40 protein-coding genes and 13 pseudogenes are annotated in these 50601 nt (G+C 71.2%); 37 read left to right on the top strand and 16 right to left on the bottom strand.

Going from position 1 to position 50601, the window contains the following annotated elements; all coding sequences use genetic code 11:
* Window positions 1–386, top strand: a pseudogene (locus tag RBJ77_RS03580) (DUF427 domain-containing protein); the annotation flags it as partial.
* Between the two features lie 75 nt (window positions 387–461).
* Here the strand turns inward: RBJ77_RS03580 and RBJ77_RS03585 are convergent.
* Together RBJ77_RS03585 and RBJ77_RS03590 are read right to left on the bottom strand one after the other, a co-directional pair.
* Window positions 462–626, bottom strand: a complete 165-nt coding sequence (locus RBJ77_RS03585; protein ID WP_372343653.1) for a hypothetical protein — start codon at window positions 624–626, stop codon at window positions 462–464.
* A 418-nt stretch (window positions 627–1044) separates the two neighbouring features.
* Window positions 1045–1672 (bottom strand): annotated as a pseudogene (locus RBJ77_RS03590) (deaminase).
* Between the two features lie 309 nt (window positions 1673–1981).
* Here RBJ77_RS03590 and RBJ77_RS03595 point away from each other — a divergent pair.
* The 3 genes and pseudogenes from RBJ77_RS03595 to RBJ77_RS03605 all read left to right on the top strand — a co-directional run bounded on the left by RBJ77_RS03595 (window position 1982) and on the right by RBJ77_RS03605 (window position 3650).
* A pseudogene (locus RBJ77_RS03595) lies at window positions 1982–2925 on the top strand (alpha/beta hydrolase).
* Window positions 2922–3332, top strand: a complete 411-nt coding sequence (locus tag RBJ77_RS03600; protein ID WP_372343654.1) for an alpha/beta fold hydrolase — start codon at window positions 2922–2924, stop codon at window positions 3330–3332. The pseudogene RBJ77_RS03595 and the gene RBJ77_RS03600 overlap by 4 nt, the downstream one beginning before the upstream one ends.
* Before the next feature lie 156 nt (window positions 3333–3488).
* Entirely contained in the window at window positions 3489–3650 is a 162-nt protein-coding gene (locus RBJ77_RS03605) for a hypothetical protein (protein ID WP_372343655.1), read from the top strand.
* Window positions 3651–7509: 3859 nt separating this feature from the next.
* On the opposite strand, the gene RBJ77_RS03610 is transcribed toward RBJ77_RS03605, so the two are convergent.
* From RBJ77_RS03610 to RBJ77_RS03630, 5 genes are all read right to left on the bottom strand, one after another.
* Window positions 7510–8391 (bottom strand): hypothetical protein, encoded by an 882-nt coding sequence (locus RBJ77_RS03610; RefSeq protein WP_372343656.1) that lies wholly within the window; start codon window positions 8389–8391, stop codon window positions 7510–7512.
* Window positions 8378–8926, bottom strand: a complete 549-nt coding sequence (locus RBJ77_RS03615) for a hypothetical protein (RefSeq protein WP_372343657.1) — start codon at window positions 8924–8926, stop codon at window positions 8378–8380. The genes RBJ77_RS03610 and RBJ77_RS03615 overlap by 14 nt, the downstream gene beginning before the upstream one ends.
* A 282-nt stretch (window positions 8927–9208) precedes the next feature.
* Window positions 9209–9376: a hypothetical protein gene (locus tag RBJ77_RS03620; RefSeq protein ID WP_372343658.1), complete on the bottom strand. Its 168-nt coding sequence runs from the start codon at window positions 9374–9376 to the stop codon at window positions 9209–9211.
* Window positions 9373–9939, bottom strand: coding sequence for a hypothetical protein (locus RBJ77_RS03625; protein ID WP_372343659.1), 567 nt, complete (start codon window positions 9937–9939; stop codon window positions 9373–9375). Before RBJ77_RS03625 ends, RBJ77_RS03620 begins: the two co-directional genes overlap by 4 nt.
* Before the next feature lie 843 nt (window positions 9940–10782).
* Window positions 10783–11058 carry a hypothetical protein gene (locus tag RBJ77_RS03630; protein WP_372343660.1) on the bottom strand — a complete coding sequence of 92 codons (276 nt, stop codon included), beginning with the start codon at window positions 11056–11058 and terminating at the stop codon, window positions 10783–10785.
* On the opposite strand from RBJ77_RS03630, the pseudogene RBJ77_RS03635 reads away from it, so the two are divergent.
* The 3 pseudogenes from RBJ77_RS03635 to RBJ77_RS03645 form a co-directional block, all read left to right on the top strand.
* Window positions 11005–11733: pseudogene (locus RBJ77_RS03635) on the top strand (aldehyde dehydrogenase family protein); the annotation flags it as partial. The gene RBJ77_RS03630 and the pseudogene RBJ77_RS03635 overlap by 54 nt on opposite strands.
* Before the next feature lie 88 nt (window positions 11734–11821).
* A pseudogene (locus tag RBJ77_RS03640) lies at window positions 11822–12050 on the top strand (aldehyde dehydrogenase family protein).
* A 185-nt stretch (window positions 12051–12235) separates the two neighbouring features.
* Window positions 12236–13104, top strand: a pseudogene (locus RBJ77_RS03645) (helix-turn-helix transcriptional regulator).
* Between the two features lie 47 nt (window positions 13105–13151).
* Here RBJ77_RS03645 and RBJ77_RS03650 read toward each other — a convergent pair.
* Window positions 13152–14733 (bottom strand): annotated as a pseudogene (locus RBJ77_RS03650) (FAD-binding protein); the annotation flags it as partial.
* Between the two features lie 260 nt (window positions 14734–14993).
* Between RBJ77_RS03650 and RBJ77_RS03655 the strand changes: the two are divergent.
* The 4 genes from RBJ77_RS03655 to RBJ77_RS03670 all read left to right on the top strand — a co-directional run bounded on the left by RBJ77_RS03655 (window position 14994) and on the right by RBJ77_RS03670 (window position 18154).
* Complete coding sequence (locus tag RBJ77_RS03655) at window positions 14994–15593, top strand: BREX system ATP-binding domain-containing protein (RefSeq protein WP_372343661.1); 600 nt, start codon at window positions 14994–14996, stop codon at window positions 15591–15593.
* Window positions 15594–15876: 283 nt separating this feature from the next.
* Window positions 15877–16290, top strand: a complete 414-nt coding sequence (locus tag RBJ77_RS03660; protein ID WP_372343662.1) for a hypothetical protein — start codon at window positions 15877–15879, stop codon at window positions 16288–16290.
* Window positions 16291–16868: 578 nt separating this feature from the next.
* The gene (locus tag RBJ77_RS03665; protein ID WP_372343663.1) at window positions 16869–16997 is read left to right on the top strand and encodes a hypothetical protein; all 129 of its coding nucleotides are present in this window, start codon (window positions 16869–16871) and stop codon (window positions 16995–16997) included.
* 644 nt (window positions 16998–17641) lie between these two features.
* On the top strand, window positions 17642–18154 hold the full coding sequence (locus RBJ77_RS03670) for a helix-turn-helix transcriptional regulator (protein ID WP_372343687.1): 513 nt from the start codon (window positions 17642–17644) through the stop codon (window positions 18152–18154).
* A gap of 800 nt (window positions 18155–18954) precedes the next feature.
* On the opposite strand, the gene RBJ77_RS03675 is transcribed toward RBJ77_RS03670, so the two are convergent.
* Window positions 18955–19383, bottom strand: coding sequence for a hypothetical protein (locus RBJ77_RS03675; protein ID WP_372343692.1), 429 nt, complete (start codon window positions 19381–19383; stop codon window positions 18955–18957).
* Between RBJ77_RS03675 and RBJ77_RS03680 the strand changes: the two genes are divergently transcribed.
* The 6 genes and pseudogenes from RBJ77_RS03680 to RBJ77_RS03705 all read left to right on the top strand — a co-directional run.
* A complete protein-coding gene (locus RBJ77_RS03680; RefSeq protein WP_372343664.1) occupies window positions 19349–19963 on the top strand; it encodes an SDR family oxidoreductase in 615 nt (204 codons plus the stop codon). The two genes, RBJ77_RS03675 and RBJ77_RS03680, sit on opposite strands and share 35 nt — an antisense overlap.
* A 381-nt stretch (window positions 19964–20344) precedes the next feature.
* The gene (locus RBJ77_RS03685) at window positions 20345–20899 is read left to right on the top strand and encodes an SDR family oxidoreductase (protein WP_372343665.1); all 555 of its coding nucleotides are present in this window, start codon (window positions 20345–20347) and stop codon (window positions 20897–20899) included.
* Between the two features lie 543 nt (window positions 20900–21442).
* Window positions 21443–21808: pseudogene (locus RBJ77_RS03690) on the top strand (Dyp-type peroxidase domain-containing protein); the annotation flags it as partial.
* A gap of 142 nt (window positions 21809–21950) precedes the next feature.
* Window positions 21951–22559 carry a Dyp-type peroxidase gene (locus tag RBJ77_RS03695; protein ID WP_372343666.1) on the top strand — a complete coding sequence of 203 codons (609 nt, stop codon included), beginning with the start codon at window positions 21951–21953 and terminating at the stop codon, window positions 22557–22559.
* A 91-nt stretch (window positions 22560–22650) separates the two neighbouring features.
* A pseudogene (locus tag RBJ77_RS03700) lies at window positions 22651–23586 on the top strand (MFS transporter); the annotation flags it as partial.
* 182 nt (window positions 23587–23768) lie between these two features.
* Window positions 23769–23864: pseudogene (locus tag RBJ77_RS03705) on the top strand (hypothetical protein); the annotation flags it as partial.
* Window positions 23865–24082: 218 nt separating this feature from the next.
* On the opposite strand, the gene ilvC reads toward RBJ77_RS03705, so the two are convergent.
* Window positions 24083–24970 (bottom strand): ketol-acid reductoisomerase, encoded by an 888-nt coding sequence (gene ilvC / locus RBJ77_RS03710; protein WP_372343688.1) that lies wholly within the window; start codon window positions 24968–24970, stop codon window positions 24083–24085.
* A 444-nt stretch (window positions 24971–25414) separates the two neighbouring features.
* On the opposite strand from ilvC, the pseudogene RBJ77_RS03715 reads away from it, so the two are divergent.
* A pseudogene (locus RBJ77_RS03715) lies at window positions 25415–25603 on the top strand (ferritin-like domain-containing protein); the annotation flags it as partial.
* Between the two features lie 109 nt (window positions 25604–25712).
* Window positions 25713–26191 (top strand): annotated as a pseudogene (locus RBJ77_RS03720) (ferritin-like domain-containing protein).
* Between the two features lie 349 nt (window positions 26192–26540).
* On the opposite strand, the gene RBJ77_RS03725 reads toward RBJ77_RS03720, so the two are convergent.
* From RBJ77_RS03725 to RBJ77_RS03735, 3 genes are all read right to left on the bottom strand, one after another.
* Complete coding sequence (locus tag RBJ77_RS03725) at window positions 26541–27047, bottom strand: low temperature requirement protein A (protein ID WP_372343667.1); 507 nt, start codon at window positions 27045–27047, stop codon at window positions 26541–26543.
* 421 nt (window positions 27048–27468) lie between these two features.
* Window positions 27469–27666 carry a low temperature requirement protein A gene (locus RBJ77_RS03730; protein WP_372343668.1) on the bottom strand — a complete coding sequence of 66 codons (198 nt, stop codon included), beginning with the start codon at window positions 27664–27666 and terminating at the stop codon, window positions 27469–27471.
* A gap of 1126 nt (window positions 27667–28792) precedes the next feature.
* Window positions 28793–28954: a hypothetical protein gene (locus RBJ77_RS03735; protein WP_372343669.1), complete on the bottom strand. Its 162-nt coding sequence runs from the start codon at window positions 28952–28954 to the stop codon at window positions 28793–28795.
* 36 nt (window positions 28955–28990) lie between these two features.
* On the opposite strand from RBJ77_RS03735, the gene RBJ77_RS03740 reads away from it, so the two are divergent.
* The 11 genes and pseudogenes from RBJ77_RS03740 to RBJ77_RS03790 all read left to right on the top strand — a co-directional run bounded on the left by RBJ77_RS03740 (window position 28991) and on the right by RBJ77_RS03790 (window position 37244).
* Window positions 28991–29179 (top strand): hypothetical protein, encoded by a 189-nt coding sequence (locus RBJ77_RS03740; RefSeq protein ID WP_372343670.1) that lies wholly within the window; start codon window positions 28991–28993, stop codon window positions 29177–29179.
* A gap of 398 nt (window positions 29180–29577) precedes the next feature.
* Window positions 29578–31003, top strand: a pseudogene (locus RBJ77_RS03745) (ricin-type beta-trefoil lectin domain protein).
* 152 nt (window positions 31004–31155) lie between these two features.
* Window positions 31156–31368 (top strand): RICIN domain-containing protein, encoded by a 213-nt coding sequence (locus RBJ77_RS03750; protein WP_372343671.1) that lies wholly within the window; start codon window positions 31156–31158, stop codon window positions 31366–31368.
* The gene (locus tag RBJ77_RS03755; RefSeq protein WP_372343672.1) at window positions 31365–31871 is read left to right on the top strand and encodes a hypothetical protein; all 507 of its coding nucleotides are present in this window, start codon (window positions 31365–31367) and stop codon (window positions 31869–31871) included. The genes RBJ77_RS03750 and RBJ77_RS03755 overlap by 4 nt, the downstream gene beginning before the upstream one ends.
* On the top strand, window positions 31868–32296 hold the full coding sequence (locus RBJ77_RS03760) for a hypothetical protein (protein WP_372343673.1): 429 nt from the start codon (window positions 31868–31870) through the stop codon (window positions 32294–32296). The genes RBJ77_RS03755 and RBJ77_RS03760 overlap by 4 nt, the downstream gene beginning before the upstream one ends.
* A gap of 852 nt (window positions 32297–33148) precedes the next feature.
* Window positions 33149–33286 carry a hypothetical protein gene (locus RBJ77_RS03765; RefSeq protein ID WP_372343674.1) on the top strand — a complete coding sequence of 46 codons (138 nt, stop codon included), beginning with the start codon at window positions 33149–33151 and terminating at the stop codon, window positions 33284–33286.
* The gene (locus tag RBJ77_RS03770) at window positions 33283–34029 is read left to right on the top strand and encodes a ThuA domain-containing protein (protein WP_372343675.1); all 747 of its coding nucleotides are present in this window, start codon (window positions 33283–33285) and stop codon (window positions 34027–34029) included. The genes RBJ77_RS03765 and RBJ77_RS03770 overlap by 4 nt, the downstream gene beginning before the upstream one ends.
* On the top strand, window positions 34026–34439 hold the full coding sequence (locus RBJ77_RS03775; protein WP_372343676.1) for an RICIN domain-containing protein: 414 nt from the start codon (window positions 34026–34028) through the stop codon (window positions 34437–34439). The genes RBJ77_RS03770 and RBJ77_RS03775 overlap by 4 nt, the downstream gene beginning before the upstream one ends.
* A 344-nt stretch (window positions 34440–34783) precedes the next feature.
* Window positions 34784–35272, top strand: coding sequence for a hypothetical protein (locus RBJ77_RS03780; protein WP_372343677.1), 489 nt, complete (start codon window positions 34784–34786; stop codon window positions 35270–35272).
* Window positions 35273–36664: 1392 nt separating this feature from the next.
* Entirely contained in the window at window positions 36665–37084 is a 420-nt protein-coding gene (locus tag RBJ77_RS03785; protein ID WP_372343678.1) for a helix-turn-helix domain-containing protein, read from the top strand.
* On the top strand, window positions 37056–37244 hold the full coding sequence (locus RBJ77_RS03790) for a hypothetical protein (RefSeq protein WP_372343689.1): 189 nt from the start codon (window positions 37056–37058) through the stop codon (window positions 37242–37244). The genes RBJ77_RS03785 and RBJ77_RS03790 overlap by 29 nt, the downstream gene beginning before the upstream one ends.
* Window positions 37245–38082: 838 nt before the next feature.
* Here RBJ77_RS03790 and RBJ77_RS03795 read toward each other — a convergent pair.
* Window positions 38083–38856: a polysaccharide deacetylase family protein gene (locus tag RBJ77_RS03795; protein WP_372343679.1), complete on the bottom strand. Its 774-nt coding sequence runs from the start codon at window positions 38854–38856 to the stop codon at window positions 38083–38085.
* A gap of 432 nt (window positions 38857–39288) precedes the next feature.
* Between RBJ77_RS03795 and RBJ77_RS03800 the strand changes: the two genes are divergently transcribed.
* The 3 genes from RBJ77_RS03800 to RBJ77_RS03810 all read left to right on the top strand — a co-directional run bounded on the left by RBJ77_RS03800 (window position 39289) and on the right by RBJ77_RS03810 (window position 41525).
* The gene (locus tag RBJ77_RS03800) at window positions 39289–39645 is read left to right on the top strand and encodes a sigma factor-like helix-turn-helix DNA-binding protein (RefSeq protein ID WP_372343690.1); all 357 of its coding nucleotides are present in this window, start codon (window positions 39289–39291) and stop codon (window positions 39643–39645) included.
* Window positions 39646–40136: 491 nt separating this feature from the next.
* Window positions 40137–40319 (top strand): hypothetical protein, encoded by a 183-nt coding sequence (locus RBJ77_RS03805; RefSeq protein ID WP_372343680.1) that lies wholly within the window; start codon window positions 40137–40139, stop codon window positions 40317–40319.
* A 267-nt stretch (window positions 40320–40586) separates the two neighbouring features.
* The gene (locus RBJ77_RS03810; protein ID WP_372343681.1) at window positions 40587–41525 is read left to right on the top strand and encodes a hypothetical protein; all 939 of its coding nucleotides are present in this window, start codon (window positions 40587–40589) and stop codon (window positions 41523–41525) included.
* Window positions 41526–42788: 1263 nt separating this feature from the next.
* On the opposite strand, the gene RBJ77_RS03815 is transcribed toward RBJ77_RS03810, so the two are convergent.
* Together RBJ77_RS03815 and RBJ77_RS03820 are read right to left on the bottom strand one after the other, a co-directional pair.
* A complete protein-coding gene (locus RBJ77_RS03815) occupies window positions 42789–42923 on the bottom strand; it encodes a hypothetical protein (RefSeq protein ID WP_372343682.1) in 135 nt (44 codons plus the stop codon).
* A gap of 169 nt (window positions 42924–43092) precedes the next feature.
* Window positions 43093–43896: a serine hydrolase domain-containing protein gene (locus RBJ77_RS03820; protein WP_372343683.1), complete on the bottom strand. Its 804-nt coding sequence runs from the start codon at window positions 43894–43896 to the stop codon at window positions 43093–43095.
* 1519 nt (window positions 43897–45415) lie between these two features.
* On the opposite strand from RBJ77_RS03820, the gene RBJ77_RS03825 reads away from it, so the two are divergent.
* The 4 genes from RBJ77_RS03825 (at window position 45416) to RBJ77_RS03840 (ending at window position 48219) form a co-directional block, all read left to right on the top strand.
* Window positions 45416–45733 (top strand): hypothetical protein, encoded by a 318-nt coding sequence (locus tag RBJ77_RS03825; RefSeq protein WP_372343684.1) that lies wholly within the window; start codon window positions 45416–45418, stop codon window positions 45731–45733.
* Between the two features lie 61 nt (window positions 45734–45794).
* Window positions 45795–45962, top strand: a complete 168-nt coding sequence (locus RBJ77_RS03830) for a 3-oxoacyl-[acyl-carrier-protein] synthase III C-terminal domain-containing protein (protein WP_372343691.1) — start codon at window positions 45795–45797, stop codon at window positions 45960–45962.
* Between the two features lie 972 nt (window positions 45963–46934).
* On the top strand, window positions 46935–47423 hold the full coding sequence (locus tag RBJ77_RS03835; protein ID WP_372343685.1) for a cytochrome P450: 489 nt from the start codon (window positions 46935–46937) through the stop codon (window positions 47421–47423).
* A 583-nt stretch (window positions 47424–48006) separates the two neighbouring features.
* Window positions 48007–48219, top strand: a complete 213-nt coding sequence (locus RBJ77_RS03840; RefSeq protein WP_372343686.1) for a hypothetical protein — start codon at window positions 48007–48009, stop codon at window positions 48217–48219.
* Window positions 48220–50601: the final 2382 nt, after the last annotated feature.

The following is a 50601-nucleotide window of genomic DNA, read 5'->3' on the forward strand; positions in this document are numbered from 1 at the left end:
CGTCGACGCGCTGCGTTCGAACAGCCGGGTCCGGGTCGAGCTGGACGGAGTCGATAGCTCGCGGAGGCCGACAACTGCGTCAAGCTCTTCGAGACCGGCCTGCCCACCCGCTACTACCTCGACCCCGCGACCATCGACTGGACCCGCCTGCGCCACTCGGACACGGTCACCCGCTGCCCGTACAAGGGGACGACGAGCAGCTACTGGTCCTTCGGACAGCGACACCGCCTCCCACGAGGACATCGCCTGGACCTACGACTTCCCGACCACCCACGTGCACCGCATCGCGGGCCTGACCGCGTTCCCTACAACGAGCAGTCGACCTGTACGTCGACGGCTTCAAGCTGCCCAAACCCGGGGATGCCGACGGCACTTCAGCCGACTAGTGCCGTGACCGCACGGGTGCACCGGGGTGGTGGTCGCGGCGGAACGACCCGGCAGAGGCGTCGGGCCACCGCCGGCTACCGCGGTGCCCAGGCCACGTGCTTCGGCGGGCCGGCCGGGCGGACGTCGACCAGGTCGAAGCCGTCCTCGTGGCGCACGAGATGCTGGACCCGGCCGAGGCCGGAGTCACGGACGAATCCGACCCACCTGAGCGTGGTCGCGTGGCTGAGAAGCCATCCCACGACGTCCATCGTCACCCGAAGTCGTCCTCGTGGATCCACGTCCGGACGGTCAGGCCCATGCTTCGCCGCCGTCCAGTGTTCGGCCGGTCCGTGGCACGGACCGGCAGGAGAACATCGCGTCCGTCGAAACGAACGGCCTCGCCGAGCCACCGTCGAAGAAGGGCTGCCAGGGACCACCCCATGACTCCCAGTCGGTCGACTTCAACTCGGCCGGCATGTCCGCCTGTCCCATGAGCCACTTCAGTCTCCACAAGCACCGGCTCGGGCAGGTCCGGGCGGCAGGTCCACCGCCAGGAACAGGTCGTAGTGGTCGCTCACCTCAGGGACACAGCCGCCGGCACCGGCGAGAGCATCCGCCGAGGCGGACGCCCTCTCGTAGCCGTCGCGGGCTCAACCCGGCAGTGCCCTGGCCCTCGCGTCACTTGCGCCAGAACAGGTGGTGCGTCACGCCGCTCGGGCTGGGCACGACCTTCCAGGTGGAACCGGTCGAGCAGGTGCCCGTCGGGGATTCCCCAGAGCCGCAGCCTGACCCGAGCTTCACCGGCGCGACCACCACGTGCACGTCGACGAGGCCGGCGCGTCGAGGAACTGCCGGACGGCGCTGACCGCCGGCCGAGCCGGACGTCCCTTGCCCTGCGCCGCTTCCCGCGCCTGTGGCGAGGACCGTCGCCGGGTCGCCGTCGACGAAGTGGGAACGTGGTGTCGGAGAGCGTGAACGACGGACGCGGGTGGTGGGTCAGACTAAACACCGGCGTGTGAACGGCGGCTCGTCCCCCCACCAGCCCTGCCACTGTGGTCCTGCCAGGGCCCGCGCTGGGGCCCGAACGTTGCGGCCCATGATCTCGGCACCGATGTTGTGAGAAGTCCTGCGTGAAGTAGCAGTCGTCGAGGCCCCGGCCGCCTCCCGCCGTCCGTGCGCCGGCCAGCTCGCCGTCGCGCCGGCCCAGGACACAGCGGCGCCGGGTCGACGGCGGCCGAAACGGACTTGCAGGCTCTGGTCCTCACCGGCACCGATGCCCGTCGCTGGAGAGATCGTGAGCGTTCATGACTTTCAGCAGCTTTGATTCGACGGGTTCCCTCGTCTGTTCCTGTCGTGTCGTCGTGCGGCGAGGCGCCGCACATCATGACGTCGAACGGGATGCCGCCGGATCACGACAGCAGCCACGCAACTCCTCTTCCGGGGACCGGTCGAGACGGTCCGTCCCATCGTTCCTTTCGCCCGACGCGTCACGCGTGACGGACATCCCGGTCTCAAGAGGGAAGGACCTACCGAACCAACCGCCCGAAAAGGACCGAGCCGCGAGGCGACATCGTTCTCGGGAGGCTCCGCCGCGCAGGACTTCGCCGACGCCACCATAAAGCCGCCGCCGCTGCTACGAGCTGGGCGTCGAGGGCGCCCGCAAGCTGCTGGACGACGTCCAGTCGGGACCCGTCGAGAAGCCCGACGTGGACGAGAAGTGGATCACCGTCCCCGCGGAGGTCGGCGACGTCCGGGTGCGCATCATCAAGCCGTCGGCAGCACGGGCGTCCTGCCCGTGATCCTGTACGTGCACGGCGGCGGCTGGATCCTCGGGAACGCCGGCACCCACGACCGCCCGTGCGCGAATCTCGCCGTGGGGCGCGAAGGCCGCCCTGGCCTTCGTCGAGTACGACCGCTCCGGCGAAGTACCCGGTCGCCATCGAGCAGGCGTACGCCACCGCCCGCTGGATCACCGCCCGGGGCGGCGACGAGGGACCCTCGACGGCTCTTCTGCCTGGTCGTCGCCGGTGACTCCAGTCGGCGGCAACATGAGCGCCGCCCTCACCCACATGGCCAAGCAGCGCGGCGACGTGACCTTCCTGCACCAGTCGCTGTACTACCCCGTCACCGACGCGGGCCAGGACACCGAGAGCTACCGCACCTTCGCCCACGGCCCGCACCTGACCGCGAAGGCCATGGAGTGGTTCTGGAACGCCTACACCACCGACCCGGCCGAGCGGAACCAGGTCACCGCGTCCCCGCTGCGCGCGACCCTGGAGGAACTGGCGGGACTGCCGCCGGCCTTCGTCGCCGTCGACGAGAACGACGTGCTGCGCGACGAGGGCGAGGCCTACGCGCGCAAGCTGATCCAGGCCGGTGTGCCGACCATGAGCGTCCGCTACAACGCCACGCTGCACGACTTCATGATGCTCAACCCGGTCCGCGGGACCCAGGGCCTCCACCACGGCGATCGAGCAGGCCGTCCACGTGCTGCGTGCAAGGCCCTCGGCACCGACTGAAGGCCCGCGGCACCGACTGAACGAAAGGCCACTCCCATGAGTGAACAGAAACCGACCGTCGTCCTCGTCCACGGAGCCTTCGCGGACTCCTCCAGCTGGAACGGCGTCATCGAGAAGCTCCAGTCCCACGGCCACCCTCGTGGTGTCCGCGAGCAACCAGCTGCGCGGCCTGAGCAGGACAGCGACTACGTCCGACAGCTCGTGGAGTCCCTGCCAGGACCCGTGGTCCTCGTCGGACACTCCTACGGCCGGTTCGGTGATCCAGCAACGCCGCGCGCGGACTCCGACCGCCCAGCGGCTGCTCGTCTTCGTCGCCGCCTTCCTGCCCGACGAAGGGGAGGCGCGGTCGACCTGTCCGGGAAAGTTCCCGGGCAGCACCCCCGGGAGACGCTCCGCCCCGTGCTCGATCACCCTCGCCGACGGCGGCCGGGCGCGACCTCTACATAGAGGAGGGCAAGTTCCACCAGCAGTTCGCCGCCGACGTCCCCGAGACGGCGGCGGCCGCGGCACGACCACCGCAGCGGCCGCAGTACGCCGACGCCGCGCTGGCCGAGGGCGCCTCGGCCCCGGCCTGGCGGGTCGTTCTCCTGTCCTGGGTCACTCGTGGCGACGGAGGACCGCAACATCCCGGGCAGGTGCAGATCTTCATCGGCCGAACGCGCGAAGGCCACGGTCGTGACCGTCGACGCCTCCCACGCGGTCGCCGTCTCCCCGCCCTGCGACGTCGCCCGCCTGGTCGACGAGGCGGTACGGGCCACCGCTTGAGCCGCTGGGCGCCGCGGCGCGGGTGCGCGTCACCGCGCCGCCTCGCGGCCCGGCCACTGCGGGCGCCGGGCCGCCGACTTCGGGAGCGCACCCAAAAGACGCATCAGAGAGCGTCACCAGGCGCATCAACGAGTTCGGGAGCGCGTCGCGAGCACGGAAGAGCAGGCCGCCTCGCGGGGTGGCCGACATAGAGTGCCTACCCGTACCGGGTGGCCCACCTCGGGTGCCGCCTGGCTGCGCTGTAGGCCGCTCTTCATCGCGCAGTCGGCGACTGACCCACCCGGCAGAAGAGGGACACCGAGACTGGTACCTCGACGAGCAGAAGAGAAGTACGTCGCGGGGATGGTGACGCAGCACATCGCCGACAGCATCATAGCGCGAGGCCGACACGGCCCGGCACCGGCGCTTTCCTGCGGTGGCTGCGCCGGATGCTGATCGCCATGGCCGCCCTGACCGTGCTGGACCTTCGTGGGCACCGTGTTCCTGGTGATCGCGCGCCCCCTGACCGGGAGCCGTGAGGAGCGAGCGATTTCGAGCCACCCGCAGGCACGGTGACCACCAGAGGTATCGTGGCCTGCGGAGGCGGCCTGTGGTGAGGGACGGGGCACGGACCGGGCTCATCGGGCGACGCGCCGAGCGCCCGTCCTCGACGGCGCCTGCTCGCGCAGGCCAGGAGGACGGTCACAGCGGCGTCGTCGTGGTGCGCGGGCGAGGCAGGCATCGGGAAGACCGAACTGCTCAACCACCTCGTCGGCCGGGCCGACGGCTTCCCGCGTCGTGCGGGCGGCCGGCGTCCAGTCCGGAAATGGAACTGTCCTACGCCGGACTGCACCAGCTCTGCGCCCCGCTGCTGTCTCACCTCGACGATCTCCCCGGGCCCCAACGCACCGCCCTGCGAACGGCGTTCGGCATGCGGGCCGGGGACGCGCCCGACCGGTTCCTGGTCCGGACTCGCCACGCTCAGCCTGCTCGCCGCCCGCCGCCGACGAGCCCCTGCTGTGCGTGGTCGACGACGCGCAGTGGCTGGACCGCGTGTCCTCCCAGACCCTGGAGTTCGTCGCACGCCGCCTGCCCAGCTCGCCGAATCGGTGCTGCTGGTCCTCGGCCGTCCGCGAGTCCGGCCCCCGCGAGACCCTGGCCACCCTGCCCGAACTCTTCGTCCACAGCCTCGACGAACAGGACTCGGCACTCCTCCTCGACTCGGTCGTCACCGGCCCGCTCGACCCGCTGGCACGGGACCGGGATCGTCGCCGAGACGCGCGGCAACCTGCTCGCCCTGCTCGAACTGCCGCGCGGCCTGACCGCGATGGAGATGGCGGGCGGCTTCGACGGCCCGGCCGCCCGCCCGCTGGCCGGCCAGATCGAGGCGGGCTATCTGCGCCGCATCCAGGCACTCCCGGCCCGAGGCACAACGCCTGCTGCTCGTCGCCGCCCTCGAACCGGTCGGCGACGTCGCGCTACTGCGGCGGGCCGCCGAACGCCTCGGCATTCGGTGGACAGCGCCGTCACGCAGGCCGAGGCATCGGGCTTCTCTTGATGCTGGTACTTCTGTCTGCTTCTGGTACCTTGGTCTGCTTGGTGGTGCAATTACGTTGCTGGATGTCGAGGGAATGCTGCTGCGTGTACTGCGTTGGGCTGAATTGATTGATGCGGGATTCTGACTCCTGGAATGCTGGGTGTGGTATTCTGGCGAGTGCGGGCGATGGAGCTTCCGACCGAGCCGTCGCCGCGAACTCGAAGGATCCGCCGGCCGCGCCCACTGCCGCGGGGGCCTCGCGGCCGCGGCGGCCTTCCGTACCCGGCCAGCGAGCTGACCCCGACGCGGGCCGGCGCGGAGCCAGGACCCTGGCCGCCGCCCAGGCCAAGTACCAGGCGGGCGTTTACGACACCGCGCGCGACCTGGCCTAGATTAAATTCGGCAGAACCGTCGCGATCGGCCGGGCGAACCTGCTGCGCGGCCAGATCACGGCTCGCGGCCCGCAGTGCTACGGGCGCCGGACTGCCCTCGCTGCTCGAAAGCGGCCCGGCGAAGCCTCCAGCCGTACGACCTCCGAAACTGGCCCGCCGGACCTACCGGGACGCCATCTACGCGGCACTGACCGCGGGCCGGCTGGCCTACGGGCGGGGTCCGCGACGCCGCCGAGGCCGTGCTGAGCGATGCCGGCTGACCACGCCGACCGCGAGGACCTCCACACTGCTCACCGGCCTGCGTCGCGGATGGTCACCGAGTGGGTACGCCGTGGAGCGCTCCGCTCGTCCTCGACGCCGTGCGGGCGCTTCCGGACGGACCGCCGCACGCCACTGCCGAGACGCCCTGCCTGGCTGCGTCGTGTTGCCGCACGGCCCACAACGTGCGTGGGACTTCGCGCCACCGCGCCTGGTCCGGGCTCTCCGCGCCTGGTCGACCTGGCCCGGGAGGACGGAGCGCTCGCCGTGCTTGCCCCTCCGCCCTCCCGCTGCGGTTGTCGAACCGCGTTCGCAGGGTGATCTGCGGGCCGGCGACTCCCTCCTGGTGGAGGCCGAGGCGATCGGCGAGGCTCGGCAGCTGCTTCTTCGCTCGCCACGGAGCACTCGTCGTGGGCCCTTCAAGGGACGGGGGCGTCGGTGAGAGGGCGGATCGCGGCCGTCTACTGCAACGATCTGCTCCAGGCCGAGGCAAGGTCACTCACCGCCGCGGTGGGCGGAGGCGGTCCGATGCAGCGGCCTCGGCCGCTACGAGGGAGGCCTTCAGCGCCGCCGAGCGCGGCTGCGAGAACAGGAACTCGGTCTGTCACTGCAGTCCAGGGTGGAACTCGTCGAGGCGGCCGTCCGTCTCGGCCGGACCGCGCGCGCGACCGAGTCGGTGCGCACCTATCGAGGAGATCGTGCCGGAGTCAGCGGCACGCCCTGCAGGCGCTGGGCACCTCGGCCGCCGTCCGAGCCCTGAGTGGCCGAGGGCGCAGCCGCCGAGACCCTGCACCACCAGGAGGCGATCGATAGCGCTCGACCTGGCCCGGACCCGCATGGATCAGTGCCAGGGGCCCGGCTCCCGCTACGGCGAATAAGCGCTGCGCCGTGAGCGGCGCCGCGGATGCGCGAACCCGGCTGGGCGAGGCGTACCCAGGAGATGCTCGGCGACGCGGGAGCTCGAGGCGCCTCGCGGAACGCGCGCGACGGGAAACTGCGGGCCGCCGGGGCGAAGGTGCCGCGCGGACCGCGGCGACGTCGGTCACGTTCACCGCGGAAGGAGGCCGGGTCACTCGCGCGGCTGGCTCCGGGACGGGTTCACGAGGCTGAGATCGCCGCGCTGTCTTGTCCCTCAGCCTGCACACGGCGCGAATGGCATTCTGCGCAAGGTGTTCGCGAAGCTGGGGATCTCCTCCGCAAGTGAGATCGGCTCCGTGGGACTTGACGCCCTGGCGACCGCGTCTCACGATCCGGCCGCGCTCGGCTCCACGCCGACAGCGGTCCGGCGGGAGACGTCCTCGGGCTCCGCCGGCAGCGGGCACGGTGACGATCTGATCCAGATCGTGCGTCGTGCAGCCGGTGCACGGGACGGCGCCCGGCCGCCGCCGGCAACCGGCCCCCGCTGGGCTGTCCAGTTCACCGGTCAGCCCCACGCTGCGATGACGATGCGGCCCTGCCGCCGCCGAACCGCACGGCCACGTCCACGCGGTCGAGCCACGACGCCGGTCCGCCAGCGCCCGCGCGGGCGTGGACGGCGCGATCCGAGCGCGGCCAGGGCAGCTCTCCGGCGTGGGTCCCGCGTCGGCGCCCGCGGGGCTCCGGCTCGTCGGCGGTCAGCACGTGGGTGCCGATCGCGACGGGAACAGAGTGAGACCGCTCGCCCTCGGCGACACGGAAAGCGAGGCGCGCGTGATCACGGGTCTTCTCCTCTCGGCCGGGATGCGGGACCGCGACGGAACGTGTCCCCGTCACACAAGACCGTGGTGACACCGGACGTGTGACAGCCGACTCCGCGCGTGTGACGGCCGGGCCCCGTGGTGAGCGCCGCGTCCGCCCTGCTCGGCGGCCGCCGGTCACAGCACGGTGTCCAGGGACCGCCGGGAGGTGATGCGAGCTTCGCGTACACCTTCCCGCAGGTGCCACTCACAGTGTGCGGGCTCAGGAACAACTGGGCGCCGATCTCGAGTTGGTGTCCCCGTCCCGGGCCAGCCGCGCGATCTGGTGCCTCCTGGGTGGTGAGGGCCTGCCGCCGCGTCGCCGTCGCGCCGGACCACCGTGTCACCGTCGCCCGCAGCTCGCGGACCGTGCGGTCGGCGAAGGCCTCCGCGCCGAACCGGGTGAACAGGGCGTGCGCCGCGTGCAGTTGCTCCCGGGCCTCGCCGCTGCCGGCCTCCCGCCGCAGCCACTCCCCGTACAGCAGGTGCGCCCGGGCCAGCTCCATCGCGACCGTGGTGCGCCCGAGCCGGTCGATCGCCTCGCGGTACCGTTCCTCGGCCTCGGCGCCCTGGCCGAGCAGCGCCCGGGGCGTGCCTGGACGCCCAGCGCCCAGTCCGTGCCGGCCGCGTCGGTGATCCGCACGAGCCGGTCGAGGGCGGTGCAGGGCCTCGTCGGGGCGGCCGCGCGCCTCTCGGCCTCCACCAGCTCGATCGGTCCCCAGCTGGCCGCGACCAGGTCCTGCGGATGCGCTCGCCGCACGGGCCGCGTCGGACGCCTCCTCGAACCGGCCGAGTCCGTTGAGGAGCACGGCCTCGGCCCGTCGCGCTATGGCCACGCCGATGCCCTCACCGCGTCGCACGGCGTTCTCCAGGCCCGTCTTGATCAGCGGCAGCCTCGCCCGCGCGTCCCTGCCAGGCGACGAGTGACATGGTGCCGAACGGTGCGAAGCTGCCGCCGACCGCTTCCTGGACGCGGGTGATCTCCGCGACGAGGAGGGCGGCCTCGGCCAGTTCCCCGGCGCAGGTGTGGACGACCACGCGTGAGTTGAGGGCGAGCGGCAGTTCGGCCAGCGCGCCGACCGTGCGGGCGGTCCGTACGTGGCGTGCCGCCAGCTCCGTCCAGCTCTGTCGTCCCGCATCTCGGCCGCCAGCGCCGAGACGAGCCACGACCAGCGCAGGATCTGCTCCGGGTCGGCACTCGCGGAACAGGCGCAGCACGGTGTGCGCGGCAGGCACCGCGGTGCGGTAGTCGTCGGTGAACCGTGTCGCCAGGGCGTCCAGGGCACGTCGGCGGTGCGCGTCGTCCCGGTGGGGGCCGATGGGGTCGACGGGGCGCGGCGCGCGGCTGTTGCCACCGCGCGCGTCCGCGCCGGAGGCGAGGCGGCCGGCGAACATGGCCGCCGACAGGGCGTCCAGGAAGGTCTCGTGGGCCAGGGCGGTGTCGATCGGCAGCAGACTGCGTGCGGTGCCGAGCAGCAGGGCACCGCTTCGTCCATGCGTCCCGAGGCGAAGGCGATCTGGGGCCTGGACGAGGTCGGCGCGGGCGCAGTGATCCCTCGTCGAGGGATCACGCTGCGGGCCAGCGCGGCGAGTTCGCGGGCCGCGGTGGGCGCACCGCGCGGATCTTCGCCTGGGCCGCGGCGAGGGCCCGGGTCGCCTTGCGCGGCGGGTGGGACGTCAGGACGGCCGCGTGGGCGAGGAAGGCGGCCGCCGCGGCGGTGGCGCGCGCGCCGCCGCCCGCTCCGCCGACGCCTCCAGTTCGGCGGCGATCGCCTCGTCCGGACGTACCGTCGCCCGCGCCAGGTGCCAGGCGCGCCGGTCCGGGTCGACGGCGCGGTCGGTCACCTCCGCCAACACCCGGTGGGCCTCCCGGAGTTCCCGCGAGGCCGGCCGAGCGATAGACGGCGGAGCGCAGCAGCGGGTGCCGGAACCGGACGAGTGCGCCGACGACGAGCAGCCCGTCCGCCACCGCCGGGTCGATCGCGTCCGGGCCGATGCCCAGCTGCTCGGCGGCGCGCTTGAGCGAGGGCCACGTCACCGATCGGCTCGGCGGCGGCGACGAGCAGCAGGCGTCGGGTCGAGGCGGGCAGGGCCTGCACCCGCCCGAGGTAGCTGCGCTCGATGCGGCCCGACACCGGGCCGGGACCGCTGCGGCGGAGTCCGTCCGTCGTTCCCATGTCGGGTCGGTCGTGCGGCAGTTCCAGCAGGGCGAGCGGGTTGCCGCGGGCCTCGGCGAGGATGCGGTCGCGGACCTGGGCGTCCATCGGGCCGCCGACCGACACGCTCAGCAGACCGCGGGCGTCGGTGTCGTGGAGGCCGTCGACCGTCAGCTCGGGCAGGCCCGCCAGCTCGTCGCGGCCCCGTCGCTCACGGGTGGCGAACACCGGGGCCAGGGGTTCGGCGAGCATCCGCCGCGCCACGAGACGCCCAGGGTCTGCGCGGAGACCCGGTCGAGCCACTGCGTGTCGTCCACGAGGCAGAACAACGGCTGCTCGGCGGCCCGTCGGTGAGCAGTCCGAGCACGGCGATGCCGACGAGGAACCGGTCGGGAGGCGGGCCGTCGCTCATCCCGAACGCGGTCGCCAGGGCTTCGCGCTGCGGCGGCGGAAGACGGTCGAGGCGATCGAGGGAACGGGGGCGCACAGCTGGTGCAGTCCCGCGAACGGCAGCTCCATCTCCGACTCGGCACCCGCCCCGCGTGCGACGCGGTGCCGGGAGACACGGGCCTCCAGATGGTCCAGCAGGGGCGGACTTCCCGATCCCCGCGTCGCCCCGCAGGACCAGCGCGGCGCTCCGTCCGGCCTCCACGTCCGCCGCCAGGGCATCGAGAACCTGCCGCTCACGGCGTCGGCCGCGCAGCTGTCTCCCGGACCGTCCCCGTTGCTCACCTTGCCCCCTGCACGAAAGGGAGCATAACAACGCTCCGGCGGCCGGGACCGCCGTGGTCGGCCGCCGGAGCGACCAGGGAGCGCCACGGATCAGGGGAGTGACGTGGATCATGGGTCGAAGGCATGGATGCCGTGCGGCGACGGGTGTTCCCTGGCGGCATGAACGAAGAACACACGGTTCCTTCCCGGCCTCCTCGACGAACACACCGTTTCCTCTCCGGCCCCGTCCCACTGGATCGACGGCCGTGCCGTCCGCGGTACCGGACCGCTGATCGACGTCGTGAATCCCGCCGACGCGTCGGTCGTCGCCACGCTCCACGAGGGCACGGCCGAGTGAGGTGGACCTGGCGGTGTCCGCCGCGCTCACCGCGTTCGAGGTGGGCGTCGACGCCGGTGGAGCAGCGGGCGGCCGTCATGCGGCGGTTGGCCGAGGGCCTGGAGAAGCACCACGAGGAACTGGCGGCCACCATCACCCCTGGAGATGGGCGCGCCGATCAGCTTCTCCCGGCAGGCGCAGGTCGGCTTCCCGGTCGCCTCGATCCTGGCCGCGGTCGAGGCGGCGAGCAGTTCGAGTGGACGTCCGTGGTGGCGAACTCGCTCGTCGTCCGCGAAACCCATCGGCGTGGTGGGCGCGATCACCCTCGTGGAACTTCCCCGCTCCAGCAACTCGGACGCAAGGTCGTCCCCGCGCTGCTCGCGGGCAACACCGTCGTCCTCAAGCCGTCGGAGCTCTCCCCGCTCAGCGCGCGGGACGTTCGCCGGCATCGCCACCGAAGCCGGTCTGCCCGACGGTGTGTTCAACGTGGTGCAGGGCACGGGACCGGTCGTCGGCGAGGCACTCGCCCGGCATCCGAAGGTCGACATGATCTCCTTCACCGGATCCACCCGGGCCGGCCGTGCCGTGTCCGTCGCCGCGTCCGGCACCGTCAAGCGGGTCGCTCGAACTGGGCGGCAAGGCCGCCCATCATCATCCTTCCGAGGCCGACCTCGACGCCGCCGTCACCCGCGGCCTGGCTGCTTCGCCTGGGCCCAACGCCGGTCAGGCCTGCGGCGCCTACGTACGGATGCTCGTACCCGAAGCGCTCCAGGAGACCGTGGTCGGGAAGCTGCGGGCCGCGGCCGCGGGTACGTCGTCGGCGACCCCCGCCGACGAGGCCACGCGGATCGGCCCGCTCGCCTCGGAGACCCAGCGCCGGCGCGTCGACGACTACATCCGCCGCGGCATCGCCGACGGCGCCACGCTCGTGGTCGGCGGCCCCGGCCGGCCGGCGGGCTCTGGACACCGGCGCCTACGTCAGGCCCACGATCTTCGCCGACGTCGACCCGGCGTCGGTCATCGCCCAGGAGGAGATCTTCGGCCCCCGTCCTCGTGGTCATCCCCTACGCCGACGACGACCACGCCGTGGCCATCGCCAACGGCACCGTCTACGGGCCCAACGGCGCGGTGACCGGCGACGAGGAGCACGCCATGGCGATCGCCCGGCGCCTGCGCGTCGGCCAGGTCGACGTCAACGGCGGGCCGCACAACTTCCAGGCGCCCTTCGGCGGGCTACAAGCAGTCCGGCAACGGCCGGGAGATGGGCCGCGCCGGTCTTGAGGAGTTCCTGGAGACCAAGGCGATCACCCGGTGAGCCGGCCAGGTACCGTCCCACGGCGCGGACAACCCGCACAAAGCGCACGGAGCGCACGGAGGGGGACGACGCGGCCCACGACCGTAGAACACACCGTGTCAGGGAATGCGCCGTCCTGATCACACCGTTCACCTGGGCGACAGATGAGTCAGGACGGCGCACGTGTGCCGGCGGAGAGGACAGCGATGGCGGACCGAGCAGCACTGGCAGCATTCCTCCGCCCGTCGCGAGGCCCTCCAGCCGGAGGACGTCGGCCTTCTCCCGCGGCCGCCGCAGGCGCTACCGGCAGGCTGCGCCGCGAGGAGGTCGCGGCGCTGTCCGACCTGTCGGCGGACTACTACGGCCGCCTGGAGCAGCCGCGGGGCCCCCACCCGTCCGGGCAGATGCTCGCCGCGCTGGCCCGCGGTCTGCGCCTGTCACGGGAGTGAACGGACCACCTCTTCCGGCTCGGCGGCCACGCCGTGCCGGGCCGTGAGCAGCTCGGGGACCACGTCGACCCGGGGATGATGCGCATCCTGGACCGGCTGGAGGACACCCCCGCCGTGGTGATGAACCGCCTCGGGGAGACGCTGCGGCAGACTCCGCCCGGCCGTGGCGCTGCTGGGCGACACCACGGCGTACAGCGGACTGGCGCGCAGCGCCCCCTACCGCTGGTTCACCGACCCCGCGGCGCGCCTGATCCGTCCGGAGAGCGAGCACGCGGAGCACAGCCGTCTCCTGGTGGCCGGCCTCCACGACGCCTACACCCGCGACGGCGCGGGCTCGCGGGCCGCCGACCCTCGTGGACGCGCTCGTCGAGGAGAGCCCCGAGTTCGCCGGCATCTGGCGGAGCCGCCCTGTCCTGAGCCCGTGTGCGCCCCAAGCGGTTCCTCCACCCCGGCTCGGGACGCTGGACCTGCACTGCCAGACCCTGGTCGACCCCGACCGGTCCCAACGGCTCGTCGTCTTCACCGCCACCCTGGAAACCGAGAGCGACACCAACCTACGGCTGCTGTCCCTGCTGCCCGATCCCGTGTCACAGAACCGGGCCCTGCACGGTCGTGCTAGCGTATGAGCCAGTCCTTCCGCCCCGGTCACCGGCCCGGCTGCGGCGGCCCCCGCGTCGGCCGAGACGTCCCGCATCAGCTCGGCGATGTGGGTGAGTGGGCGGCACGGGCTCGCGCCGCACCCCGGCGGGCCGGGGACCACACCAGAGTGACCGTCAGATCGGGGTCGACGTCGGGGGTGGTCGGAGCGGTGGTGGCTGCCCCGTCTCCGGCGCTCCCGCGCGCACTCCAGCGTCGCGCGGGCGGCGAGCAGCGTGGACCGGAGGTCGTAGGCGTACGCGAGGTCCTGAAGCCGCCGATGTCGATGTGCACCTCGACGCGCGCCGAGCGGGCCTCGACTCGGCGAGCGCGGCGAGTCCGGCGGTGAGCCCGGTCTCGTCGCGCACGACGCCCGCGTGCTCCGTCATCAGGTGCCGCACCGACCGCAGCAGGGCGCGGACGTTCTCCTCGCCGTCGGCGGCCAGCAGACGGGACACGTCCGTCTCCGCGGCCCGCACCGCCGCGGGCGAGCGCTGCTGGACGGCGAGCCCGGCCGAGTACTCCGCCGCGGCCCGGCCCGCGATCCGGCCGTACACGAGAGTTCGGCCCACGCGTTCTCCTCCAGCCGGTGCGCGCCGTGCAGTCCGCCGGCCGGCCTCCCCTGATCACGTAGAGCCCGTGGACGTCGGTGCCGTGGTCATCGGGCCGCATTCCGGACGCCGCCCAGGGAGTACTGGGCGGTCGGCGCGCGACCTCGACCGGATCGCGGGTGACGCCGAGCGTCTGCACGTCGAGCAGGGTCCGGTGGACGTGCGGCAGCCGGGTCAGGACGGTCTCTGCGCGGGAGGTGGGACAGGTCGAGCCACACCCCGCCGGCCCGGGTGCCGCGGCCCTCCTTGATCTCGGTGTGGACGGCCGCCGCGACCCTGTCCCCGCCGCAGCGCTCCATGCGCTCGGAGTCGTAGCGCGCCATGAACCGTTCACCGAGGTTGTTGAGCAGCACGGCGTTCCCTCGTCGCGGACCGCGTCGTCGACGAGCAGCCCGGCCGCGTGCTCGGGTCCGACCCAGTCCGAGGGGATGGAACTGCACGAGTTCGGGGTCGCGCAGCCGGGCGCCCGCCTCGGTGGCCAGGCGGAAGGCGTCGCCGCCGCTCTCGTCGCGGCGGGACGACGCGCGCCGCCAGATGCGCGTGCCTGCCGGCCGCCAGGATCACGGCGTCGGCGTGCACGCGGTAGCGCGAGCCGTCGGCGAGGCCGAATCCATAGGCACCGAACACCGTTCCGTCGTCGACCAGGAGCCGGGTGACGTACACGCCGGTGAGGACGGGGATGCCGAGCTCGGCGCGCGGGCCTGCAGCGCCCGGTGCACCCCCGGCCTGGTCCGTTCGCCGCGCCCCGCGTCCTGGAAGCCCCGGTCCGCGTGGCGGGCGACGATCTGGGCGGTGCGCGGGTCGGCCAACAGGCAGGCCCTCCCGCAGCGTTTCGGCGGCGTGCCGCTGCCACCTGTCGTCGCCTGGCCGATGGCCATGCGCGGGGCCCACGGAACCCGTGACGGCAGAGTGCGCCGTCGTCCGTGCGCTCTGGACACGGCGATGACCGCGACACCGGCCTCCTGCGACCTCGATGGCCGCGCGGAGACCTGATGCACCGGCTCCCATGACGAGAACGGATGTGGCGAGCTGGTGTCCGAGCGAAGACACGGGGGACCTCTGCGGCGGCGGACTGACGAGATCATCGGCACTGGTCGACCGGACAGCAGGCGGTTTTGTGACAGCTCCCGGCGACTTTCCGACGTGGAGACCGTCACATCTCGACAAACACACAGGGTGTGTGCCCTTACGGATATCGTTACAAGCGCCTGTTCCGACCATGTTGTGGGACCCTTTCGTCCCCAGATGTCCCTGAGGAGCCGCCCCGCATGATCGCCAGCCCGCTTCCCGACCTGGTCGGCCGGCAGCGCGAGTGCGCGGCACTCGACGCACTGCTGGCCGGTCTGAGCGAAGGCGGGTCCAGCACCCTGGTGGTCCGCGGCGAGGCCGGCATGGGCAAGTCGGTGCTCCTGGAGTACGCGGCCGCACAGGCGTCACGGGTGAAGGTGACCTGGGCGCACGGCATCGAGGCGGACATGGAGCTGCCCTACGCCAGCCTGCACCAGGTCTGCACACCGTTCCTCGGCGAACTGGAACTGGACGAACTGCCCGAACCCCAACGCGACGCCCTCCGCGTGGCGTTCGGCATCGCCGCCGGAGACCCGCCCGACCGCTTCCTCGTCGGACTCGCCGTACGACCCTGCTCACCCGCGCCTCCGAGACCCGGCCGGTGCTCGTCCTGGTCGACGACGCCCAGTGGCTGGACCAAGCGTCCCTGCAGACCCTGGAGTTCGTGGCCCGCCGACTGCTCGCCGAGCCGGTCGCCATGGCGTTCGCCGTACGGGACCCCCGAGGGCGGCACCGCCCTCAACGGACTGCCGACCCTCCGGCTGGAAGGCCTGACACCACCGCGGCGGGACAGCTCCTGAAGTCAGTGGTCGGCGGCCGCCTGGAGAGCTGCGTCCGCGACGCGGTTCGTCACGGAGATGGATTCGGCAACCCGCTCGCCCTGCTCGAGTTCTCCCGCGGCCGCAGCGCCGCCGAACCGGCCTACGGACTCGACCTCGTCGGCCAGGCCCGGCGACTACGGGGGCCGGTCGCCGGCGCGCGTCGAACGCGACTTCGCCGGCCGGATCGGCTTTCTCTCCGGCGGCGACCCGCACCCTGCTGCTGATCGCCGCGGCCGAACCGGTCGGCGACGCGCGCCTGCTGGTGCGCGCGGCCGCCCGGCTCGACATCGTGCCCTACGCGGCACCGGCCAAGGCGGCCGGCCTGATCGAGTTCGGGAGTCCGTCAGGTTCCGGCACCCGCTGGTCCGTTCCGCCGTCTACCAGGGAGCCCACGCCCGAGGAACGCCGGGCGGTGCACCAGGCGCTGGCCGACGTCACGGACCCGGTCCTCGACCCCGACCGGCGCGCCTGGCACGCCGCCCAGGCCACCGACGGGCCGGACGAGGACGTCGCCACCGGCCTCGAACAGGCCGCCGACCGCGCCCGGCAGCGCGGCGGCATCGCCGCCGAGGCGGTGCTGCTGGAGCGCGCGGCCGAGGTGACGCCGGACGCGTGGGCGCGCGGCCGCCGGGCCCTCGCGGCCGCCGAGGCTCACTTCTCGGCCGCGGCGCCCTGACCGCGCCACCGAACTCGCCACGGTGGCCGAACTGTGCCCCCTGAGCACGCTGGACCGGGCCCGCTCTCGCGCGCCTGCGGGCCCGGATCCTCTTCGCCCGCAGCCGCGGCGACGAGGCGGCGCCCCTGTTCCTGGAGGCCGCGGCGCAGTTCACCGCCGCCGGGTCGCCGCTGGCGCGCGAGACCTACCTGGAAGCCATCAGCGCGACCATCTTCGCCGGTCTCGTCCACGGCCCGACCGGAGCCCGCGCGGCGGCGATCGCGGCCCGCGACTCGGGGGCGCCGCCCTCCGGTTCGGAGGCCGCCGACCGCTCCTCGACGGCGTCGCCGCGCCCTCGCGGACGGGAACGAGGCCGCCCCGGCCTTGCGGGACGCCCTCGACCTGCTCGTGAACGAGGAACTCGGCACCAGGGAAGCCTGTCATGCGCTGGCTGCTGCTCCTGCCGGTCGCGCTGGAGGCGTTCATCCACTACGCCTGGGACCTGCACGCCTGGGACGCGCTGTCGAGCCGCGCCGTGCGCCTGGCCGCGACGTCGGAGCGCTCGGCGCCCTGCCCCGGCCCTCATCTACGCGGGCGGCGTGCACATCCACTACGGGAACTTCGCCGAGGCCGACCGGATGATCGACGAGGCCGACGCGTCTCCCGCCGCGAGCGGGCCACGCCCCCACAAGTACGCGACCCTGGTCCTGGCCGCGTGGCGGGTGTGAAGGCGGAAGGTCGCCACCGGCATCATCGACGAGGCCAGGCAGCGGGCCGAACAGACCGGCGAGGTCTCCCTGTTGGGCGCCACCGAGTCATCCAGGGGTGCCGTTCAACGGCCTGGGGCGCTACGAGGAGGCGCTGGCGGCCTGCCCGTGCGGGCATCGAGCACGACGATTTAACTTCACCGGCCTGTCGCTGGTGGAACACGTCGAGCGCCGCCACCCGGTGCGGCGAACTCGACCAGGCTGGCTCGCTGGCCCGGCTGATCGAGCTCACCCGGGCCGCCGAACTGGCTGGGCCCGCGGCGCCGCCGCCTGCGGCCAGGCGCTCCTCGGCCGACGGCGACACGGCCGACCGGCTTTACTGGACCGCGATCGAGGGAGCTCGAGCGCGGCGGCGTGGCCGTGGAGGTGGCCCGCACCCACCTGCTGTACGGCGAGTGGCCGCGCCGCAGCCAGCGCCGCTCGTCGGCCCGCAAACACCTGCGTACGGCGCACGAGATGTTCGACGGCATGCGCGCGCACGCCTCGCCGAGCGGGCCTGCCGCGAACTCCTCGCCACCGGCGAGCACGTCAGGGAGCGGGAGGACCGGCCGACCAGCGCCCCTACCCCCAGGAGTTCCAGGTCAGCCGCGCTGGCCGCCGACGGCATGACGAACGCGAAGATCGGCGCGGAGCTGTTCATCAGCCTGCACACCGTGGAGTGGCACCTGCGCAAGGTGTACATGAAGCTCGGCATCAACTCGCGTGTGCGCCGCCCGGTGCCCTGGGACGCCCCGGCCGACGACCTCCCGACGAGGACACGATGCGAGCGCCTGACGCGGGCGCGGGCCAGGGACCCTGTGGTCCCCCATGGACTCCGTGGTCCCCCACGGACCCTGCGGCCCCACATGGACCCTGTAGCCCACGTGGCCGCCGTGGGAGCCGTGCCGCCGTGGACTCTGCTGCCTGTGGGCACCATGGACCTGTGGCCCGTGGGCGTCGTGGACTCCATGGCTAGGCCCGTGGCCAGGGCCTTGGCCACGGGATCCCTGACGGGGCCCAGGGTGTTTCCACGGGCGGGGCCCAGCCCACGGACTCCGCCACGAGGTCCTACGACCCACCACGGGCAGCAAGGGCGCGGGGGAAGGGGGTCACGTGCCAGGGTGGAAGCACGCCCTTGACGGGCGTCCTTCCACGAGCAGGAGCTCCTCATGCCCGCCACCCGCCCCCCAGCCCACGACCCGCCCGCAGACCACGACCGGTCCGCGAACCACGAACGGTCCGCAGATCACCACCGAAGCCGCGAACGCCCGGGCGGCCGGCGTCGGCGACATGGACGCCGCCCCGACGCCTTCCTGGCCGAGCGGACCCGGCTCTTCCGCATCGCCTACCGCATCTGGCGATCGCCACTGGATTAGAGGACGGGGTCCAGGAGGTGGGACGCTGGCAGCTCACCCAGCGTGCGGAGATCGACAACCCGGACCGCGTTCCTGGTGACGGCCACGACCCGGCTGGCCATCAACGTCGTGCGCTCCGCGCGCCACCGCCACGAGGTCCCGGTCGAGCCGCAGTTGGCCGACTTCGGACCGCGCCGCCCCGGACCCCGTGCTGAGCGTCGAGCGGACCGTGGCGGTCGAGGGCGCCCTTGGCCCTGCTCATGGTCACGCCTGACGCCGGACCGGCTGGCCGCCTACGTCCTGCGCAAGGGGTTCGGCTACGCCTACGCGAAACTCGCTGCGCTGCTGCGGATCAGCGCCCCGAACGGCCCGCGTGGTGGTCCACCGGGCGCAGGCCCGCCTGGAGTCCGCCCGCGAGCACCCGGTCCCTCGCCGAGCCGCACCGCCGCCTCGCCGTCGCGTTCAGGACGGCGGGCCCACACCGGCGACCTGAGGTCCGTTGCGGGTGCTCGCCCCCCGAAGGATAGATGCGCCGCGGGCCCGTCGCAGGCTGCGTGGACGAGCCGTTGACCTTGTCACACTGTTCAACGTTTGACGATCGTGTGAGAACACACCATATTGAGTGTGCGGGCATAGAAGAACGCATCGAAGAACGCTTCGAAGAACGCACCGACAATGTGAGGACCGTGCGATGTCCGCAGACTCTTCCGACCAGACTCGCGGCCACGCGCGTCGCGACCGGAGCCGGATCCGGCATCGGCCGGGCCACGGCCGTCGCTCTTCGCCGCCGGAGCGCATGTGCTCGGGGGTGGGCCGGCGAGGAACCGCTGAAGGAGACCGCCGCGCTGCACCGCGGCATCGACGTCCTGGCGATCGACGTCCGCGGCGACGGAGCGCCCGCCGAGGTGATCGCCACCGCCGTGCAACGGTGGGGGCCGCATCGACCACCTGGTCAACAACGCCGGTGCCACAGCGGTGATGAACCTGGCCGAGACCGACGGACCGACGATCACCGGCCTGCTCGCCCTGAACGTCGTCGCGCCGAGCCTTCTCGCCCACGCGGCCCTGCCGCACCTGCAGCGAGACCTCCGGCACGATCATCAACCTCTCCAGCACCTACGGGCACCGGCCCATGGCGGGAGGCGCGCACTACTGGCCAGCAAGGCCGCCATCGAGCAGATGACGCGCAGCTGGGCGCTGGAACTGGCGGGGGAGGGCATTCGCGTCAACGCCGTCGCCCCCGGCCCCACCCGCACCGACGTCATGCTGCACGCCGGACTCACGCCCGAGGCCGCCAACGACATGTACGCCTACGAGCGCGACCGCATCCCCCACCCACCACATCGCGAGCGCCGACGAGGTCGCTCACTGGGTGCTCCGGATGGCCGACCCCGCGGGACGTCACGCGACCGGCCAGGTGATCACTGTCGACGGCGGCCTGGAACTCATCTGACACGCCCGCCCGTCGAGGCCGTTGCCCTCGGCCGACGCCTCGGCCGGACCTGCGCCATGACCACAAGGTGTCACACATCAGGTGCCGGCCCGGTCAAACCCCTCAGCCGACCTGAGCGGACGCACCGACACGGTGCGTGAACGCCCGCGAGGCCGGTCGGACGAGGAGGTTGTGGGTCATGAAGGTCGTGGTGTTCGACGACGGCGGACTCATGGGCGTCGAGACGGCCCTGTGGGTCAGGGACCACGGGCACGAGGTGGGCCTGGTCTCGGCGCCCACCGGGCCTCGACCCGCTCACCCCGGAACAGGTGGCCGACGCCCTGCACGACTGCGCGGTGGTGATCGACCTCGCCCATCAACCGCCCCCCGGCCACCGGCACGTTCCCCCGGCCACCGGCACGTTCCCGACGGGCAACGACCCGCTCCCCCATGGGCAACGGCCGGCCCGGGGACGAGGCGGCTCACCTCGACGCGTGGCTCGCCTCCACCGGCAGACTCCTGCGCGCCGCGACCGCCGCCGGGTGCGACACCACGTGTGCCCTCCGCCGTCGGCGCGGACCGGGGTGCGCGGCGACGGCGCCTTCCGGGCACTGCGGGCGCGGGAAGCCATGATCGAGCGCTCGGGCACCCCCTACTCGATCCTCCGCAGCACGCAGTTCTTCGAGGCCGCCGAGGCGATCGCGGACACGGCCACCGAGGACGGGGTCGTCCAGGTGCCGCCGCTGAGAGTGCAGCCGGTGTCCCTGACGGACGTGGCGATGTACCTCGCCCACATCGCCGTGTCCCGGCCGCTCGGCGGCGTCCGTGAGATCGCCGGTCCCGAACAGTTCGGCCTCGACCGGTTCGTGCGCATCGCCCTCGCGACGGACGCCGCCTACCGGCCCGTGCGCACGCACGCCCACAGCCCCTTCTTCGGCGCCCGCCCGCACTCCCGCGGACCTCCTGCCGGGTGCCGGCGCCTTCGTCGCGCAGACCAGCTACCGGGAATGGCTCGCCGGCCGCTCCCGCACCCGAGGTCAGTTCCTGACCCCGAACCACCACCCCTACCCCTACGCCTACGCCTACGCCAGAAGTGAGCCCAGGATGACGATGACGACACTGCCCGTCGAACTGCTCGGCGGGATCCGCGAACTCGCCGCCGTACCGCTGCCATCGGACACGCCCCACCCAGGCGGGCTGCCCCTGCGCCGATACGCGGTGGAACTGCACGTACCGGACGAGCGGCACCAGGAACTGGAGGCCGAACCCAGGCGGCAGCCACGGCCGACGGCCCGCACCTGCGCGGGAGCGAGGGACGATGGCGCGTCCTGGACGGCTGGAGCAAGGTCGCGGCGGGCCGTCGCCACGAGATCTGCATCTACCGGCTGGAGGTCGAGGGAGGTCGGTCTTGCCGACCAGCCGATCCTCGCCCGCACCGCGGAAAGGGTCATGGCCAACTCCCGCGCCCTGGCGGACCTTCTGGCGGAGTTGCACGCGCGCGGGGTGCTGGACGCGAGGAGCGCCTGCGAGCCGTCGAGGCGGCCGCCGCACCGCGCCCCTGACGCGCGAGGAAGCACGCGCCCTGTCCCGAACCGACTGACCTGCCTACTCGCTGCTCGCTACTCCCGAAAGGATGCCCCATGCCCGAAAGGGTCGAGGAACCCGTGCCCCTAGACGATCCTGCGGTCCCCACTGACCAGCGCGGCGATCTTCCTCGTCGTCACGATCGACGAGGGCGGCGAGCACACCGTTCGCGAACTCCTCCCGACATCGGCTCCCTGGAGCGTGCCGTGGGGTTCCGCGCCCACCCCGACGGCCTGCTGAGCTGTGTGACCGGCATCGGGTCCCACGCCTGGGACCGCCTGTCTCGCCGGAGAACGCCCGGCCCGTCTCCACCCCTCTTCAAGGAACCGCGCGGCGCACGCCACCGAGCCGTCGCCACCCCCGGCGACCTGCTGTTCCACATCCGCGCCGCACGCCAGGACCTGTGCTTCGCGCTCGCCACCGAGATCATGAGCCGGCTGCGCGGAGCGGTCACGGTGCGGGACGAGGTGCACGGCTTCCAGTTCTTCGACGAACGCGACCTCCTCGGCTTCGTCGACGGTACGGAGAACCCCCACGGGTGCCCGGGCGCAGGCCGCCGTGGTCGTGGGCGAGGAGGATCCCGGTTTCGCGGGCGGCAGTTACGTGGTGGTGCAGAAGTACCTCCACGACCTCGACGCCTGGGAAGCCCTGCCGGTCGAGGCGCAGGAGCGGGTGGTCGGCCGGCGGAAACTCTCCGACGTGGAGCTGGCGGACGACGTGAAACCGCCGGACTCGCACGTCGCGCTCACCACGGTGACGGACGCGGACGGCGCCGAGCGGGAGATCCTCCGCGACAACATGCCGTTCGGGGCCGTGGGCACCGAGGAGTTCGGTACGTACTTCATCGGCTACGCGCGCACTCCCGAGGTCACCGAGACGATGCTGGCGCGCATGTTCCTGGGCACGGACGCGGCGACGCACGACCGGATCCCTGGACTTCTCCACCGCGGTCACGGGCTCCTGTTCTTCACGCCGGCCGCGGACTTCCTGGAGGACTCCACCCGACCTGCCCGACTTGCCGGACAGCCAGAGCCAGAGCCAGAGCCAGAGCTAGTCAACGGACGACGCAACAGTGTCACACCAGTCCGGGCCCCACCGGTCTTCAAGGCGAGACATCGCGCCAGTAGACCAGTGGCAACCAGTGGCAACCAGTGGCACAAGGAGTTCACGTGACCAGCACCGCCGAGACACCCCCGTCAGAAGCCCGGGCGGCCCGCCCCCGCCCCCTCTCGCCCACGTCGTCTCCATCGCGGCAGCGGCGGCGATGGGCGGCTTCCCTCTTCGGCTACGACAGTTCCGTCATCAACGGCGCCGTCGAGGCCGTCCGGGACCGCGCTACGACGTCGGTTCGGCGGTGCTGGCCCAGGTCATCGCCATCGCGCTGATCGGCTGTGCGATCGGCGCGGCGACCGCTAGGGCCGGATCGCCGACCGTATCGGCCGGATCCGCTGCATGCAGATCGCGGCGGTCCTGTTCACGGTCCAGTGCCATCGGCTCGGCGCTGCCGTTCGCGCTGTGGGACCTGGCGATGTGGCGGGTCGTCGGCGGGATCGCCATCGGCATGGCGTCCGTGATCGGCCCGGCCTACATCGCCGAGGTCTCGCCGCCCGCGTACCGGGGCCGTCTTGGCTCCTTCCAGCAGGCCGCGATCGTCATCGGCATCGCGATCTCGCAGCTCGTCAACTGGGGCCTGCTGAACGCCGCGGGCGGCGACCAGCGCGGCAAGCTGATGGGTGTCGAGGCCTGGCAGGTCATGCTCGGCGTCATGGTCATCCCGGCCGTGCTCTACGGCCTGCTGTCCTTCGCGATCCCCGAGTCGCCGCGCTACCTGATCTCCGTCGGCCACCACGACGAGGCCCGCCGCATCCTCCACGAGGTCGAGGGCGACGGGATCGACCTCGACGCCCGCGTCACCGAGATCGAGACGGCCATGCGGGGCGAGCAGAGATCGACCTTCGCTGACCTGCTCGGCGGCAGCTTCTTCTTCAAGCCGATCGTCTGGGTGGGTATCGGCCTGTCGGTCTTCCAGCAGTTCGTCGGCATCAACGTCGCGTTCTACTACTCCTCGACGCTGTGGCAGTCCGTCGGCGTCGACCCGACCGACTCGTTCTTCTACTCGTTCACGACGTCGATCATCAACATCATCGGCACGGTCGTCGCGATGCTCTTCGTCGACCGGGTCGGCCGCAGGCCGCTGGCCCTCATCGGTTCGGTCGGCATGGCCGCAGCCCTGGCGCTGGAGGCATGGGCGTTCTCCGCCCGCTCGGCCGGCGGCGAACTCCCCCTCCGGTCAGGGGTGGGTCGCTCTGATCGCCGCCCACGCCTTCGTCCCTGTTCTTCGCCCTCTCCTGGGGCGTCATCGTCTGGGTCATGCTCGGCGAGATGTTCCCCAGCCGGATCCGCGCCGCCGCCCTCGGCGTCGCCGCGTCCGCACAGTGGATCGCCAACTGGGCCATCACGGCGAGCTTCCCTTCACTGGCCGACTGGAACCTCTCCGGCACGTACGTGATCTACGCGCTCTTCGCCGCCCTCTCCGTCCCCCTTCGTGCTCAAGTTCGTCAAGGAGACGAAGGGCAAGGCGCTCGAAGACATGGGCTGATCCCGGCCGCGTACCACCGCCCGGAACGGGGCCGCCGCGGCCGGGCAGGCGCAGCACCGCCCCCGTCCGCGGCGGTCGAGCCCGCCCCGCCCGCGGCCTACGCCTCCTCGTCGACCCAGCTCATGAGCTTGCGCAGCTCGCTGCCCGTGGTCTCCAGGAGCAGTTCGGAATCCTGCTTCTTGTACTCCTGGTACCGCTTCAGACCGCCGTGGTACTCGGCCATCCACTCACGTGCGAAGGTGCCGTCCTGGATCTCGGCGAGCACCTTCCGCATCTCCGCCCGGGTGGCGTCGGTGATGATCCGCGGCCCGGTGACGTAGTCGCCCCACTCGGCCGTCTCCGAGATGGACCAGCGCATCTTCCCCAGGCCGCCCTCGTACATGAGGTCCACGATCAGCTTCAGCTCGTGCAGGCACTCGAAGTACGCGATCTCCGGCTGGTACCCGGCCTCGGTCAGCGTCTCGAAACCGGCCTTCACCAGCGCGGTGACACCGCCCGCGAGGACGGCCTGCTCGCCGAAGAGATCCGTCTCGGTCTCCTCGGTGAACGTCGTCCTGATGACACCGGCGCGGGTGCCGCCGATGCCCTTCGCGTACGACAGCGCCAGCTCGAAGGCCGTGCCGGTCGCATCCTGCTCCACGGCCACGAGACACGGAACGCCGCGCCCCTCCTCGTACTGACGGCGCACCAGATGGCCCGGGCCCCTTGGGCGCGACCATGCAGACGTCCCACACCGGCCGGCGGCTTGACGAAGCCGAACCGGATGTTGAACCCGTGGCCGAAGAACAACGCGTCGCCGTCCTTCAGGTGCGGGGGCGATGTGCTGCTCGTAGATCTCGCCCTGGACCGGGTCCGGCGCGAGGACCATGATGAGGTCGGCTTCGGCGGCGGCCTCGGCCGCCGTCACCACCCGCAGCCCTGCTCCTCGGCCACGGCCCTGGACGCGGAACCTCGTGCAGGCCGATGCGCACGTCGACGCCGGAATCCCGCAGGGACAGCGCGTGCGCGTGCCCCTGGCTGCCGTAGCCGACGACCGCGACCCTGCGGTTCTGGACGAGGGGAGATCGGCGTCGGAGTCGTAGAACAGCTCAGCCATGAGACACACCTTCCGGAGAAGCAGGAACGAACGTACTGACGCGAACGAGTCAGGCCCGGAACGGCAGTTGGCCACCCGTCACCAGCATCGCGGCGCCCGGATGCCGCGGCACGCCGCCGCCCGACATCGACACCATTGACACTATCTCACGCTCACCACGCGCCTCATCAGTGTGAAATCCGCCAGACAGTGTCACAGATGCCCCGGCTCCCCGGTCAGTGGATTGACCTCAGAGGGGCGTGCCCGCTCCGCCGTGACGACGGCGTTCCGCCGGTGGCACCCGCCCCCTGAGCGCACCCCCTACACCGACCAGCCGAAATGAGCTTCGCCGCCATGCCCCACGACCAGTCCACCACGCCCGCCGCCGCCGCGACGACCGGCATCACGACCCTGGAAGACCTGCGCAGGCACCTGCAGTGGGCGATCGAGATCGAGCACTCCACACTGCCGCCGTACCTGACGGCGCTCTACTCCCTCGACCCCGAACGCAACGCGGACGCCGCCCAGTTGATCAGCGGAGTCTTCGTCGAGGAGATGATCCACCTCGCCCTGGTCGCGAACCTGCTGAACGCGGTCGGCGGCCGACCCCCGCCTGGACGTACCGCACATGATGCCGCCGCACCCGCGCACCATGCCGCACGCCGACCCCTCCATCGAGCTGTCGCTCCTGCCGTTCGGCAAGGAGGCCCTCGGCATGTTCCTCCGCCTCGAACAGCCCGCGCGCCCCGGAGACCCGGCGGAGGGCGACGACTACGAGACGATCGGGCAGTTCTACGACGCGGTCGAGAAGGGCCTGCGGGACCTGTGCGCCGAACTGGGCGAGGACCAGGTCTTCACCGGTGACCCCGCCCGCCAGGTCGCCGGCGGCCCGTTCGCCCACACGGCGGGCCACCTCGCCCCGTCACCGACCCGGCCACCGCACTCGCCGCGCTGGAGGAGATCGTCGAACAGGGCGAGGGCGCGGCACGCGCGCCGACGTCTGGGACGGCGACAAGGGACCCTGTTCCACCCCGAGACCAAGGCCGTCTCCCATTACTACCGGTTCCAGGAACTCGCCGTGGGCCGCCGCTTCCAGCCCGGCGACACACCGGAATCCGGCCCCACCGGTGACCCCGTGACCGTGGACCCGGCCGGCATCCGTCCCGTCCGCCCCGACCAGCGGCTTGCGGACCACCCCGAGGGCCACGCGATCCGCACCGCGCAGGAGGCGTTCAACCAGAGCGTACTGCAAGATGCTCCAGATGCTGGAACAGGCCTTCAACGGCAACCCGGCGATGCTCGGCATGTCCGTGGGCACGATGTACGCGGCCAAGGGCCAGGCGCAGGGGCCTGATGGCGATGCGGGGACGACGACGGCCTGGCGGCCGGCCCCACCTTCGAGTACATCGCCCCGAGGACCGGGTCTAGCGCACACCGCCGACGGCGACCGAGGGCGCTCGGCCGACACGGCGGAGCGCCCTCACCCGTCGACACGTCCGTGCCGCCCGAGGACGACGGAACCCCGGCGACGAGCAGCGAGGCGACAACGCCCGTACCCAGCACGGCGAACGGTGTGAACGTCAGGCAGAGGACGGCCAGAGCCGCGGCGGGCGGAAGGACGTCGGCCGCCGTGGACAACTGGGCGGCCCGCCGGTGCAGCAGCCAGCCACACAGGTGACGAAGAGGGCGACGGGCACTGTGTCACCGCCGCGGCCTGGACGTCGGTGAGCGCACGAGCGCCAGGGCCGTGGGTGACGTGGGTGACGTGGGCGACGTTCACCGCGAGCGCCGCGCCGACGGCGGCCGCGGCGGCGAACACGACGTAGTGCCCGTAGCTCACAGCATCGCCGTCCGCTGCGTGCACGCAGACGGACGCGGCGCATCCTGACGCGAAGTACATCCACCACAACGCGAAGACGGTCGGCAGTCCGCCCAGCGCGACGGGCAGGGACGGAGCCGAAGTCCTTGTGGGTGTCCAGTGCGGCACCGACGGCGAGACCGGCGGCCATGACGGACTCGCCGAGGCACGATCAGCGTGAACAGGCCGTAGCGCTCGGCTATGTGCTGCGGATGCCAGGTGGTGCCCTCGGCCCGCTCAGCCCAACCGGCACCGCGAGCTCCAGCACGGCGAGCACGGCGAACGTGACCGTCCCACCGCCGACCGGCCCGGCCACCGACCCGCCCACCGGCAGCGCCAGCCGAGCCGACCACCCGACCTGCAGCACCAAGTGCCCTACGGCGTACGCAGCGCGGACCGCCGCCGCTCACGATCCGTACAAGCGGCGCGCAACCACTGACTGACCATGGCCAGCCGCATCACCACGTACCGCGATGAAGGTGAAGTCCCCGTGCTCCAGCGCCTCGGCGGCCCCCGCGGCCATGACCAGGGCAGATGATCTGAATCAGCGTCAGCGAAACGGTACGGGACGTCGTCGGTGTCGTAGGCCGAGGCGAACCAGGTGAAGTTCATCCCGACGCCCGCAGATCGCGAAGAACACGAGCGCGTAGCCGAGCAGCCCGTGCCCCGCCCGGCCCGACGCGATCTCGTGCTCGAACGCCGACGACGCCTGCGCGACAGCGGCGACGAAGCAAAGGTCGAAGAACAACTCCAGCGCGCTGGCGGCCCGGTGCTCCTCACCGGCGTGCCGAGGCGCGCATCGGCCAGTACCAGGCGGAGAACGCGTTCGTGGACTGACTCATGACGTCCTGATCTGGAGGGCGGGGAGGGTGGGGAGGGCCGTCGGTTGACGAGCACCGTCCGATGCGGACGAGTGTGCGCGGCGGCCGGGAGCCGTTGTGGCCGTCTCCTACGACCGGCTCGGCGCGGATTTGTGACAGCGCCCAGCGGGCGAGGGCGTGCGGTGACACTGTTCTCATGCAGATACCTGTCGAGGCCGTAGCCGCCACCGCGCTGATCGAGGTCGTGAGGATCACCGGCCTCCCGCCGAACGAGGCGCCGCATACCCCGGCGTGACCGCCCACTGGACCGGCGACGAGACGGCCGACGCCCTGGCCCTGATGGGCACGCTGCCCGGCAGCGTGCAGCACCGCTGCGGTTTCTCGCCCGGCTGGGGTATCCGCGCGTACGGGGACTCGCTCGACCAGGCCCTCTTCGAGGCGGCGTTCTGCTTCACCTGCCATGAGGTCCGGATGCGAGGGAGCGGCCGTTCCGTCGTCGCTGACGACGCAGTTCTTCGACGTGGACTCCGCGCCGGCGCAGGCTCTCCTCGCGCTCTTCCGCTCCCACGGCGCCTGAGCCGCCACGCCGCCTGCCGGGCAGCAGCGCGACACGCCAGAGTGGGCCCGGCCGTCGAGGGCGGCCGGGCCCACCCTGGGAGTTCAGCGGTTCAGCGGTTTCCGGCGGTCAGGACGCGACGAACCGCGCGATCTGACCGAGGACGACGGTGTCCGTCAGATACCCGATGTGGGTCTGGCAGAGCACGTTGTTGTTGGTCGCCCCGTCGAGTCCCAGGGTGCTGGTGTACGGGATGATGATGCCGTCGCACGCCGAGTACCAGGTGGCGTACTTGGTGGAGCCGGGCGTCTCGTCACCGGACGAGGATCTGCGAGATGAACGAGGAGCCCGGGTACATCTGCTGGCAGGTCGTGTAGATCAGACAGGCGCCGGCGTACGTGGTGCCGTGGTTGGCGCCCGCGATCGAGGGCGAGGTGGCTGACGCTGAGTGTTTCCGCCCAGCACCTTCAGGTAGTACTGGCTGACCAGCCCGCCCATCAGTGGTTGACGATGGCGACCTTGCTCGCGCCGGTCCGTGCCTTCACGGTGTTGACGTAGGAGGCGAGGCCCTGGGCGTTGGTATGTTGTTGCCGTACGAGTTGTACTCGTAGGCGAAGAGGTTTGGAGCTGGACCAGCCGTTGGCGCGGAAGACGCTCATGGCGGTGACCCAGTTGGAGGCGCTGCCGGTGTAGCCGTGGACGAAGACGACCGGCGTGCTGGTGGACAGTGGCTGCGCGGCGGCGGCCAGGGCGGTGGTCCGCGTGGAGGTGGCCTGCGCGACGGCGGCCGATGCAGGTCGGCGCCCGCCGTCGTCGTGGTGGAGGAGAAGAAGGCGAACGCGGCGGCGGTGGCCGCGAGTACGCCGAGCAGCCGGCGCGGGTGATGCGGGCGGTGCGAGGGACGGGTGGAGCCCATGGAGCCCTCCTGACGGGGGTGTGCGGGTACCTGGTCCGGATCAGGGTGGGGGCAACGGGCCGGAGTGCCATCGGCGAAATCACCGGTGCGCGTAAGTCGTACTGCGACGGCACCCCTCTTAACACGCCTTGAATTAAGTACTGTTGGATCCCCGGGAGGCCCACCGGGCGCTTTGCTGTGTTCAAGTCCTCGTGGCCGTAACCGCGTTGACGGCCATCTTGGTTTCATCTCTTGACGACTTTGGGTGCAGACCTTTAGGGTTCCCGTTCGCCACAGCTTCATGAATGCACCCGGTGTTCCTTACCCATGAACATCTGCACCCCCATCAACGGCCTCCCATGAAGGGCTCGAACCCCCATGTCCCCGATGTCCCCACGCTCCCCATCACCCCAGTCCCCCGCACCCCGCTCCGCCTCCACCCCGCAGCACCGCCCTGCGCACCTGCTCGCCACCGCCCTGCTCGCGGGATCGACGACCGCGCTCGCCGCGTCCCCCGCCGCCGCGGCCACCGGCACCATCACCCGGACTCGGCGGCAGAGTGTCTCGACGTCGCCGCCGCCAGCTCCGCCAGCGGCACGGCCGTCCAGCTCTGACGTGCAACGGGACCGCCGCCCAGCAGTGGACCGTCGGCACCGACGGAACCGTCCGCGCCCTCGGCAAGTGCCGCCTGACGTCACCGGCAATTCGACCGCCAACGGCGCCAGACTCCAACTGTGGGACTGCGCCGGCAGCGCCAACGAAGTGGACCGTCACCGCCGCCCGCGACCTCGTGGGCCAGCAGTCCAGCAGGAGTGCGCCGACGTCACCGGCAACACCTCGAGCGGACGGCACCCGGTCCAGATCTGGACCTGCACCGGCGCGCCAACCAGAAGTGGACCGCGCCCAGCGGCGGCGGCACCACGCGCGGCCGCGCCGATGGCCGTCGCCCCGTACCTCTACAACGGCTGGGGCAGCGGCCCGCCCAACCCGGTCACCGTCATAGAACGCCACCGGCGTCAAGTGGTTCACCCTCGCCTTCGTCCTCAGCAACGGCACCTGCAGCCCCAGTGGGACGGCGGCCGCCCGCTCACCGGCGGCGTCGACCAGCAGACCGTCAACACCGTGCGGGCGAACGGCGGCGACGTCATCCCCTCCTTCGGCGGCTACAGCGGCAACAAGCTGGAGAGCTCCTGCTCCAGCGCCTCCGCGCTCGCCGGCGCGTACCAGAAGGTCATCGACGCCTACGGGCTCAAGGCCATCGACATCGACCTGGAAGCCGGCGCCTACAGCAACGGGACCGTGCAGCAGCGCACGGTCGACGCGCTCAAGACGGTCAAGGCCAACAACCCGGGCATCAAGGTGTACGTCACCATCGGCACCGGCCGGTCGGGACCGGACACGAGCCTGATCAACCGGGCCGCCAACTCCGGTCTCACGGTCGACAGTTGGACCATCATGCCGTTCGACTTCGGCGGTGCGGGACAGAACTATGGGGACGCTGACGACCCGGGCGGCCGAGGACTCAAAGAACGCCCTCGAGAACGCGTACGGCTACGGCGACGACCAGGCGTACCGGGACATGGGCATCTCGTCCATGAACGGGATCACCGACGACAACGCAGGTCCGTCACTACGCCGACTTCCAGACGATCCTCGGCTGCGCGCAGCGGCACCACCTCGCGCGCCTGACGTTCTGGTCGGCCAGCCGCGACCGGCCCTGCTCCGGCGCCTGCCCGAACGACGACACCTGCTCCGGGTGTGTCGCAGAGCGCCTGGCAGTTCACCCGGCATCCTCGCCAAGTACACCGGCTGACGGCCCACCCCACAGGAGACCTCCCGTGTTCACATCTGTGTTCACATCCCTGCGCAGACCCCGATTCCGGTCCGCGCTCGGACACCGGATACCCAGAGCCCTCACCGCGATCGCGCTCGTGGCGACGACCGCGGCGGGCGTCGAGTTCGCCGATGCAGACACCGGCGAGCGCGCGGCCCAGCGCCGCGGCGCGCGCGCTCCCGACCGGCTCCACCACCGTGATCAGCAAGGGCAGCGGCAAGTGCGTCGACGCCCGCGCGGCGGCGAGCGCCGACGGCACCGCCGTCCAGCGGTACGGCTGCAACGGCAGCAGCGCCCAGAACTGGCGGCTGGTGGCCACCAGCGGGACGGCTACTACCGCGTGAACAGCGCCCTGGACGGCAGTAAGGCGTGGGACGTCACCGACGTGTCGACCGCCGACTCGGCCGCCGTCCAGCTGTGGTCGTACTCCAGCGGCGCCAACCAGCAGTGGCTTGCCCGTCGCCGAGGCCGACGGCGCGTACCACTTCGTGAACCGCAACAGCGGCAAGGTGCCTGGACGTGCCCGCCGCCTCCACCGCGGACGGCGTGCAGCTCGCGCGAGTACACCTGCAACGGCACCGCAGCGCAGTCGCTTCACGTTCGGCGGCGGCACGACAGACCCGCACCCGGCACCCCGACTTGGGTCCCAACGTCGCCGTCTTCGACCCGTCGATGTCGTCGTCAGCATCCAGTCCAAGCTGAACTCGGTCTTCGCCCAGCAGGGAGACCAACCAGTTCGGCGCGGCCCGCCGAGCCCTGCTGTTCAAGCGGGTACGTACAGCGCCAACGCCCAACGTCGGCTTCTACACCCAGGTCGCGGGCCTCGGTCTCTCCCCGGACGACGTGACGATCAACGGCTCCGTGCGCGTGGAGGCCGACTGGTTCCAGGGCAACGCCACGCAGAACTTCTGGCGCTCGGCGGAGAACATGTCGGTCAGCCCGACCGGCGGCACCGACCGTTGGGCCGTCTCGCAGGGCCGCCCCGTACCGGCGCATGCACGTGCGCGGCGGCCTCGCGCGCTCGACGGCTGGCGGCTGGTCGGCGGCGGCTCATCTCGATGCGCAGGTCGACGGCCAGATCCGCTCACCCTCCAGCAGCAGTTCCTCACCCGCAACTCCCAGATGGGCGGCTGGTCGGGCTCCAGCTGGAACATGGTCTTCGTCGGCGACCAGGGCGCACCGCCAATCCTTCCACGTACACAACGTCGCGAGCACCCCCGACGATCCGCGAGAGGCCGTTCCTCTACGTCGACAGGGGCCGGCGCCGCCTAGGGGTGTTCGTGCCCGCCCCTGCGCACAACGCCACCGGCACGACGTGGGGCGGCGAGACCCCGGCGGCATGCGTCGCTCCCGCTCGACCAGTTCTTCATCGTCAGAAGCCCGGCGCCACCGCCGCCGACATGAACGCGGCCCTGGCCTCCGGGCCTGAAACCTCCTGGTCACCGGCGTCTACCACCTCAGCCAGACGCTCGGCATCCACCCGACCCCGACACGGTCGTCCTCGGCATGGGCCTCGCCACCCTCGTACCGGACGGCGGGATCACCGCGATCAGCACCGCGGACGTCGACGGCGTCCAACTGGGCCGGCCTCCTCATCGACGCGGGCACCGTCAGCTCCAGACCCTCGTACGGGATCGGCCCGAACGGCGCGTCCGCGAACCACGCGGCCGACCCGATCCAGCTCTCGGGACTTCTTCGTCCGCATCGGCGGCGCCACCGTCAGGCAAGGCGACCAGGTCGGTCGTGCGTGAACAGCGCGAACACCATCGTCGACCACACCTGGATCTGGCGCGCCGACCACGGCAACGCAGCGGCACCGTCGGCTGGACCACCAACACCGCCGACACCGGCCTCGTCGTCAACGGCGCGAACGTCACGCGTACAGCGCCGTCGAGCACTTCCAGAAGGCCCCAGGTCATCTGGGCGGCGGCGGCGGCCGCACGTACTTCTTCCAGAACGAGATGCCCTACGGACCCGCCTTAACCAGGCCGCCTGGATGAACGGCGGCGGCAGGGGATGCCGCCTACAAGGTCGCCGACTCCGTCACCGGCCACGAAGCGTGGGGACTCGGCGCTGCTGCTACTTCAGCACCAACTCCAGCGTGGTCACTCGACCGCCTTCGAGGTGCCGAACACCTCCGGCGTCAGGTTCCACGACATGGTCACCGTCTCCCTGGGCGGCACCGGCACCATCAGCCGTCATCAACAACACGGGAGGCCGTCAACGCACTCCAGCGTCGCCTACCTCACCACCTACCCGTGAACGACCGGAAGGACGGACACCCCCATGTATCGACGATAGGGACGCCTCCTGGTGCTCGCGGCCCTCTCGGCCTGGCCTGCGCCGCCACCGCCGCCCACCCGAGCAGCACGGCGGCAGCGGCGGCGGCCCCTTCAAGGTGCTCGGCCTCTACAGCGGCACCTGGGACGCGGCCCACATCGACTTCGAGAAGGAGGCCAGCGACTGGCTGCCCAAGCAGGCGGCCGCGGAACGGCTTCACCTACACCGCCAGCGGCGACTGGAACCTCCTCGCCAACGGCGGCGTCAACGCCTACCAGGTCGTCCTCTTCCTCGACGACCTCCCGCAGACCGCCGCCCAACGCACCGGATTCGGGCAGTACATGCGCGGCGGCGGCGCCTGGATGGGCTTCCACGTCTCCGCGTTCGACGGACGCGGCAGGCTGGTCCTGGTACCACAACACCTTCCTGGGCAGCGAGCAGCTTCAAGTCCAACACCTGGGGCCGACATCGGCGACCCTCAGGTCAGGACCGCACCCACCGTCACGGTGAACCTGCCCGCCACGTTCGCGTCGTCGGTCAGCGAGGTGGTACAGCTGGTCCAACGACCTGCGCCAGAACCCCGACATCAAGATCCTCGCGTCACGTGGACCAGCAGCTTCTGGGCACCGACCCCAACCAGTCCTGGGTACAGCGGCTGTCACCCCATCCTGTGGACCAACACGAAGTACAAGATGCTGTACGCGAACTTCGGTACAACGCGATGAACTACGGCACGCCAACACCCGCACGTCCTCGACGTTCGCCAGCGCGCAGCAGAACCGCTTCCTGCTGGACGGCCTCAAATGGCTCGGCGGCGCGGACAGCACCCACGCCCCACAGGGACGACACCCTCGACGAGACGTCCTGGTACGCGCTGAAGAACGCAGGCAACGGCACCTGCGTCGACGCCCGAGCGGCCGCCACCACGAACGGCACCGCGATCCAGCGGTACACCTGCAACACCACCCAGGCCCAGCGGTTCCGCCTGACCGCGACGGACAGCGGATACCGCCGCATCGCCGTACGCCCGAACCCCCAACAGGTCATCGACGTCACTGACGTATCGACCGCCGACAACGCACCCCTCAGCTCTGGTCCTACGGAGGCGGCCAGAACCAGCAGTGGCTCCCGGTGAAGGGGACGACGACCGGCCGCTACCGCTTCACGCGCCCGCCACGGCGGCAAAGTGCCTGACGGCGGCCGCGACGGCCACGGGCAGCACACAACTCACCCAGCGGACGTGTGATGGCTCGGCTGCGCAGAGCTTCGCGGTGACTGCCGGCTGAGTCGCGATGGGAGTGACCGGCATCTTGTGCAGGGCGCCCGATCGGGGCGCCCGCCTTCCTCACGGCGTCCGACGCACCGGCAGGGGCGGTGCGTGGGGGATCTGCAGTGGCAGTATGGACAGATGGGTGCATACGACGGCTACACCGGGCGGATCGAAGTCGACGATCACACGATCACGATCCTCCGGCGGGGATGGCGGCCAAGCTGTCCGGTCAGCGCGTCCCGGCTCGCACGCTGCCCTTGGCGGCCGTCTCGGACGTGGCCTTCAAGGACGCGTCACGCCTGGTCAACAGGGCATCTCAGATTGCCTTCGGTGGCGAGCCCCTGCCGGCGCTGACGGCGACCACGGCGGCGTCCGACCCGAACACCGTCCTGTTCCGGCACAAGCAGCGCAGGGAGCGTTCCAGGAGCTGGCCGCGTTCCTGCAGAAGGTGGTGCCATGAACCGCAGCCAGGGCCTGGACAGCGCCCAGTGTACGCGGCCGCGGACGACCCGCAAACCCACCACGTCGGTAAGCTCGACGCCTACGCGCAGCGCCTCGGGGAGGAAGAGCGCCACGCTGCAGGGCGCAGAACGCGGAGCGGCAGGAGGCAGGGCGGCGAGGACCGGGGCGAGAAGCTGGCCGCGAAGCTCGACCCGAGCGGCGAGCGCCCCGACATCGTGGCGGCCGCCGCGCCTTGAGCAACCACGGCTGGGTGGCGGGCGCGAGTTGAAGAAAGCTCGCCGAGCACCTGCACGACGGCGAGGAAGGTCCGGCTCATCGCCCAGGGCACGTACGCGGACCGGCAGGGCATCCTCGTCCTCACGGACCTGCGGCTGCTGTTCCTGTTCCACGGTCTGGTCAGTCAGGCCAAGGAGGGACTTCCGCTGCGCCTGATCAGCTCGGTGCAGACCAAGAGCGGCATGGTCACGGGCGAGCTGCGGGTGTTCGTGTCCGGGAACAACTTGCGGTGATCAGGGCATCATCAAGAACGACACCTCGCCCCGCTGGCAGACGCCGTCCGTGAGGCATCGCCGCCGCAGGCACGCCCCCTCCGCCCCGGCTGCGACCGCTGCCGCCCCCGGACCCCGGACGTCTTCGCGCAGATCGAGAAGCTGGCCGACCTCCCGCAGGGCGGGCATCCTGGGCGACGAGGAGTTCGCGGAGAAGAGCAGGGAACTGCTCGGACGCCTGTGGGCCCGCCGAGGCCTCACCCACCCCTCAGCGCGATCGTCGACAAGGCGGGCGAGGTGGACTCCGCCGGCTGGTTCCTGGCGCGTAGGCAGCGCCAGGAACCTGAGCAGCTGGTCGCGGCAACGGTGCTGCCCGGTGGTTTCCCGATCACTGGATAGCCCGCAGTTCATCGGAGCGCCCGCACGGCGAGGCCGGCAGGCTCGTGCTCAAAGATCGGTGATCGGCCGTACGTAGGTCAAGGACGAGACGGAACTGCTGATTCACCTCTCGGATTGCGCTGACCAGCGCAGAAGGGTCTTCCGGTGAGCGCAGGAACCCCGCTTGTCCCAGAGACACGGGTGCGGTTTTCCTGACCGGGCTCGGTCGAGCAGGTGTGAAGTCGGGACACGACTGCGGGAACACGGCCTGTGTGTGGCGTCTGACCTGTGTGAACCGGCCTTTGCGGCTGGTTGGGCGGCCGACTGCGCACAGGGACGTGGTTGCGGATAGTCGCCTTGGGGGGTTCGTCAGAGCGGCCCGGATGCTGCAACATCACTTCACCGTCAGGTGGCGGCAACCACCCGGCGGCGAACGTGCGGTTGCCCGCAGTCCATCAGAACGACAGGAGTTGAACGTGACCAGTTCCGCTTACCGCATGCCCGTCGCGCCCGTTAACCGGCACCGAGGCCAGCATCCTCATCGTGGTCGTCATCGTCGCCGCCGTCCTGGCCGGCGCCGGTCTCCCCCTCGCCAGCATCACCATCCTGCTCATCGAAGCCGGCGCGGTCGGCGCAACTGCTGCTCCGCCTGCGCCGCGCAGCCGGTGCACCCGCCGGCCCGCTGACCCACTCCCATGGGGCGCAGCGAGAATCCGATGGCCCAGTGCGGCAAGACGCTGCAGGCCCTCGCGACCTGGCTGCGTGCCGGTCGCGAGGCCGCAGGAACTCACGTACGCCGAGCTGGCCGCACGTACCGAGTACAGCCCGGACACACTGTCGCGTGCCGTGTCCGGCCGGAGCGTGCCACGCAATCTGAAGGTCGTGCTCGCCTACGCCGAGGCATGCGGCCTCAGCGGCAAGGAGGCCGAAGGACTGTGGAAGAAGGCGCGGAAGGGAAGAGGCGCAGGCGCGCAGTACCCTGACCGGCCACGACGCTCCGGCAGCGTGAACATCCGCGTCGTCAAGGACTTCGCCGAGTTGCACTACGCGATCGTGCACCTCTACCACGACGACGGGAGGCCCGCCGCTGCGCAGCCTCGACGCCCGGGTCGACGGTCTGGGGCGCCTGCCGCACAGCACCGTTGCCCGGATCCTGAACGGACGCACCACACCCAGCCGTGAGATGGTCCGCAGCCTTGCCCAGGCCCTCGGCGCGCGCCCGACGGACCTCATCCACTGGGAGAAGGCATGGGACCGGGCCGACGCCGACCAGCGCAGCATCCAGTTGCGTCGGGAGACGGAGAAGAGTCTGCGCCAACGCCTCACACGCACAGCCCCGTGACGCCACGCGATCTGCAGCAGCTGATGGGAGATCTGGAAGCCTCGGCGCCTGCGAACCCGGGCTCAAGCTGCTGGTCCACATCCCCCGACTCCGACGCGCGGATGGGAACCCACCGTCCGCATGACCCGCGAGCTTCTCGTCGACCAGGCACAGCGCCGCGGCGAACTGTCCTGCCCTGACTGCGGACGCCCGTCGCTGGGCTACGACGACGCACAAGGCTGGACGGCGAGGCGGTGCGAACAGTGTGCTCCGCCGCCTGCGACGAACGGCGGCACCGTGGCCGGAGCCCACCGCACCTCCGGAGCTGCCTCGCCGAACGGACAGCGCTCGCCTCGGGCCAGCCCCACGGTCCCTGGCACCCTCACCGTCAAGCCTGCCGCCCCGCCCGCGGCCCCGCAAGCCGAGGCCGCCGGCCCCTGCCGTCAGGCCCGGATGTCCCGACCCTGCATCTGCGATTGCCGGCATCCATCAGGTCACCGCAGCAGCCGGACACGACCGCGGTCGGCGCAACTCCCGGCTGCGCCAGGCGCTGTTACGCCGACCGGCCCGACCGACTGGTTCGCGCCGCGGGTTGCGCCGGCGCCACGCTTTCGTGTGCGGGAGCCGAGTTGGCCGGCCGCGGACCAGGGCGGGCCGACGCTCCCGCTCATGGGGACGATCCTGCGCACGATCAGAGCTCACGACGAGCGCTCCCGCCCCACTCCGCCCGCACCAGCTCCAGCCCCTCCCCCTATCCCTACTCCTACTCCTACTCCTCCGGACGGTGGCTTCTTCGGCTTGACGACGGGGAGACGCCGGTGCGCGACGTCTCCCGAGGCGCCCCGCAGGACGCAGTGGTTCAGCGCACCGGGAATCCGAAGGAGTAGCCCTGCTGCTTGAGCTGGGGGGCAGCCGGCGCAGGGCCTCGAGCGGTCTGGGTGCGGTCGCCGCCCGCGTCGTGGAAGAGGAGCGTCGGCCCGTTGGGCAGTTCTTCCTGGACGGTGGCGACGATGGCGTCGGTGCCCGGCTGCTCGAAGTCCTTGGTGTCCACGTTCCAGCCGAGCGGCCGCATGCCCCGGGGAGGCGGCGAGGTCACGGCTGTAGGGGGTGAGCGGCTCCGCCGAGGGGCCCGGTAGTACATCGGCCGTACGCCCCCGGACGCCTTGGTGATCATGCGTTCGGCGTCGCATGATCTGCCGCGACTGGTAGGACTCGGGCTTCTTGTCCATGGTCGTGTCGTGCGACACGGTGTGTCGCACAACCGGTGCCCGGCCGCGACGACCTTCTTCACGAGGTCGGGGTGGGCCTGAGCCTGCGTGCCCACCATGCAGAACGTGGCCTTCACTCCCGTACTCCGCAGCACGTCCAGGACTTGGGGCGTCCATACGGGGTCGGGGCCGTCGTCGATGGTGATGTTGACGCCGCGTTCACCCGCATCGGAAGCGTGCGCGATGCTCGCCGCGACCCGCTTGACGCCGCGCTGGAGACGGGGGCCTTCTCCCGAGGCGACGACTCGTTCGCGGCACCGGCCTGCGCAGTCCACACCGAAGGCGCCCGTGGCGGCAGTGTCACGCCGAGCGCCGCCCCCGATCAACTTGCCGTACCAGCCGCGCTGCTCGCCGTGCCGTGCCATGTCCGTCCCCTTTTGCGCAGTCCTCGTCGACCTGGTCACCGTGCGACCATCCGTCAGGACGAGGCTCCGGCTCAGAAAGATCCATCCGTTACTGATCACGGACAATTCCGGGAAAGATCGCGGACAAACCGCGGCGCCACCGGCAGCCAGAGATTCGGACCACCAGCGGCGGTTCGTTCGGCCGGCAGGCTCGGCTCGCAAAGTTCCTCCCACGAGGCAACCTGATGCATTGCCCAGCCAGTTGGCCAAGTATGAGGCAGAAGAGAACGGCGGTTGAGGAATGGGCGGGGAGGCGCACGGACGACTTCGAGGCGTTCGTCGACGCCCGCGGCCCCAGGCTGCTGCGGGTCGCCTGGCTGCTGACGGGAGACGCCCATCTCGCCGAGGACCTGCTGCAGACGGTGCTCGCGCGCGTGGCCCAAGTGGCACAAGATCGCCGACGGGGGAGCCGGAGGCGTACATCCGCAGGCCCTCGTCCACACGCATGCCTCCTGGTGGCGGCGGCGCTGGCGGGGCGAGGTCCCGCACGGCGAACTCCCGGATCGAGCCGCCTCGTTCGGCGCGTGTACGAGGGCGCTGGAACAGGAGGAGGCCCTCGCGGCCGCCGTGCGGTCGTTGCCGGTGCGGCAGCGGTCGGTGGTCGTGCTGCGCTACTTCCCGAGGGACCTCAGTGTCGAGGAGACGGCCAAGGTGCTCGGCTGCGCGCCGGGCACGGTCAAAAGCCAGGCGTCAAGGCGCTGCGCGCTGCGGGCGGTGATTGCCGCAGCCAGTGAGGCGTCCGATGAGTGACGCCGCCGGCGACCACGCGGCAGCCACGATCAAGCCGACCAAGAGCGTGCGCTGCGGGAGTTCCTGGGGCGCAGGTGCCGGCTGCCCGCATCGGAGGACCGGATGCGGGGCGTACGCGGACGGATCCGGCGCCGTCGCCGCCGCCGTGCGGCCGCCGTGGCAGGAACCACGGCGCTCGTGGGCATCGCCGCCGCCGGCTCCTGCTGCCCGGCGACCCGCCCACCGGGCCGTCGTTCGCACCGCCCGCGGCCGCCGGGGGCACCGTCTTCCGCACGCCGAACTGGACGGCCTGGCCCTGCGCCTGCCGCCCGGCTGGCACGGGACCGCCACGCGCAAGGACCGCATGTGGGGGCAAGGCGGGCCCGGTGGCGTACCTGACCTCACAAGACCTGCCGCAGCCGTTCGCGACCTGCCCGGCGGACGTGAGCGGCCTGCGCCGAACCGGCCGACCGGCGGCGGCAGCGTGCTGGCGGCCGTGTCCCTCGACCGCAGTGTCGCGCTCCACAAGAAAGATCCGTACGCCCGCCGGGTTCGACACCAGGATGCTCGGCCCCTGCTGCCGCTCGCTCGGCGCCAAAGCAGGGCTCTACGGCCTGTTCCGCGTAGGCGGGGCGACGGGACGCCCACCCGGCGACGGCGTGGTCTCGCTCTGCACGTACGGCCCGCCCGGCTGAGCGGCCCCACTGGAGAACGCCCTGCGCCAAGCCCTCGCCACGGCCCGCATCACACCGAGCGAGAAGAACGGCTGACGACGCCCCAGTACCCGTACCCCGGGTACGAACGGCAGCCACACGCCACTAGAACGAACAGAACGCGTCACACGTACGACGCGCCCTACACGCGCGACCCGCCCTACACGGCGACACGCGCGCCCAAGCACCGCACCCTCCACCCCTGCGACCGACAGCACCGCACTCACGACTCACGGAAGGCACACACCCATGCCGCCGCGCTCCACCTGGCGGTGCTCGCTCGCCGCCGGCCTGCTCCTGACCGGCTGCTCGGACAGCACTCACCACGCGCGCGCCACCCTCGCGACCAGGCCCAGCACGCCCCGCCCCCAGCCCTGTACGGGCCGAACAAGCAGCAGCCCCAACGGACATACCGGGCCTGGGCTCAGAACCCCTTTCTCCCGCATACCTGCCGCGACCCGCCAGGCCATCGTCGTCACGGGAGACGGCGCCGACGCCACCACCGGCACGGCGCAGCGCTACGTCCGCGACGCAACCACCGGCTGGCAACGGCTCGGCACCCCCTGGCCCACCCGCAACGCCCTCAAGGGCTGGACCGCCCACCACGTCCAAGGCGACCTGCGCACCCTCCGGCGTCTTCGGTCTCACGGACGCGGGCGGCCACGAACCGAACCCCGGAACGGAGCTCGCCGTACGACACGGGCCCGGCCTTCGTCGCGCACGGCACCAACGCCGGAGGGCGAGCCGCTGGGCGACGCCTTCGACTACGTCGTCGCCATCAACTACAACCGCAAGCCCGGCACCACCCCCCTGGACTGGACCCGCCCGCTGGGCATGAACCGCGGCGGCGGCATCTGGTTCCACGTGGACCACGGCGGCCCCACCCAGGGCTGCGTCACTCTCCCAGCCGCGGATGCGCGAACTGCTGCGCTGGCTGGACAAGGAGAGCCGACCGGTGGTCGTGATGGGGGGACAAGACGACCCTCGGACGCTGAGCCTCGACGCGCCCTTTCTGCTCTGCCGAGCCGATCCCAGTTCACGAGCCCCGCCGCCGCTTCACCGAAGAGGCGCATCATGGCGTACATGTTGAACTACAACCTCGCCGTCCCCGATGTGGATGACGCCGGTGTCCTGGCCGCGTTGGTGGCCGAGGGCGATGGTCTCGACGTCCTGAGTCACGGCAGTTGACGACTGGTCGCTTACCCACACCCGCGACGGGCTGGACGGTCGCCCACCAGGTGGCTCACTCTCGCGTGGTCGGACGCCAATGTACTCAGCGCCCTGCGCACTCCGGATGCGTTCACCGTCGAGCTTGAGCGGGCGGAAGCCGAGGCGGCGGACACGCCGACATGGCCGCAGCGGCGGGCGCGGCGGCCCACACCTCGGTCGGTGCTCCTGGAGGAGTGGCGGACCGGTCGGGCGGAACTCGCGGCGGCGCTGCGCGACACGCCCTGGGACCACGCCTTCCCCTGGTACATGTCGAAGGTGACCCCGGCCCTGATGGTGCTCCCTTCGTCTGATGGAGACCTGGGCACACGGGCAGGACGTCTTCGACGCGGTGGGCGTGACGCACCCGCCGACCGATCGGCTGCGGCACGTGGCGCTGCTGGGAGTGCTGGGACGCGCTGTCCTTCGCCGCCGTCCGGACCGCCTGAGCCGGCAGCCGCTTCCGCGTCGAGCTGACAGCACCTGACGGACAGACCTGGGTGTAGGGCCCCGAGACGGCCGCCCAACGAGTACAGGGCAGCGCCATGGACTTCTGCCTGTGCGTCACCCGGCGTCGCCCTGCTCGGGGACCGATCTGACGGCGACCGGCGATGACGCGCAGAAGTGGCTGGAGTTGGCGCGCGTCTTCCTCTGAGGTCTGCTGCTGAAGCCGCGTTGGAAGGAACGGGAAGGAACGGTCGGATCGCCTTGGGTGTCGGATCGGAGGGATGTCGTGATTCCAGGGATCGTGTATCAAGTCGCCCTGATTGTCTGTGGTGTCGGGGCCATGGGCTAGGGGTGTGGCGATAGCGCTGATGAACTGGCGTGGTTACCGCAGGAAGGTGACCCGGAGGGTCGAGATTCTGTCGTCGATCAACATGCCGCACGGGACCGAGTACAGGTTTCGCGCGGTTGATGAGAAGGGGCGATTTCGCTACCTCATCGCGGTGGTGAATGGCCTGCGGGCCGCCCCGAGAAGTTCGGCGACCGAACCTTCAGAGTCGGGCAGTTCGTCACCCTTGACTACGACCCGGAGGACCCGCTCTACCTCTACCCTCCGGGTCGGTATCCGCGCATACATTCGTGGGGGGATACCGCTCGGCGCGCTGCTCATGGGCGCGACCACCACTGCGCTCGGCATCGTGTCGTTCAGCCAATGACAATGAGCTTGAACTCGGTTTCTCGTAGCAGCTGTTGGCAGGACGTGGGCGTCGCGGAAGTAGCTCAGTGACCAGTAACCAGCAACTACAGCAGCCCCGGAAGGGATCGCAGGTTCTGGAGCAGCCCCTTCGTGGGGACGGTCCCGTTGCAGAACACGAGGTTGCAGTACGGATTGGTGATCGCGTCACTGAGCAGGACGCCGGGATCCAGGTAGTTCATGGGATTCACGTCCAGATCGATGGGGTCGCCGGGATAGCCCGGGGTCGGGGACGTGCGTGTCCTCGACGGCGGCCATCAAGGCCCGGAAGAACGTCCATTGCATCTCGTCGGGTGCCGATCCGAGCAGAACCGGTGGGTCCAGGGACGGGGCTGCCGAAGTATCCGGTGGTCACCACCGTCGATGTGCAGGCTGGGGATCATGATCGCGAGCTGGCCGCCGGTGCCGTTCATCTCGTAGGTGATCGGCCGGCGCCGAGGGAACGGCGTGGCGTTGCAGTGTCTGGGCGGCGGGGATGTCCGCTCCGGTGCACGGCTTGCCGCGGTTGGTCCAGAACAGCAGTCCGTAACAGCCGTTGGTGGGGGTCGGTTCGCTGACCGCGGCGACGTACGAGGCGGATACGATCTGCGATCCGTTCCAGCGGCCGTTGTTGCTCATCAGCAGGGGCGAGCCGGGCGAGTTGGCGGTGGGTGTGGAACAAGTGGGCGTAGCCGTAGCGTTTCCCTGACCGGTCGCGCAGCCAGAAGTAGCTGCCGGGCTTGATACCGATCGGTCGAACAAGTGCTGCTGCTGCGCGAAGGCCACGAGGTCCTGGTCGACGGCGCGCCGCACGACGTAGGCCAGGAGGGCGGGGCCGAGTTGGCTGTACTGGAACGTGGTGCCCGGCTCGTGCACGAACGGCTGGGAGAGCGCCTCCTGCGCGAGATGGGGATCCGTTCCCGTCGTCGCGGCTTCGGACAGGATGGCTTGCCGCAGGCCGCTGGTCTGTGTCAGGAGCTGGCGTACGGTGATCGCGCGGTGCGCGGCGTCACCCCACCCGCGGCCGTGGGGAAGGTAGCGGTCGATGGGATCGTCGAGGTGCAGTTTCCCCTGGTCGACGGCGATGCCCGTCAGCATCGAGACGACCGACTTCGTCACGCTCCAGAGGTTGTTGTGCAGCGACCCGCCGACGGTGTCGAGCGGACCCGTCGCCACGAGGCAGTTGTTGCGGAAGACCTGAACGGATCATGGCGCAGCCGCACGCTCAGCATGGTCAGCGGCGGCCTTCAACTGTGCGGCGTCGAGGTTCTCTTGCGTCGGGTCGGCGGTGGGAAGGAGTCCGACGAGTCCGAGGCCGACGGGGTCCCGCACTTTCGGTGCGGCGGTGGCCGAGGCCGAGCCGGCGGGCACCACGGCGGCGCCGGCCAGCATCGCGCACGTCAGGGCGATTCGTCCCAACAGTCGTCGCATCCGAACCGCACCCTCACTCATGTCTGCAGGCGGCAACCCCGCTCAGTCGCGGAGGCTCGCGGAGCGGCCGAGCGTAAAGCTGTCACGTGAGCATGCATGCAAGGTGGTGGCTGGTGTGGGTTCCGTGCACGGGATATACGGGATGTGGATGTGGCGTCACGGGCGCGCGCCCCTGCTGGGTTGTCCGCTACCAGTGCCCCTCACATGCTGTCGGGCGGGATGGGGGGTGGCCTGGTGGTGGTACATCCGCCACGTCGCGTCCGCACCTGCTTGCGCCAGAGCGAACTCCGCCGTGCCCGGTCCCCGTCCAGCGTGGTCTCGAAGGGTGAGGTGCACCAGTCCGGGCGCCAGCACCACACCCACGAAGTCCGGAGGCTCGTAGCGCGACCGCTCTCCGCCGCACCGTCCAGCTTCCGGGCAGCGCGGCCAGCATCTCGTCGTACGTCCACCGCCGCCCCGTACGCGCCGACCTCGACGAACTCCGGGTCGAGCAGCCCCGGGCGAGCGAACGAGACATGCGCACACGGGGTCCATCAGCCGCAGCTCGCCCGCGATCACTTCGCGTACCTCATCCGTCTCCCTGGCTCATCCAGGCGATCTTCGCGCAGGTGGCCACGCCCCTCGCAACCGAGTTCCCGCGAACGGCTGGCTCCCGACCCGGCCCCGATCCGATGCCGGAACGAGCCCGATCGGGCAGGATCGAGCCCGTGGTGACTGCGACTGGTGGTGCCTGCGGATCGCCGGCCTGCACATCCACCCGCGGGTGAAACCGATATTTCTGCATAACCACCTCCGTTCATGATCGTTCTCCCTCCGGTGCTTGGCGTCGGCAAACGGCTCGACCGCACGGCGGAGAGGCAGTGAAGTGACGTCGGAACAGGCGTGCCTGGCAGGAGTGGTCCGCGCCATGGGCGCTTGTCTGCCGGAGACGGTGGTGACCAACGGCGACCTCGCTGAGAAGCTCGGTGTCTCGCCGGAATGGATCGAGCAGCGCACGGGCATCCGTGAACGCCGGCATGTCTCCGGGGCTGCTCGACAGGGAGCCGCGTGGCCGTCGAGGCCGGCCGTCGGGCGCTGAGCGGGATCGCCCGGGGCGGTGCAGAGCGCCGATCCTGGCGGCAGCAGTACCGATCACCTCCGTACCGGCGACAGCGCCTGTGGTAGCGCGAGCGCCTGGGCATCGGCACGGTGGCTGCCCCTGGACGTCACGCCGCCTGCAGCGGCTTCGTCTAGCGCACTTGCTGTCGTCTTGAACGGTTTGGCTGTGCAGCGGCGCAGTGGCGAACCGCGTGCTCGTCACCGGCGCGAGGACACCGCCAGCGGCTTCACCGCGCGGGCGGATCCGGACACCGCTCCGATCTTCGGTGACGGCGCGGGTGCCGTGGTCCTCGAGGCGGGCCGCCCGACGGCTCGCGCTCGGGAGCGTTCGACCTCGGCAGCGACGGCACCGGCCGGGGAGTACCTCCACGTCCCCGCCGGGTGCACGGCAGATCCTCGCACGGGCAGGTGCCACTGTCGCAACAGGCCTACATGCGGATGGAAGGCCGCGAACACGGTGGCCGGCACGCGGTGCGCCGCATGAGCGCCTCGTGCCGCACCGCGTGCGAACTCGCCGGCTGGCACCGATTCGGTGACCGCGGTCGATCGCTCACCAGGCGAACGCCCGCATCCTCACCGCGCTCGCCCAGCGGCTGGACATGCCGCGCGAGAAGTTCCCTTCCAACATCGCGGAGGTCGGCCACGGCACGTCGCCGCCTCCGTCCCCTGCTCCTGGCGCACACCGCGGAGCGCCGGCGGTTCCAGGCGGGTGACCGGCTGGATCCTCACGTCACTTCGGAGCCGGCCTCACCTGGGCGTCCACCACATCTTCACTCTGGCCCGAACTCTGAGGCGACCCGACACATGAGCGAACGACTTCACTCACGCTGCTCGCGCAGACTGCGGAGCTCGCCCCTGATACGAGTCTCGCCGCAGGACACACTGAGCGAACTGACCTGGACCTCGCGTTGGTCGAACTGTCGGAGCGCCTGCTGACCGACTTCGGCGTCGACATGAGCGATGACGAACTGCGCGGCCCTCGACCGCATCGAGACGATCGTGGGCGTGCTCGGTGAGCGCCGGGCGTCGGCCGGCAGCCGACATGAGAATCAGAAATCCCGATCGGGTCCGCGCGAGCTCTGCGACTCCCGGGGCACCGATGCTCCGCCCGGGAGACGCCAGCTGCGCCGGACGCCCTCGAGCCGGGGCGCTGCGGGCCGGCCAGGGCTCCCGGAGCATGGCCGGTCGTCGTCACCCGCCGGATCTGTTCCGCCGCCCGTTGGCGTTCATGGACTCACTGCCGCCCACGGGGACATCGTGCGGGTACGGATCGGCTTACGCGACGCGTACGTGCTATGCCACCCCGAACTGGTACGGCGGGTCTCACCGACTCACGGGCCTTCGACCGCGAGGGACCGCTCTACGAAAAGGTCAGGGCCGCTCTCGGCAACGGCCTCGCCTCGTGTCCTCGCGCCGACCACCGAGGGCAGCGCCGGGTGCTCCAGCCCGCCTTCCACCACAAGCGCCTCGGAACAGTGCTGCCCAGGTGATGAGCGCCGAGGTGGAGACGCTCACGGACCGGTGGCGCAGCGGACAAGTCGTCGACGCGGTCGACGAGATGTTCCGGCTGGACCACCGCGGTCGCGGTACGGACACTGTTCTCCTCCGACTTCCCGCACCCGTCGCGGAAGAACTGCGCGACTGCCTTCGACGTCTTCCTGCGCGGCGTGTATACGCGGGTGCTGATGCCCGCCGTGGACGCCGTGCCCTCACCCAGGCGACGCCGCTACCGACGATGCTCCTGGTGCGCTGGCGCGCACTGGTCTCCGGAATCATCGCCGAGTACCGGGCGGCCGGAGTCGATCAGGACGACGTCCTGTCCTCTGCTTCCTGGCGGCACGCGACGACAACGGCCGGCCGCTCTCCGACCACGAACTGTGCGACCAGGTCGCCCTCCTGGTGCTCGCCGGGGGCGGAGACCACGTCCCTCGGCCCTGGCCTGGTGCGTGCAGCTGCTCGGGTCCCACCCGGACGTTCTCGGCCGGCTGCAGACCGAGGCCGACACGGTGCTGGGCGGTTCCATCGCCACCTGGGACGACCTGCCGGATCTGACCTTCACACACCGTGTGGTCCAGGAGGTGCTGCGCCTGTATCCGCCGGCCTGGGCCATCACGCGCACCACCGTCGAACCCGTGGAGCTGGCCGGGAGCAGCTCGCCCTGGGCAGCACGGTGATCTGCAGCCCGTACGTCATTCACCGGCGCGACGACTTCTTTCCGGACGCGGCCGCGTTCGATCCCGACCGCTGGCAGAACGGACATCCCGCACCGAGGGCGTACCTGCTCCTTCGGCCTGGGAGCGAACAAGTGCATCGGTGAGGCCTTCGGTCTGGCGGGAGGCCACGCTGGCGCTGGCTTCCTGGTGTCCCGCTGGCACCTGCGCCCCCTTCCCACACGGTCGTCCAAGGCCGCGCCGCTGCGGTGTCCTGGCCCCCGGCTCCCTGCCGGTGCTCGTGGACGCCAGGCTGCCCACCCTAGGTCGTGACCGCCAGGGTCCACCGCCACCGCGCTTCCGTTCACCACCGCGTTTCCGTCCACCTCTCACCGCCCCGCGAACCCCTCGCCAAGACTCCCCGGGTACCGCCGTGACCAGCCCCCGGCTGTGACGCGGGCATCCGCCCGGAGCATCCCGCAGACCGCGATCGACCGCACCGTCTACTCAGCATGGCCCGCCGTTGTCGGCGGCAACGCCATGCACATCGGCGTGGTGCTGACCTTTCCCGGACCGGCGCCGTCCCTGAGTGAGCTCGCCGGCGCACGTGGCCGAGCGGTTGCCCCTGGTCAGAACTGACCTATCGAGCGGGCCGGTACGACCCGGCACCGCCTGGGAGCCGGACTGCCTTCTGACCTCGGCCGGCACTCTGCACCGGATCGACGTGGACACGACGGCGGTCACGGCGACCGACGCGATGGTCACGGCGATGCACACCCCGCAGCTCGATCCCGAACGGCCGTTGTGGGACTGTGGTTGATCAGTACCCCCGACGGATGGGGACTGGGCTACCGCTCCCCATCACGCCTTCCAGGACGGGCTGGCCGGAATGCGGTCCCTGCGCGCCCTCTTCGGCCCGCCCACCACCATGGTGAGGCAGTGCCTCACGCCGCCGCCCGCCCGGTCCGGCTCCCGACCTCGGTCTCGGCGCCGACATGCTGCTGCTGCTGCGCCGGTGGGCCGGTGGTCGCCGTTGGACGGCCCTTTGACGGGCGACGCGTCGCCCATACCGTCGACACCGGACTCGACCGGCTGCGGGCCATCAGCCGCTCCACCGGCGCGTCCTCAACCAGATCTGCCTCGCCGCGCTCGCCTCCGTACTTTGCGCGACTGGCACCCGGAGGACTGGACAGGACCTGACTGGAGCCTGCGGACGGGCATGGGTGTCAGCCTTCGCCCCGGGCGCACCCCTCCTCGGGAACTGGGCAGGCGTCACCTACCTCGACCTCCCGCGCGGTGACGCGACTCCGCTGGACCGGCTGGAGAAGCTGCGCGGCCAGCTCACGCCCGCGCGCCTGAGGCAGGTACGCCACCGGCAGCGCTGCCCTACCAACGGCTGCCCTACTGGTGCGCCCAACTGGGCGTGCACCTGACCCCTCAACCCCCGGCACGCGCTGCCAGTGCGTGTCCGACGTCCCTTCCCGGTGCCGCTCACCTTCACGTCGCCGCCGGTGTGTCTACCCGCTGATGGTCTGGCTGCCGCGGCAGCCTGTTCGCGGCGTGGTCCAGCTAGTCGCGACCGGATGTGCGTCGCCTTCCACACGTACGACACGCTGGCCGGCCACGACACCCTGACCGCCCTGTGGACCCGCGCCGTCGACGACCTCGAGCAAGCTCAGTGGAGCCGTGCCCCCACGAGGCGGCGGCACACGGGAGCGGACGCGTCGATGACCACGGCATATCGTGCCCGCGCGCCGCAGGACGCGGCTGGTGCAGCGGCATGGGACTACTCTGTGCCGGGAGGCGAACGGCACCGATCCCCGGTGCCGCCTTCGCCGAGGACACCGGAGTTCACCTCTGCCCCTTCGGAGTGCAGGAGGCCCGCGCCCGGATCCGCGTCGGCACCGGCCTGGACATCGGCCTGGACCTGACGACGACGAGGCCTTCAGCGCCATGGTGGTCGCGTGCTGGCCCACCTCTACCCTCCTCGGCCGGGCCGCCTGCCCTCAAGGGACGCCATGCTCCAGCAGGGTCCGAAGGTGCCGGCGGCGCAGCCGCTACCGGCTTCCTTCCCCGCGGTGCCGGAGTTCGCCGCCGACACCGACTGCACCGCGGTCGCCCTGTCCGCTCCACCGCCACCACGCGCTCGACGCACCGGCAGCGTGCGACCAGGCCCGCGAACTCCTCAGCGGCGCGGCCGCACCTGCCACCGAACCCCACCCTCCACCCAGGTGCCGTGATGGTCTACTGGGACGACGGAAAGTTGAGCTCAACGCCGTGGCCCGGGGTCGCGCAGAGACTGCTGGTCAGCGAGAACGTCCTCCACACCGTGATCTAATCGGCCTTCACAGGACCATCGGGCCAGGACCTCGCGGGCAGCCACCTGGCCACGTGAGGACCAACTTCCGCCCGGCTGCCACGGATAGCGGGACGCGCCGTCACCTCCTCAGCAGCCGCCTCTCCCGCGCCGCCCGCGGCACCCGCGGCCTCCGCGGCTCGTCCGGCGGCCGTCGGCGTGCCGCACTCGGGTCGCGGACGACCCGCTGACCTGCACTGCGACATCGCCCCGACCAATCTAGGAGCACCGGGGACCCATAACCGCCACGAAACACCTCGCAGCACTGCAACATTAACGGAGCCTGGCCGGCCCGCCCCTACCTGCATGGGCCGTCCCCGTGTCACTTTCGGCTCCGCCCACCTCACCACGGTTTCGCACTGCGTGCCTGCAGCCCTGCGCCAACCGAAAGGACATCGCGCTGATGAACGACCAAGCCCTCGCCCCGTACCTGGAACACCTTCCCGACCCCACGCGCCGGGCGCTCGCCCGTGCTCCTCGACTCGGACCCTGCGGCGCCGCTGCACCACAGGTCCGGGAGGGCGGCACGCGCCAGCGGTCGCTTCTTCTACGCGGCCGCACCTTTCGCCTCCTTCTGCTGCGCTGCCCGGCGACGCGCGCGCGCGAGAGCGCGCCGTCGGCAAGTTCGCGATCTTCTCACTTTCGGCGTCGACGACGGTCCAGCGCACAATCCAGCGCCTCTGCACCGCCACCTCGACGAGGCAACTTGTACGCCGGCGAACTTCGGGGCACTCACGCCAGCCTGCGAAGTGGCGTAACAAAACGCGAAAGCGTTTCACGATAAATGCGAAACGGTTAAACACCCACCCTGAGGCAACGAACCAGCACACCTTGATAAACGGTAAA

It is taken from the genome of Streptomyces sp. KL116D, from assembly GCF_030766975.1.
GTDB lineage: Bacteria > Actinomycetota > Actinomycetes > Streptomycetales > Streptomycetaceae > Streptomyces > Streptomyces longispororuber_A.

Coding starts and splice junctions, on each gene's coding strand:
- RBJ77_RS03600 (WP_372343654.1), top strand. CDS start 2,922: ATGAGTGAACAGAAACCGACCGTCGTCCTCGTCCACGGAGCCTTCGCG.
- RBJ77_RS03615 (WP_372343657.1), bottom strand. CDS start 8,926: ATGTTCGCCGGCCGCCTCGCCTCCGGCGCGGACGCGCGCGGTGGCAAC.
- RBJ77_RS03625 (WP_372343659.1), bottom strand. CDS start 9,939: ATGCTCGCCGAACCCCTGGCCCCGGTGTTCGCCACCCGTGAGCGACGG.
- RBJ77_RS03655 (WP_372343661.1), top strand. CDS start 14,994: ATGATCGCCAGCCCGCTTCCCGACCTGGTCGGCCGGCAGCGCGAGTGC.
- RBJ77_RS03670 (WP_372343687.1), top strand. CDS start 17,642: ATGACGAACGCGAAGATCGGCGCGGAGCTGTTCATCAGCCTGCACACC.
- RBJ77_RS03680 (WP_372343664.1), top strand. CDS start 19,349: ATGAACCTGGCCGAGACCGACGGACCGACGATCACCGGCCTGCTCGCC.
- RBJ77_RS03735 (WP_372343669.1), bottom strand. CDS start 28,954: ATGAGCGTCTTCCGCGCCAACGGCTGGTCCAGCTCCAAACCTCTTCGC.
- RBJ77_RS03750 (WP_372343671.1), top strand. CDS start 31,156: ATGCAGACACCGGCGAGCGCGCGGCCCAGCGCCGCGGCGCGCGCGCTC.
- RBJ77_RS03775 (WP_372343676.1), top strand. CDS start 34,026: ATGAACTACGGCACGCCAACACCCGCACGTCCTCGACGTTCGCCAGCG.
- RBJ77_RS03780 (WP_372343677.1), top strand. CDS start 34,784: ATGGCGGCCAAGCTGTCCGGTCAGCGCGTCCCGGCTCGCACGCTGCCC.
- RBJ77_RS03795 (WP_372343679.1), bottom strand. CDS start 38,856: ATGGCACGGCACGGCGAGCAGCGCGGCTGGTACGGCAAGTTGATCGGG.
- RBJ77_RS03810 (WP_372343681.1), top strand. CDS start 40,587: ATGCCGCCGCGCTCCACCTGGCGGTGCTCGCTCGCCGCCGGCCTGCTC.
- RBJ77_RS03815 (WP_372343682.1), bottom strand. CDS start 42,923: ATGAACTACCTGGATCCCGGCGTCCTGCTCAGTGACGCGATCACCAAT.
- RBJ77_RS03835 (WP_372343685.1), top strand. CDS start 46,935: ATGCCCGCCGTGGACGCCGTGCCCTCACCCAGGCGACGCCGCTACCGA.